Source organism: Mesorhizobium sp. M0045, assembly GCF_040323385.1.
Lineage (GTDB): Bacteria > Pseudomonadota > Alphaproteobacteria > Rhizobiales > Rhizobiaceae > Mesorhizobium.
Genome location: NZ_JAMYUY010000002.1, coordinates 396,165 through 452,623 on the forward strand (window position 1 = coordinate 396,165; position 56,459 = coordinate 452,623).

54 protein-coding genes (1 of these 54 only partly in view) are annotated in these 56,459 nt (G+C 63.1%); 29 read left to right on the forward strand and 25 right to left on the reverse strand.

Annotated features, from left to right (window positions below; translation table 11 throughout):
• Positions 1-43: 43 nt before the first annotated feature.
• The 4 genes from NKJ72_RS04600 (at position 44) to NKJ72_RS04615 (ending at position 3,554) form a co-directional block, all read left to right on the forward strand.
• Positions 44-439 (forward strand): RidA family protein, encoded by a 396-nt coding sequence (locus NKJ72_RS04600; RefSeq protein ID WP_254816235.1) that lies wholly within the window; start codon positions 44-46, stop codon positions 437-439.
• 178 nt (positions 440-617) lie between these two features.
• A complete protein-coding gene (locus tag NKJ72_RS04605) occupies positions 618-1,409 on the forward strand; it encodes an ABC transporter substrate-binding protein (RefSeq protein WP_352476023.1) in 792 nt (263 codons plus the stop codon).
• Positions 1,410-1,517: 108 nt separating this feature from the next.
• Positions 1,518-2,192 (forward strand): amino acid ABC transporter permease, encoded by a 675-nt coding sequence (locus NKJ72_RS04610; RefSeq protein ID WP_352476024.1) that lies wholly within the window; start codon positions 1,518-1,520, stop codon positions 2,190-2,192.
• 69 nt (positions 2,193-2,261) lie between these two features.
• Positions 2,262-3,554, forward strand: a complete 1,293-nt coding sequence (locus tag NKJ72_RS04615) for a cysteine desulfurase-like protein (RefSeq protein ID WP_352476025.1) — start codon at positions 2,262-2,264, stop codon at positions 3,552-3,554.
• Here NKJ72_RS04615 and NKJ72_RS04620 read toward each other — a convergent pair.
• Positions 3,551-4,357, reverse strand: a complete 807-nt coding sequence (locus NKJ72_RS04620) for an NAD(P)H-dependent oxidoreductase (protein WP_352476026.1) — start codon at positions 4,355-4,357, stop codon at positions 3,551-3,553. The two genes, NKJ72_RS04615 and NKJ72_RS04620, sit on opposite strands and share 4 nt — an antisense overlap.
• A gap of 93 nt (positions 4,358-4,450) precedes the next feature.
• Between NKJ72_RS04620 and NKJ72_RS04625 the strand changes: the two genes are divergently transcribed.
• On the forward strand, positions 4,451-5,371 hold the full coding sequence (locus NKJ72_RS04625; protein WP_352476027.1) for a LysR family transcriptional regulator: 921 nt from the start codon (positions 4,451-4,453) through the stop codon (positions 5,369-5,371).
• A 22-nt stretch (positions 5,372-5,393) separates the two neighbouring features.
• On the opposite strand, the gene NKJ72_RS04630 is transcribed toward NKJ72_RS04625, so the two are convergent.
• Genes NKJ72_RS04630 through NKJ72_RS04655 form a run of 6 tightly spaced genes read right to left on the reverse strand, consistent with a single transcriptional unit; the run spans position 5,394 to position 11,472 of the window.
• Positions 5,394-6,224 carry a dipeptide ABC transporter ATP-binding protein gene (locus NKJ72_RS04630; protein ID WP_254816240.1) on the reverse strand — a complete coding sequence of 277 codons (831 nt, stop codon included), beginning with the start codon at positions 6,222-6,224 and terminating at the stop codon, positions 5,394-5,396.
• On the reverse strand, positions 6,221-7,096 hold the full coding sequence (locus NKJ72_RS04635) for an ABC transporter ATP-binding protein (RefSeq protein ID WP_352476028.1): 876 nt from the start codon (positions 7,094-7,096) through the stop codon (positions 6,221-6,223). Before NKJ72_RS04635 ends, NKJ72_RS04630 begins: the two co-directional genes overlap by 4 nt.
• 4 nt (positions 7,097-7,100) lie before the next feature.
• Positions 7,101-8,018, reverse strand: a complete 918-nt coding sequence (locus NKJ72_RS04640; protein WP_023676823.1) for an ABC transporter permease subunit — start codon at positions 8,016-8,018, stop codon at positions 7,101-7,103.
• Between the two features lies 1 nt (position 8,019).
• Positions 8,020-9,027, reverse strand: a complete 1,008-nt coding sequence (locus NKJ72_RS04645; RefSeq protein WP_254816243.1) for an ABC transporter permease subunit — start codon at positions 9,025-9,027, stop codon at positions 8,020-8,022.
• A 58-nt stretch (positions 9,028-9,085) separates the two neighbouring features.
• Positions 9,086-10,678: an ABC transporter substrate-binding protein gene (locus NKJ72_RS04650; RefSeq protein WP_352476029.1), complete on the reverse strand. Its 1,593-nt coding sequence runs from the start codon at positions 10,676-10,678 to the stop codon at positions 9,086-9,088.
• Complete coding sequence (locus tag NKJ72_RS04655; RefSeq protein WP_352476030.1) at positions 10,675-11,472, reverse strand: hypothetical protein; 798 nt, start codon at positions 11,470-11,472, stop codon at positions 10,675-10,677. The genes NKJ72_RS04650 and NKJ72_RS04655 overlap by 4 nt, the downstream gene beginning before the upstream one ends.
• A gap of 16 nt (positions 11,473-11,488) precedes the next feature.
• On the opposite strand from NKJ72_RS04655, the gene NKJ72_RS04660 reads away from it, so the two are divergent.
• Both NKJ72_RS04660 and NKJ72_RS04665 read left to right on the forward strand, forming a co-directional pair.
• Entirely contained in the window at positions 11,489-13,120 is a 1,632-nt protein-coding gene (locus NKJ72_RS04660) for a long-chain-fatty-acid--CoA ligase (protein WP_352476031.1), read from the forward strand.
• A 7-nt stretch (positions 13,121-13,127) separates the two neighbouring features.
• Positions 13,128-13,838, forward strand: a complete 711-nt coding sequence (locus NKJ72_RS04665) for a class I SAM-dependent methyltransferase (protein WP_352476032.1) — start codon at positions 13,128-13,130, stop codon at positions 13,836-13,838.
• A gap of 8 nt (positions 13,839-13,846) precedes the next feature.
• On the opposite strand, the gene NKJ72_RS04670 is transcribed toward NKJ72_RS04665, so the two are convergent.
• The 3 genes from NKJ72_RS04670 to NKJ72_RS04680 all read right to left on the reverse strand — a co-directional run bounded on the left by NKJ72_RS04670 (position 13,847) and on the right by NKJ72_RS04680 (position 16,467).
• Positions 13,847-14,569, reverse strand: coding sequence for an HAD family hydrolase (locus tag NKJ72_RS04670; RefSeq protein WP_254816188.1), 723 nt, complete (start codon positions 14,567-14,569; stop codon positions 13,847-13,849).
• Positions 14,570-14,574: 5 nt separating this feature from the next.
• Positions 14,575-16,218, reverse strand: a complete 1,644-nt coding sequence (gene pgi, locus NKJ72_RS04675; protein ID WP_352476033.1) for a glucose-6-phosphate isomerase — start codon at positions 16,216-16,218, stop codon at positions 14,575-14,577.
• A 93-nt stretch (positions 16,219-16,311) separates the two neighbouring features.
• Entirely contained in the window at positions 16,312-16,467 is a 156-nt protein-coding gene (locus NKJ72_RS04680) for a hypothetical protein (RefSeq protein WP_254816186.1), read from the reverse strand.
• A gap of 5 nt (positions 16,468-16,472) precedes the next feature.
• Here NKJ72_RS04680 and pdxR point away from each other — a divergent pair, with 5 nt between their 5' ends.
• A complete protein-coding gene (pdxR, locus tag NKJ72_RS04685; RefSeq protein WP_352476034.1) occupies positions 16,473-17,966 on the forward strand; it encodes a MocR-like pyridoxine biosynthesis transcription factor PdxR in 1,494 nt (497 codons plus the stop codon).
• Between the two features lie 194 nt (positions 17,967-18,160).
• Complete coding sequence (locus NKJ72_RS04690) at positions 18,161-19,750, forward strand: trimethylamine methyltransferase family protein (protein ID WP_352476035.1); 1,590 nt, start codon at positions 18,161-18,163, stop codon at positions 19,748-19,750.
• A gap of 3 nt (positions 19,751-19,753) precedes the next feature.
• On the opposite strand, the gene chrA is transcribed toward NKJ72_RS04690, so the two are convergent.
• From chrA to NKJ72_RS04710, 4 genes are all read right to left on the reverse strand, one after another.
• Entirely contained in the window at positions 19,754-21,142 is a 1,389-nt protein-coding gene (chrA, locus tag NKJ72_RS04695) for a chromate efflux transporter (protein WP_352476036.1), read from the reverse strand.
• The gene (locus NKJ72_RS04700) at positions 21,139-21,972 is read right to left on the reverse strand and encodes a chromate resistance protein ChrB domain-containing protein (RefSeq protein WP_352476037.1); all 834 of its coding nucleotides are present in this window, start codon (positions 21,970-21,972) and stop codon (positions 21,139-21,141) included. The genes chrA and NKJ72_RS04700 overlap by 4 nt, the downstream gene beginning before the upstream one ends.
• A gap of 271 nt (positions 21,973-22,243) precedes the next feature.
• Positions 22,244-24,049, reverse strand: coding sequence for an IlvD/Edd family dehydratase (locus NKJ72_RS04705; protein ID WP_352476038.1), 1,806 nt, complete (start codon positions 24,047-24,049; stop codon positions 22,244-22,246).
• Between the two features lie 235 nt (positions 24,050-24,284).
• A complete protein-coding gene (locus NKJ72_RS04710; protein ID WP_352476039.1) occupies positions 24,285-25,469 on the reverse strand; it encodes an Mrp/NBP35 family ATP-binding protein in 1,185 nt (394 codons plus the stop codon).
• A gap of 195 nt (positions 25,470-25,664) precedes the next feature.
• Here NKJ72_RS04710 and NKJ72_RS04715 point away from each other — a divergent pair, with 195 nt between their 5' ends.
• Positions 25,665-26,042, forward strand: coding sequence for a VOC family protein (locus tag NKJ72_RS04715; RefSeq protein WP_352476079.1), 378 nt, complete (start codon positions 25,665-25,667; stop codon positions 26,040-26,042).
• Between the two features lie 38 nt (positions 26,043-26,080).
• Here the strand turns inward: NKJ72_RS04715 and NKJ72_RS04720 are convergent, their stop codons facing one another.
• Together NKJ72_RS04720 and NKJ72_RS04725 are read right to left on the reverse strand one after the other, a co-directional pair.
• Positions 26,081-27,085 carry an inorganic phosphate transporter gene (locus NKJ72_RS04720; RefSeq protein WP_352476040.1) on the reverse strand — a complete coding sequence of 335 codons (1,005 nt, stop codon included), beginning with the start codon at positions 27,083-27,085 and terminating at the stop codon, positions 26,081-26,083.
• Positions 27,085-27,726 (reverse strand): DUF47 domain-containing protein, encoded by a 642-nt coding sequence (locus tag NKJ72_RS04725; protein ID WP_254816177.1) that lies wholly within the window; start codon positions 27,724-27,726, stop codon positions 27,085-27,087. Before NKJ72_RS04725 ends, NKJ72_RS04720 begins: the two co-directional genes overlap by 1 nt.
• 193 nt (positions 27,727-27,919) lie before the next feature.
• Here NKJ72_RS04725 and NKJ72_RS04730 point away from each other — a divergent pair, with 193 nt between their 5' ends.
• From NKJ72_RS04730 to NKJ72_RS04770, 9 genes are all read left to right on the forward strand, one after another.
• Entirely contained in the window at positions 27,920-28,819 is a 900-nt protein-coding gene (locus NKJ72_RS04730) for a LysR family transcriptional regulator (RefSeq protein ID WP_254816176.1), read from the forward strand.
• A 133-nt stretch (positions 28,820-28,952) separates the two neighbouring features.
• Entirely contained in the window at positions 28,953-29,432 is a 480-nt protein-coding gene (locus tag NKJ72_RS04735; protein ID WP_352476041.1) for a formate dehydrogenase subunit gamma, read from the forward strand.
• On the forward strand, positions 29,429-30,985 hold the full coding sequence (locus tag NKJ72_RS04740; protein WP_352476042.1) for a formate dehydrogenase beta subunit: 1,557 nt from the start codon (positions 29,429-29,431) through the stop codon (positions 30,983-30,985). Before NKJ72_RS04735 ends, NKJ72_RS04740 begins: the two co-directional genes overlap by 4 nt.
• Before the next feature lie 12 nt (positions 30,986-30,997).
• Complete coding sequence (gene fdhF / locus NKJ72_RS04745) at positions 30,998-33,910, forward strand: formate dehydrogenase subunit alpha (RefSeq protein WP_352476043.1); 2,913 nt, start codon at positions 30,998-31,000, stop codon at positions 33,908-33,910.
• Between the two features lie 3 nt (positions 33,911-33,913).
• Complete coding sequence (fdhD, locus tag NKJ72_RS04750; RefSeq protein ID WP_352476044.1) at positions 33,914-34,744, forward strand: formate dehydrogenase accessory sulfurtransferase FdhD; 831 nt, start codon at positions 33,914-33,916, stop codon at positions 34,742-34,744.
• Positions 34,734-35,039, forward strand: coding sequence for a formate dehydrogenase subunit delta (locus NKJ72_RS04755; protein ID WP_352476045.1), 306 nt, complete (start codon positions 34,734-34,736; stop codon positions 35,037-35,039). Before fdhD ends, NKJ72_RS04755 begins: the two co-directional genes overlap by 11 nt.
• 103 nt (positions 35,040-35,142) lie before the next feature.
• Positions 35,143-36,696: an alpha/beta fold hydrolase gene (locus NKJ72_RS04760; RefSeq protein ID WP_352476046.1), complete on the forward strand. Its 1,554-nt coding sequence runs from the start codon at positions 35,143-35,145 to the stop codon at positions 36,694-36,696.
• A gap of 111 nt (positions 36,697-36,807) precedes the next feature.
• Positions 36,808-37,281: a carboxymuconolactone decarboxylase family protein gene (locus NKJ72_RS04765; RefSeq protein ID WP_352476047.1), complete on the forward strand. Its 474-nt coding sequence runs from the start codon at positions 36,808-36,810 to the stop codon at positions 37,279-37,281.
• Positions 37,282-37,364: 83 nt separating this feature from the next.
• The gene (locus NKJ72_RS04770; protein WP_352476048.1) at positions 37,365-37,727 is read left to right on the forward strand and encodes a nuclear transport factor 2 family protein; all 363 of its coding nucleotides are present in this window, start codon (positions 37,365-37,367) and stop codon (positions 37,725-37,727) included.
• Positions 37,728-37,996: 269 nt separating this feature from the next.
• Here the strand turns inward: NKJ72_RS04770 and NKJ72_RS04775 are convergent, their stop codons facing one another.
• Positions 37,997-38,497 (reverse strand): MmcB family DNA repair protein, encoded by a 501-nt coding sequence (locus NKJ72_RS04775; protein ID WP_352476080.1) that lies wholly within the window; start codon positions 38,495-38,497, stop codon positions 37,997-37,999.
• Between the two features lie 117 nt (positions 38,498-38,614).
• On the opposite strand from NKJ72_RS04775, the gene NKJ72_RS04780 reads away from it, so the two are divergent.
• The 3 genes from NKJ72_RS04780 (at position 38,615) to NKJ72_RS04790 (ending at position 40,681) form a co-directional block, all read left to right on the forward strand.
• On the forward strand, positions 38,615-39,568 hold the full coding sequence (locus tag NKJ72_RS04780; RefSeq protein WP_352476049.1) for an IS1595 family transposase: 954 nt from the start codon (positions 38,615-38,617) through the stop codon (positions 39,566-39,568).
• A gap of 208 nt (positions 39,569-39,776) precedes the next feature.
• The gene (locus NKJ72_RS04785; protein WP_352476050.1) at positions 39,777-40,310 is read left to right on the forward strand and encodes a hypothetical protein; all 534 of its coding nucleotides are present in this window, start codon (positions 39,777-39,779) and stop codon (positions 40,308-40,310) included.
• A 200-nt stretch (positions 40,311-40,510) separates the two neighbouring features.
• Positions 40,511-40,681, forward strand: a complete 171-nt coding sequence (locus tag NKJ72_RS04790; RefSeq protein WP_352476051.1) for a hypothetical protein — start codon at positions 40,511-40,513, stop codon at positions 40,679-40,681.
• A 241-nt stretch (positions 40,682-40,922) separates the two neighbouring features.
• On the opposite strand, the gene NKJ72_RS04795 is transcribed toward NKJ72_RS04790, so the two are convergent.
• Both NKJ72_RS04795 and NKJ72_RS04800 read right to left on the reverse strand, forming a co-directional pair.
• The gene (locus tag NKJ72_RS04795; RefSeq protein ID WP_352476052.1) at positions 40,923-41,183 is read right to left on the reverse strand and encodes a hypothetical protein; all 261 of its coding nucleotides are present in this window, start codon (positions 41,181-41,183) and stop codon (positions 40,923-40,925) included.
• Between the two features lie 312 nt (positions 41,184-41,495).
• Positions 41,496-41,795, reverse strand: coding sequence for a DUF1330 domain-containing protein (locus NKJ72_RS04800; RefSeq protein WP_352476053.1), 300 nt, complete (start codon positions 41,793-41,795; stop codon positions 41,496-41,498).
• A gap of 153 nt (positions 41,796-41,948) precedes the next feature.
• Here NKJ72_RS04800 and NKJ72_RS04805 point away from each other — a divergent pair, with 153 nt between their 5' ends.
• From NKJ72_RS04805 to NKJ72_RS04820, 4 genes are all read left to right on the forward strand, one after another.
• Positions 41,949-42,275 carry a GYD domain-containing protein gene (locus NKJ72_RS04805; RefSeq protein WP_352476054.1) on the forward strand — a complete coding sequence of 109 codons (327 nt, stop codon included), beginning with the start codon at positions 41,949-41,951 and terminating at the stop codon, positions 42,273-42,275.
• A 156-nt stretch (positions 42,276-42,431) separates the two neighbouring features.
• The gene (locus tag NKJ72_RS04810; RefSeq protein ID WP_352476055.1) at positions 42,432-42,560 is read left to right on the forward strand and encodes a hypothetical protein; all 129 of its coding nucleotides are present in this window, start codon (positions 42,432-42,434) and stop codon (positions 42,558-42,560) included.
• Positions 42,561-42,686: a hypothetical protein gene (locus tag NKJ72_RS04815; RefSeq protein WP_352476056.1), complete on the forward strand. Its 126-nt coding sequence runs from the start codon at positions 42,561-42,563 to the stop codon at positions 42,684-42,686.
• A 337-nt stretch (positions 42,687-43,023) separates the two neighbouring features.
• Complete coding sequence (locus NKJ72_RS04820) at positions 43,024-43,641, forward strand: L,D-transpeptidase (RefSeq protein WP_254816165.1); 618 nt, start codon at positions 43,024-43,026, stop codon at positions 43,639-43,641.
• Positions 43,642-43,802: 161 nt separating this feature from the next.
• On the opposite strand, the gene NKJ72_RS04825 is transcribed toward NKJ72_RS04820, so the two are convergent.
• From NKJ72_RS04825 to NKJ72_RS04845, 5 genes are all read right to left on the reverse strand, one after another.
• A complete protein-coding gene (locus NKJ72_RS04825; protein ID WP_023676386.1) occupies positions 43,803-44,372 on the reverse strand; it encodes a NifU family protein in 570 nt (189 codons plus the stop codon).
• Between the two features lie 277 nt (positions 44,373-44,649).
• Positions 44,650-45,141 (reverse strand): universal stress protein, encoded by a 492-nt coding sequence (locus NKJ72_RS04830; protein ID WP_023717912.1) that lies wholly within the window; start codon positions 45,139-45,141, stop codon positions 44,650-44,652.
• A gap of 183 nt (positions 45,142-45,324) precedes the next feature.
• Positions 45,325-46,401, reverse strand: a complete 1,077-nt coding sequence (gene trpS, locus NKJ72_RS04835; RefSeq protein ID WP_352476057.1) for a tryptophan--tRNA ligase — start codon at positions 46,399-46,401, stop codon at positions 45,325-45,327.
• Between the two features lie 280 nt (positions 46,402-46,681).
• Positions 46,682-48,280 carry a murein biosynthesis integral membrane protein MurJ gene (gene murJ / locus NKJ72_RS04840; protein ID WP_352476058.1) on the reverse strand — a complete coding sequence of 533 codons (1,599 nt, stop codon included), beginning with the start codon at positions 48,278-48,280 and terminating at the stop codon, positions 46,682-46,684.
• Between the two features lie 46 nt (positions 48,281-48,326).
• Complete coding sequence (locus NKJ72_RS04845) at positions 48,327-51,125, reverse strand: [protein-PII] uridylyltransferase (RefSeq protein ID WP_352476059.1); 2,799 nt, start codon at positions 51,123-51,125, stop codon at positions 48,327-48,329.
• A 228-nt stretch (positions 51,126-51,353) separates the two neighbouring features.
• Here NKJ72_RS04845 and NKJ72_RS04850 point away from each other — a divergent pair, with 228 nt between their 5' ends.
• The 3 genes from NKJ72_RS04850 to NKJ72_RS04860 all read left to right on the forward strand — a co-directional run bounded on the left by NKJ72_RS04850 (position 51,354) and on the right by NKJ72_RS04860 (position 55,242).
• Positions 51,354-53,858, forward strand: a complete 2,505-nt coding sequence (locus NKJ72_RS04850) for a heavy metal translocating P-type ATPase (RefSeq protein ID WP_352476060.1) — start codon at positions 51,354-51,356, stop codon at positions 53,856-53,858.
• A 42-nt stretch (positions 53,859-53,900) separates the two neighbouring features.
• Positions 53,901-54,287 (forward strand): CopM family metallochaperone, encoded by a 387-nt coding sequence (gene copM / locus NKJ72_RS04855; protein WP_352455040.1) that lies wholly within the window; start codon positions 53,901-53,903, stop codon positions 54,285-54,287.
• A 109-nt stretch (positions 54,288-54,396) separates the two neighbouring features.
• Positions 54,397-55,242: an aldo/keto reductase gene (locus NKJ72_RS04860; protein WP_352476061.1), complete on the forward strand. Its 846-nt coding sequence runs from the start codon at positions 54,397-54,399 to the stop codon at positions 55,240-55,242.
• 85 nt (positions 55,243-55,327) lie between these two features.
• On the opposite strand, the gene mutS is transcribed toward NKJ72_RS04860, so the two are convergent.
• A protein-coding gene (gene mutS, locus NKJ72_RS04865) for a DNA mismatch repair protein MutS (protein ID WP_352476081.1) crosses the window boundary here: on the reverse strand, positions 55,328-56,459 show its 3' portion. 1,517 nt of this gene lie beyond the right edge of the window; only the last 1,132 of its 2,649 coding nucleotides appear in the window; its start codon lies off the right edge, out of view; its stop codon occupies positions 55,328-55,330.

Here is a 56,459-nt window from a genome sequence, read left to right on the forward strand (position 1 = left end):
TTGAGTTTTAAGCGACCGGATTTGAGCATTGGGAGGTTTTGACATGCACACCATCCTGCAGCCGGAAGGCTGGGCGAAACCCGTCGGCTACGCCAATGGCGTCGCCGCGCGCGGGCAGCTTGTCTTCGTCGGCGGGCAGGTCGGCTGGAACGGACAGGGCTGCTTCGAGACCGATGATCTTGTCGGTCAGGTGCGGCAAACGCTGGCCAATATTGTCGCCGTGCTCGCCGAGGCCGGCGCCAAGCCGCAGCATATCACCTCGATGACCTGGTACTTTACCGACAAGGCGGAATATCTGGCCAATCTCAAGGGGATCGGCGAGGTCTATCGCGAGGTGATCGGCCGGCATTTTCCGGCGATGGCCGCCATGCAGGTGATGGCGCTGGTCGAGGATCGCGCCAAGGTTGAGATCCAGGCCACGGCGGTTATTCCGGAGTGACGGCAACACGCGGCAATTTTTTAAGCTTAAACTTTCGCCTTGAAAAGCGCGGTACTTTGGATAGCATCCGATGTCTTACGACTGCCGTGCCGGGAGGGCTTTCCGGCAGTCCCGTCACTTGGCGCATCAAAACCGTGCGGGGGCCAAACCCGCCCGATCACAACCAGAGGGAACGAAAATGAACTTCACCCGTCGCAACCTGCTGCTTCTTGCTGCCGCCATCGGCATCGCCGGCGGCCCGGCCTCTGCCGAAGGCACGCTGAATGTCGGCGCCTATCCGACCAATCCGCCTTTTGAATACAAGAACGAGAGCGGCACGTTCGAGGGTTTCGAAGTCGACATCATCAATGAGGCGGCAAAGCGTATCGGCATGACCACTGATATCGCCGATCTCGGTTTCCAGGCGCTGTTCGCCGCCACCACCTCGAAGCGCATCGACGTCGCCATCTCGTCGATCACCATCACGCCGGAGCGGCTGAAGTCTCAGTCGTTCACGCAGCCCTACTATGATTCCGACATGGGCATCGCCGCGAAGGCCGACAGCCCAATCAAAGCCGAGGCCGACCTAAAGGGCAAGATCGTCGGCGTGCTGTCCGGCTCGACCGGCGAAGCCTGGGTCAAGGCCCACCAGGAGGCGGACGGGTTCAGTGACGTCAAAGGCTACGACACCCAGCAGAATTTGCTGCTCGATCTCAGTTCCGGCCGCGTCGATGCAGCGGTCAGCGACATTCCGGGCCTGGAATATTCTTTCACCAGGATGAAGGATCTCGCCGTAAAAGAGCGCATCAAGACCGGCGAGCAGTACGGCCTGATGATGACCAAGGACCACCCGCTGCTCGGCAAGCTGAACGACGCGCTGACCGCGATGAAGAAGGACGGCACGCTGGCCGCGATCCACAAGAAGTGGTTCGGCAGCGACGCACCGGCCGATTCCTCGAGCGTCAAGGAAATGCCTATGCCGAAGGCCTGAGCGGCAGTTCGCTCTTAAATTTCGTGCCGGCTTTCGTGCCGGCACGATTTCGGATTTCGGGCTTGGGCTCGAGCGTCGCGGGACGCCAAACGTTTTGGAAATGCTGCGATGTCGCTGCTGGACACCTTCTTCAACGCCGACGTCATGGTCTCCAGCCTGCCGGCGCTGCTGCGCGGTTTCCTGAACACGCTTCTGCTTGGAATCATGAGCATCGGCATCGGTATTCCCGTCGGCCTCGCGATCAGCCTGGTGCGGCTCTATGCGCCAAAGCCGCTTCGGCTGCTGGCTGTCGGCTACATCGACATTTTCCGGGCGATGCCGGTGCTGGTCGTGCTTATCCTGATCTACTATGCGCTGCCGTTCCTCGGCATTCGCCTGTCATCGTGGACTTCCGCGGTGATGGCCTTCGCCATCATCATGGCGGCCTATTCGGCCGAGGTGTTCCGCTCCGGCATAGAGAGCATTCCGCGCGGCCAGTTCGAGGCGGCGCAGGCGCTCGGCCTGCCGTTCTTGCTGACCTTGCGCAAGGTAGTGCTGCCGCAGGCGATCCGCGTCGTCATTCCGCCAATGACCAGCAATTGCGTTTCGATGTTCAAGGATACTTCGCTCGCCTCCACGGTAGCATTGCCTGAACTGCTGAAGGAAGCGACCAACGCGCAATCGCTCTATGCCAATCCTTCACCGCTGATCGGCGCGGCGCTGGTCTATCTGATCTTTCTCTGGCCGATGGTCCGACTCGTCAGCCTCCTGGAACGCCGCTTCCAGACCGAAAAGGCCCGCTGAGGCCGCCGCGATTTCCGTCCGCCAATTCCCGAATATCAACTTCCGTTAGGCACTTCGCAGGAGACGAGCTTGAACCAGCATCAGATTTCGAAAACCGGCGATCCCGCAGCTTTCCCGGTCGAGACGATCCGCGCCATGTTTCCCGCCTTGCAGCAAGCCGGAGACTTCGTCTTCATGGACAATGCCGCCGGCGCGCAGATCCCGCAAAGCGTGCTCGATGCGGTCACCAACCATTTGGTCGCGCATAATGTGCAGCGCGGCGGCCGCTATGGCCGCAGCGTCACCGTCGATCAAGCAGTCGCCGGCGCGCGCGAAAGCGTGGCCTTGCTGATCAACGCTACCAACCCGGCGGAGATCTGCTTCGGCATGAACGCCACTTCGTTCATCCGCCTGATCAGCCTCGGCATCGGCCAGATGCTTTCCGAGCCCTCCAACGGGGAGCGTGACGAGATCGTCATCACCGACATGGATCACGACGCTAATATCGCGACGTGGCTGGCGCTGGCGCCCGCTGGCGCCAAGTTCAAATGGTGGCGGATGCGCGAGGGCGGCAATCTGCATGTCGACGATTTGCGCCCGCTGGTCTCAGAGCGCACCCGGCTCGTCGCCTGCACGGTGACGGCGCATTCGATCGGCTCGATTGTCGACGTTGCTTCCGTGGCTGGGATTGCGCATGCGGCAGGCGCCGAAGTGTTCCTCGACTGCGTGCATTACGGCCCGCACGGGTTGATCGATGTGCAGGCCTGGGATTGCGATTATCTGGTCTGCTCCGGCTACAAGAATTTCTCGCCTCATATGGGCTTCCTGTGGGGCCGCTTCGAAACACTGAAGCGCTTGCCGACCTTCCGCGAGGATTTCATCCCCGACGAGCCGCCTTACAAAATCGAGGCCGGTACCTTCATCTACGAGAACGTCTCCGGCATGGATGCCGCGGTGCGCTATCTCGAGTCGATCGGCCGCAATTTTGCTCCAGCCAATAACCGGTTGCGACGCGACAACATCGTCGCCGGCATGAATGCCATCCGCGATTACGAGCAGGTGCTGGCGCGCGAAATGCTGGCGGTGCTCAAGGGTTGCGGCGCGACGATCTATGGTGTCGCCGACGAAGCACGCCTCAGCGAGCGCGTGCCGACTTTCTGTTTCAACATCGGCACGCTGTCGCCGCAGAGGATCGTCGAGGAAATGGCCGAGATGCAGATCGGCATTCGCGACGGCCATATGTATGCGCCGCGCCTGATGAAGCGGCTCAACCTCAGCATGGACAGCGGCGCCGTCCGCGCCTCCCTGGTGCATTACAATACGATTGAGGAAGTTCGGCGTTTCGGCGAGGCGCTGCGTACTGTCATCGCCCGGCTGTCCTAATCGGGCTGTCCGGCTGCGCTTGCGCCGTTCTGGTGGAGCGCAAAAGCGGTTGCACCCGGGCTCTCCAGGCCGGGGCGCAACTGCATGCTTGGGATCAGGTAATCGCCGCCATTCTGCTGCCGATAAGGAATGGGCCGGATTGTCTCGAGCGTCCGCATCCTCTCGCGCAGTCGCTCCGCGACAGGCTCGAAATCGGCCTCCCCGAAACGGTCCACCCTGTAGACCACGAACGGCGGAAGCACGTCGTAGCCCGGATAGTAGAGAATCCCGTGATTGATCGGGAACAGCAGATCGTCGATCGGGCCGTTGACGCCGCGGGCGGAATAATGCTCCTCCCAGCCGCCGGTGGTCACGATCAGCATTGCGCGCTTGCCGGCGAGCGTTCCCTCACCAAAGCGGTCGCCCCACCGCTTGTCGCTGTGCTCGCCGACGCCATAGGCGAAGCCGTAGGCGTACACCCGGTCGACCCAGCCCTTGAGGATCGCCGGCATGGCGTACCACCACAGCGGGAACTGGAGGATCAGGGTATCGGCCCATAACAGCTTGTCGATCTCCGCCTTGACGTCATCGGTCAGAGTGCCGCTCGCAAAAGCTTTTTTGGAGGCGCCGGCCGGCAGGAAACGTGCTTCCGGCGGCCACGACGGAAAGTCGGCACGGTCCACCTCGGATTTCCAGCCATCGGCATAGAGGTCGGACACCCGCACCTCGTGGCCCTGGGCCTGGAGTTCCCTGATGGCGACGTCACGCAGCGCGCCGTTGAGCGAACGCGGTTCAGGATGAGCAAAAACAAGCAGGACTTTCATGGGTCTACTCCGAAGAAGGACGATAGACACCAAAGGTAGCCAGCCGCGGGCGGATCCACTATATGTAGGAAATGTATAAGATTATGCCGAATAATGGATAGATCGGACGTCACTCTCGAGCGCATGCGCACCTTCGTTCGCGTCGCCGAGCGCGGCAGCCTCTCGGCGGTGGCGCGCGAGCTCGGAGTTGGGCAGTCGACGGTCACACGGCATTTGCGGGAACTCGAGGAAGCCGTCGGCGTGCCCTTGCTCAGCAGGACCACCCGGCGCGTCACGATGACCGATGAAGGCAGCCGTTACTATGCCGACAGCGTCCAGATCCTGCGCCTTGTCGAGCAGGCCGGCGACGAGGCCCGGGGCACGCGCGGCGCGTCGGCCGGCACGATCCGGATATCCTGCACGGCGGCGCTCGGGGTCTTGCACGTCAGCCGGCTGATCTTCGGCTTTCAAGACATCTATCCCGACATCGGCATCGATCTCAGCCTCACCGACGAGCGCATAGACCTTGTGCGGGAGGGCGTCGACGTCGCGCTTCGCCTCGGTCCGCTCACCGACAGCTCAATGAAACTGCGGGCACTCGGCCAGTCCCGGCGCCTGCTGGTGGCGGCGCCGGCCTATCTGGCGGCGCGGGGCAGACCGGCTGTCCCGCAGGGTCTGCCTGCGCATGAAGGCATCCGGATGTCGAACATCGCGGGAAGCGACACGCTCACCCTGCAGGGGCCGGGCGGCGAGACCTTTGCGGTGCCCTTTGGCGGGCGATTTCGTGTGGACCATGGGCTTGCCGCGCGCGAAGCCCTTGTCACCGGACGCGGTATCGCACCCGCCCACCACTGGCTTGTCGACGATCTTCTGGCCGCCGGCCGGCTGGAAGTGGTCATGCCGGGCTATTTTCCGCCTCCCGTCCCGCTGAGCATGCTGATCGTTCCGGAGCGTGCGGGCATTGCCCGGGTGCGGCTGCTGGTCGACTTTCTCGTCGAGGAGATCTCCAGCATTCCGGGGATCGAGAAGCGGTAGCCGGCCGGCAAACCTCGCCGGATCAGGCGGCCTTCTTCTTCGCCAACCTTGCCTTGATGCTGGCGACGTCGGCACGCGGCGTAGCCGCGAACAGCGTCCTGGTGTAGCTGTGCTTGGGGTCGGCGAAGACCTCGTCGCGCGAGCCGTATTCGACCGCCTCGCCGAAATACATCACCATCACGTCGTCGGCGATGTAGCGCACCACCGACAGGTCGTGGCTGATGAAAACATAGGTCAGCTGAAACTCGTCCTGCAGGTCGGCGAGCAGGTTCAGCACCTGCGCCTGCACCGAAAGATCAAGTGCCGAGACCGGCTCGTCCAGCACCAGAAGACTGGGGTTGAGCATCAGCGCGCGGGCAATGGCGATGCGCTGGCGCTGGCCGCCCGAAAACATATGCGGGTAGCGATTGTAGTGCTCGGGGCCGAGACCGACCTTCTTCAGCATCTTCATGGCAAGATCGCGCCGCTCGTCGGCCGTGCTGTCGGTGTTGATGAGCAGCGGCTCGCCAAGCACATCGCCGATCTTCTGGCGTGGATTGAGCGAACCATAGGGGTTCTGGAAGACGATCTGCACCTTGCGGCGCATTTCCTTCGACAGACCATCCCTCGCGATGTCGACCTTCTTGCCATCGATGAAAAGCTCGCCGGAGGTCGCCGGGTCGATCAGGGTGATGATGCGGGCGAGTGTTGACTTGCCGCAGCCGCTCTCGCCGACGATGGCCAGCGTCTTGCCCTTGTCGACGCTGAACGAAACACCCTTAACCGCATGAACCGTACGGGAGGGGCGGAAAAGCCCGCCGCCGACATGATAGTCGCGCACGATGTTCTTGCCTTCGACTACCGTCACGCTCATGAGGCGGTTCCTCCTGCGGATCGGGCTGCGACTACAGAGGGGGCCGGCTCGAACAGCATGTCGGAAACAGTCGGCAACCGGTCGCCGACGGCGTTTTCCGGCAGCGCCGAGAGAAGCGCGCGGGTGTAATTGCTCTTGGGGGATTCGAACAGCGACAGCACGTCGGCCTCTTCCATCTTGCGGCCCTTGTACTGGACGATGACACGGTCGGCGGTCTCGGCAACGACCCCCATATTGTGGGTGATCATGATCAGGCCCATGCCGTATTTGGCCTGCAGGCCGACCAGCAGATCGAGGATCTGCTTCTGGATGGTGACGTCGAGTGCCGTGGTTGGCTCGTCGGCTATCAAAAGCTTCGGATTGCAGGCGATGGCGATGGCAATCATGACGCGCTGGCACTGGCCGCCCGACATCTGATGCGGGAACGAGCCCAGCCGTTCCTCGGGGTCGGCGATGCCGACGAGCTTCATCAGTTCAATGGCGCGCGCCCGGCGCTGAGCACGGTCCATGCCCATATGAAAGCGCAGCACCTCCTCGATCTGGAAGCCGACGGTGAAGCATGGGTTGAGGCTGGCGACCGGTTCCTGGAAGATCATCGAAATGTCCTTGCCGACGATCTTGCGCCGCTCGGATGGGCCGAGCTTGAGCAGGTCGATGCCGGCGAAGGCCATGCGGTCGGCCCTCACCGTCGCCGTGTTGGGCAAGAGCCCCATCACCGCCAGCATCGCCACCGATTTTCCGGAACCGGATTCGCCGACGATCGCCAGCACCTCGCGCGGTTCGACCGACAGGTCGATGCCTTGTACCGCCATGAATGGTCCGGCGGCGGTGTCGAAGGAAACGGTCAGGTTCGTGATCTCGAGAAGAGGCATTGGATCATGACCTCTTCAGCTTGGGGTCGAAGGCATCGCGCAGGCCGTCGCCGATCAGATTGATTGCAAGCACAGTGATCAGGATGGCAAGGCCGGGGAAGGTCACCACCCAAGGCGCGCGCAGGATGAATTCGCGCGCCGAAGCGAGCATCGTGCCCCATTCCGGTGTCGGCGGCTGCGCACCGACACCGAGGAAGCCGAGCGCCGCAGCCTCGAGAATAGCGTTGGAGAAGGACAGCGTGGCCTGCACGATCAGCGGTGCCAGGCAGTTCGGCAAGATCGTCCTCACCATCAAGCGAAGATGACCGGCGCCGGCCACCTTGGCGGAGATCACATATTCGCGGTTCTTTTCGGCCATCACGGCGGCGCGGGTGAGACGTGCGAAATGCGGCTGCAGCACCAGTGCGATCGCCAACATGGCATTGAACAGGCCCGGGCCGAGGATCGCCACCAGCACCAGCGCCAGAAGCAGCGACGGGAAGGCCAGGATGATATCCATGATGCGCATGATCAGCGTGTCGACCCAGCCGCGGAAATAGCCGGCGAGCACGCCAAGCACGATGCCGCTGGTGAGTGAGAAGACGACGACCACCAGGCCGATGAACAGCGAAAAACGTGCCCCGAAGATCAACCGCGAAAGCATGTCGCGGCCGACCGCATCGGTGCCGAGCAGGAACATCGATTTGCCGCCTTCCTGCCAGGCAGGAGGCGCCAGCAGTGCATCGCGAAACTGCTCGTCGGGCGAATGCGGGGCGACGAACGGCGCAAAGATCGCCACCAGCACGAGCGCCGAAAACACGACAAGACCGATGACGGCCCCGGTGTTCATCGAGAAGTAATGCCAGAACTCGGCAAACGCCCTTTGCCTGCCGCCTGTCGGGATGGAGGCAGCGGTGGCTTCGGCGGCGGATTCGTCGGTCATCTCACTGCACCCGGATGCGCGGATTGATGACGGCGTAGAGCACGTCGACGATCAGGTTCACCGCCATGACGATCAGCGCGATGATCAGCAATCCGCTCTGCACGACGACATAGTCGCGCTTGCCGATGGCGTCGATCATCCATTTGCCGATGCCTGGCCAGGAAAAAATGGTTTCGGTCAGAATGGCGCCTGCCATCAACGTGCCGACCTGCAGTCCAATGGTGGTGACCACTGGGATCAGCGCGTTGCGAAAAGCATGCAGCCCGATGACACGGCGCGGCGCCAGGCCCTTGGCACGCGCGGTGCGGACATAGTCCTCGCCCAGCACCTCGAGCATCGCCGAGCGCGTCTGGCGCGCTATGACGGCGAGCGGGATCGTCGCCAGCACGATCGATGGCAGGATCAGATGGCTGACGGCGGATTTGAAAGCGCCGCTCCTGCCGGAGATCAGGCTGTCGATGAGCATGAACCCGGTCGTCGGCCTGAAGAAATACTGCAGGCCGATGCGGCCGGAAACCGGCGTCCAGCCGAGATAGCCGGAGAAGAAGATAATGAGCAGCAGCCCCCACCAGAAGATCGGCATCGAATAGCCGGTCAGCGCGACACCCATCGTCGCCTGGTCGAACCAGGAGCCCCGCTTGACCGCAGCGAAAATGCCGGCAGGGATGCCAAGCAGGATGGCGATGATCAACGCCACCGTCGCCAGTTCCAGCGTGGCCGGAAACAGCGCCTGGAATTCGCCGAGCACTGGCCGCTTGGTGGCAATGGATATGCCGAAATCGCCGGTGAGGACCCTGCCGATATATTCCAGGTACTGGATGACATAGGGCCGGTTGTAGCCAAACTGCTCGATGAGCTGGGCGTAGCGTTCGGGGCTGACGCCGCGCTCGCCGGCCAGGGCCAGGATGGGATCGCCGGGCAGAAGCCGGACGAAAGCGAACGCCGCCAGCGATATGCCGAACACGGTCGGGATGATCAAAGCGAGCTTGTGGAGGAGATAACGGAGCATCTTGCTTCATAGAACGGCGGCGCGGGAAGTCCAGCGCCGCCGTTCAATTTCTCAGGACTTATTCGGTGACGTCGACGCCGTCAAACCGATGAATGCCGAGCGGGTCCATAACGAAGCCCGACACCTTCTTGTTCATCGGCATGAAGACCTTGGAATGGGCGATGGTCAGCCACGGAGCCTCACGCTTGAACACCACCTGAGCTTCCTCGTAGATCTTGGTGCGCTCGGCGACGTCCGTCGTTGCCTTGCCTTTTTTCAGCAGGGCTTCGAATTCCTGATTGCACCAGATCGCATAATTGGACTGGCCGATGGCATCGCAACCGAGCAGGAAAAAGAAGTTGTCCGGATCGCCATTGTCCCCGGTCCAGCCCAGTTGGAAGGCGCCGTCGCGATCCTTGGCTTTGCCGCGCTGGCGATACTCGGTCCATTCGTAGCTGACGATCTCCGCCTTGACGCCGACGGCGGCATAGTCGGCCTGGATCAACTCGGCGACGCGCTGGGCGTTCGGGTTGTAGGGGCGGCTGACCGGCATAGCCCAGATCTTCATCGACAGATCCTTGACGCCGGCGTCGGCCAGCATCTTCTTGGCCGCCTCCGGATCGTAGGGATCGTCCTTGATGTCCTTGTTATAGGACCACATGGTCGGCGGGATCGGGTTGATGGCCGGCGTGCCGGCACCCTGATAGACCGCGTCGATGATTGCCTTCTTGTTCACCGCCATGTTGAGGGCCTTGCGGACCTCGACCTTATCGAAGGGCGGCTGCGTTGTGTTATAGGCCATGTAGCCGATATTCAGGCCTTCCTGCTCATCGACCTTGAGGATCGTGTCGGCCTGCAGTCCGGCAATGTCGGCTGGCGCCGGGTACGACATGATATCGCATTCGCCCGCCTTCAGCTTCTGCGCGCGCACGGCGGGATCGGGCGTGATGGCGAAGATCAGATCGTCGATCTTCTGGCGGCCGCCATAGTAGCCGTCCCATGCCGCGTAGCGGATGACCGCGTCGACCTGGTAGTCGACGAACTGGAACGGACCGGTGCCGACCGGCTTCTGGGTGAACTGCTGCCTGGTGCCGGCCTTGTCGAGCTGGTCGGCATACTCTTTGGAAACGATCGAGGCGAAATCCATGCCGAGGTCCGGCAGGAACGCGACTTCAGGCTTGTTCAGCACGAATTTCACCGTCAGGTCGTCGACCTTGACGATTTCCTTCAGGAGATCGGGGAAGCCCATGCCGGTGAAATATTCCCAGCCGGTGCCTTCCAGATAGCTGTACCACGGGCTTTCTTTCTTCCACTGGCGTTCGAAGGAAAAGATCACGTCGTCGGCGTTGAGGTCGCGCGTCGGCGTGAAATAATCGGTCGTCTGGAATTTCACACCAGGGCGAAGCTTGAAGGTGTATTCGAGACCGTCGTCGGAAACCGTCCAGCTCTCTGCCAGGCCGGGGGAGATGGTGGTCTTGCCATGCTCGAACTCGACCAGGCGCGAATAGATGGTGCGCGACGAGGCGTCGAAGTCGTTGCCGCCGCTCCATGGCGACGGGTCGAAGCCGGCCGGCGAAGCCTCCGAGCAATAGACCAGTTGTTTTGCGTTGGCCATGCCGCCGAGGACGCTTGCAGCCAGCAACGCGGCTGCAAAAGTCAGTTTCTTTTTCATTGAGCACTCCCTGATGTTCTTCCAAGCCCCTCTATCAGGCTCGCGAAGGCCGCATATAAGCACCGTTTTTCTAGCTTTGGAACTGCTTGTTTGCCTAACCCACGGGAAGCAGAAAAAAATTCCGGCACGCGGCAAATTGTGGAAAAAAACGAGCCGAATCCGCAGATCACGACATTATTAGCGACTTCAATTTTTTGTTGATCGGCGATGCCGCCAATTGTGGGAATCGAGCCTTTCGGTTCAAGAGACCCGCGTCCGAAAACCGGTCGCGGCCGAGAGGTTTGACGGCAAGTCTTACCGCACTCCCGGTGCCGAAGGCTTGCATGGCCGCCGCTTGTGGCAATACATAGATAGATGGGCAGCGTGCCGGATTTTCCCGGGTTTCGGGCATTGCGGCAAGCGTTGGGATATCTTTGTTGATCAGGGCGGTGGTGGCGCGCAAGCATGCCGAAACAATAAGAACGATTGAGGGAGCGACAGGTGGCAAAACCGGCAAAGACAACCAGCGCGGCGAAAGCAAAGGCCGAGGCAACATCGAAAGCAGTCAAGTCAAAAGCGGCCGACGCCAAGCCGGCGGCTACCGCGAAGGCAAGCGCGAAGCCGGCGGCGAAGACCACGGTTGGAACGGCTGCTAAACCGGCAACCCGCAAGACGGCGCCTGCTGCAAAGTCTGCCGCCAAGCCGGCGGCGAAGGCAGTGCCGACAGCGCCCCGACCGTCGGCAGGTCCGGCCAAGAGATTACCAAAGGCGATCACGTCGCTGGCCGCCGGCCTGCCGGAAAAACCGTGGCTCAAGAGTTATCCAAAGATCGTGCCGGCCGAGATCGGCGCCCTGCCCGCCAGCTCGATCGGCGACTTTCTCGTCACCGTGTGCAAGCAGTTTGCGAATCGGCCGGCCTTCGTCTGCATGGGCAAATCGATCACCTATGCCGACCTCGAGCGACAGTCGGCCGCCTTCGGCGCCTATCTGCAATCAACGGGGCTGCAGAAGGGCGCGCGCGTCGCACTGATGATGCCGAATGTGCTGCAATATCCGGTGGCGATCATGGCAGTGCTTCGCGCCGGCTATGTCGTGGTCAACATCAATCCGCTCTACACGCCGCGCGAGCTGGAGCACCAGCTCAAGGATTCCGGCGCTCAAGCCATTGTCATCCTCGAAAATTTCGCTTGCACCCTGCAGGCGGTGATCGCCAGGACCGCGGTCAAGCATATCGTGGTCGCCTCGATGGGCGACATGCTCGGTGGGATCAAGGGACCAATCGTCAACTTCGTTGTACGCCGCGTCAAAAAGATGGTGCCGGCATGGTCGCTGCCCGGCCATGTCAAATTCAGCGCCGCGCTGAAGGCAGGCGCCGGCATGGCCTTCAGGCCCGCAGAGGTCGCGGCCGACGACATCGCCTTCCTGCAATACACAGGCGGCACGACCGGCATCTCCAAGGGCGCGATGCTTTTGCACAGCAACATTTTGGCGAACGTCGCGCAGAACGCGCTGTGGGCTGAAGACGCCTTTACCGTCAAGCCTAAGCCGGCGCATCTGAATTTCCTCTGCGCGCTGCCGCTCTATCACATTTTTGCGCTGACGGCGAACGTGCTGGTAGGCATGCAGCAAGGCGCACAGAATGTCCTCATCCCCAATCCGCGCGACATTCCCCGCTTCGTCAAGGAGCTGCAGAAATACCCGATCCACATCTTTCCGGGCCTCAACACGCTGTTCAATGCGCTGCTCAACAATGAGGATTTTCGCAAGCTCGATTTCAAGCCGCTGATCCTGACGCTGGGTGGCGGCATGCCGGTGCAGAGGGCCATCGCCGAACGCTGGAAGGCGCTGACCGGCTGCCCGATCAGCGAGGCCTACGGGCTTACCGAAACCTCACCGGGGACAACCATCAACAAATTCAGCGACGGCGTTTACACCGGCACGATCGGCCTGCCGCTGCCCTCGACCGAGATCGCCATCCGCGACGACGACGGCAACAATTTGCCGCTCGGCGAAGTCGGCGAAATCTGCATCCGCGGACCGCAAGTGATGGCCGGCTACTGGAACCGGCCGGACGAGACCGCCAAGGTGATGACCGAGGACGGCTTCTTCAAGTCGGGCGACATGGGCTTCATGGACGAGCTTGGCTATACCAAGATCGTCGACCGCAAGAAGGACATGATCCTGGTTTCCGGCTTCAACGTCTATCCGAACGAACTCGAGGAAGTGGTGGCACAGCATCCGGGGGTACTCGAAGTGGCGGCGATCGGCGTGCCGGACGAGCATTCGGGTGAAGTGCCGAAGCTGTTCGTCGTCAAGAAGGACCCGGGGCTGACCGCCGAAGCGCTGGCGGCTTATTGCAAAGAGAACCTGACCGGCTACAAACGCCCCAGGCATATCGAGTTCCGCACCGAGCTGCCCAAGACACCGGTCGGCAAGATCCTGCGACGGGCGTTGCGGGGCTAGGCGCAGCTTGAGCGATTGCATCGCCGGCGCCAATGCGGTGGGTATAGGCTCGCGCCCAGATCCGGCAGAGTTCATCCGGGCGAACATGCGGATCGCGGCAGTACCTGCGATTCCCGAAATTCGGCTTTACACCGCCCATCCGGGAAGCGGGCTCAGGCGACTTGTCGAGTGGAACCAACACGCGACCGAAGAGGACGGACCTGAACCGGAGCCACCGTATTGGGCCTATATCTGGGCCGGCGGCGCGGTGCTCGCCCGCTATATTTTCGACCGGCCGGAGACCGTGACCGGCCGTCGCGTGCTCGACCTCGGCGCCGGCTCGGGCCTCGTCGGCATCGCAGCGGCAAAAGCCGGCGCAAGCGCGGTGATCGCGGCCGAGATCGACCGCAACGGCGTTGCCGCGATCGGCCTCAATGCGATGGCGAACGGCGTTGCGATTGCGACGATCGGCGGGGACATAACCAGCGGTCCGCCGCCACCGGTGGATGTCGTGGTGGTCGGCGACCTGTTTTACGCCCATGATCTTGCCGGCCGGGTCGTTCCCTTCCTCGACCGCTGCCTCGCTGCCGGCATCGAGGTGCTGGTCGGCGATCCAGGCCGCACCTATCTGCCCCGCTCGCGGCTTCGCCTGCTTGCCGAATACGAGGTGCCGGATGTCGGCGAGGGCAGGAATGCGGCGATGAAACCGAGCGGCGTGTTCTCGTTCGGACCAGCTTAGCTGCGAGTCTAGACCGTCTCGCTGACTCGGGCCGCAAGAAAATCGGGCAGATCGGCAACTGAATCGAGGATGACGTCGGCGATCTGCGACAGCGATTCCCGTGTGCCGGTGCCGGACAGCACGCCGATCGCCAGGCCACAGCCGCCGGCCCGCGCCATCTCCAGATCGTGGCGATTGTCGCCGACCATTGCGATCGTCGCCGGCCTGAGCCCTGTCAGATCCGAGAAGGCAAGGATCGTATCCGGCGCCGGTTTTGGATTAGCCACCGCATCGTAACCATAGGCGGCGTCGAAAAGCTGCGCGACGCCCAGAGTGACCAAGGTCTTTTCCGCGCCGCTGGTCGAGTCGTTGGTGGCGACGCCAAGCCGGTACGATTTTCTGTGAAGCAGGCCAAGCGTCTCGACCACACCCGGCAGCGCCACCGCCATTGCCGATCCCTGCGCCGAAGTGATGGCGTTGAAGCGGGCGACGGCAAGCATCTGGTCCTCGTCGGACAGCCGTGGAAACCATAGCTCGACGACGTCCATGTTGGTACCGGAGGCAAAAATCGAATCCGGCTTGAAGCGCTTGGCGGCAAAGTCGAAGCCCGCCGCCGCAAGCAGCCTGTCTGCTTTCCAGCGATCGCCTTCGGCCGCATCCATCGCCATGAAGTCGGCGATGCCCAGCCATGTCGCGTTGAAATCTACGAGCGTGCCGTCCTTGTCGAACAATATTCCCTTGATGTCCGCCAAGCTTTTCACTCCAAGCCGCGCAAGCGGTGGATGTATTCCACCAGTCCGGCAGTCGAGGCGTCCCGCTTTGCGGCGTTCTCCTTGCCTTCAACGACGGGCAGCAGCCCGGTCGCCAGTTCCTTGCCGAGTTCGACGCCCCATTGGTCGAAGGAGTTGATGTTGAACAGCGTGCCTTCGACGAAGACGCGGTGCTCGTAGAGCGCAATCAGCCGTCCGAACGTGTGGGGGTCGAGCTTTCTGTAGAGGATCGTCACCGAGGGGCGGTCGCCGGAGAAGACGCGGTGCGGAGCAATCCTGTCGACATCAGCCGGCTTCATGCCTTTCGCCAGCATCTGTGCGCGGGCTTCCTCAAGCGTGCGGCCCTTCATGAAAGCTTCCGACTGCGCCAGGCAATTGGCAAGCAGAAGGTCGTGGTGATGCTTCAGTTCCGGCTCGTGGCCGACGGCAGCGGCGAGGAATTCGACGGGAATGAAATCGGTGCCCTGATGCAGAAGCTGGAAGAAGGCGTGCTGGCCATTGGTGCCGGGCTCACCCCAGACCAGCGGGCCGGTCGGCGTCGTCACAGCGCCGCCGTCCAGGGTCACGCTCTTGCCGTTCGATTCCATGTCGAGCTGCTGCAGATAGGCCGGGAGCCTGGACAGACGCTGATCGTAAGGGATGACGGCGCGAGCGGGGTATTTGCAGATCACGCGGTGCCACCAGCCGATCAGCCCCATCAGCGCCGGCAGGTTCCTCGCCAGCGGCGCGGTGCGGAAATGCTCGTCCATCTCATGGGCGCCGTCGAGAAAGGCGCGAAAATTCCGCGGGCCGACGGCGATCATCACCGGCAGGCCGATCGCACCCCAGACGGAATAGCGGCCGCCGACCCAGTCCCAGAAGCCGAAGACGCGATCGGGCGCGATGCCGAATTTGGCGACCAGGTCGAGCGCCGTCGAGACGGCGGCGAAGTGCTTGCCGACCGCTTCCTTGCCGAGCGCCTTCTCGACCCATCCGCGCGCGGTCTCGGCATTGGTCATAGTCTCGACCGTGGTGAAGGTCTTGGACGCGATGATGAACAGGGTGGTTTCGGCGGAAAGTCCCTTCAGCGTGTCGTGGATATGCGCACCGTCGATATTGGATACGTAATGCGCGCGCGGCCCGTCATGATAGGGCGCCAGCGCCAGCGTCGCCATGGCAGGGCCGAGATCGGAGCCGCCGATGCCGATGTTGACGATGTCGGTGATCTTCTTGCCGGTCGCGCCGGCCGCTTTGCCGGAACGCACCGCGTCGGCGAAGGCACCCATCGCGTCGAGCACGGCGAGGACTTCCGCCTTCACGTCCTGGCCGTCGAGCACGATGCCCTTGCCGGTCAGGTTGCGTAGTGCCGTGTGCAGCACGGCGCGGCCTTCGGTGACATTGATCTTCTTGCCGGCAAACATGGCGTCGCGCCGGCCTTCGAGGTCGGCGGCCTCGGCCAGCTTCTCCAGCAACTCCATCGTCCGCGCATCGACCGCACATTTCGACCAGTCGAGCAGCACGTCGCTGTCGCTGGCGGAGAATTTCTCGAAGCGCTGCGGATCGGCGGCGAAAGCCTCGCGCATCGAGCCCGATTTGGCCGCACGATGATCGCGCAATGCGCCGAGCTGCTTTTGAAAGGACGGTTGATCCACTGCCTCGCTCCGGTTCTTGAGGTGCATCTTATCAGGCCGGATGTTTCCGGCGCGTGTCGTCGCGGCAAACTATCGGGTCGAATTCCATCTGTTTCAATGCGCAGCGATGCCGCAGCGCAGCGCGGGCCGGCGCAAAGGATCACTGGCATAAATCCCAGCGATCAGAAAAATTGATTGGCGCAACACCTTGTGCCACCGGTACATTCGACTGGTCCAGCCAAGTGAAAAAAGCTGGCCATCGAGGAACATCTCCCATGCCACAGCGAAACGACACGGCCATATGGTCCGGCCTGTTCCGGATTTCGGCGGACTCCGGTCAGACCCTGCAGGCGCAGATCCGCCAGGCGATCGTCGCCGCCATCCTCGACCGGCAGATCGCGGCTTCGATGCCGCTTCCGTCCTGCCGGATTCTTGCCGAAAAACTCGGCGTGGCGCGGGGCACCGTGGTGCTGGCCTTCCAGCAGCTGGTCGACCAGGGCTTCCTGGTGGCGCGCGAGCGCCGCGGCCATTTTGTCAATCCCGAGGTGCTGGCGACGCCGGCCAAGCCGCACCAGAAGGCGCCCGACCAGGCCAACGAGATCGACTGGAAGGCGCGCCGGCAGATCGCGGCGAGCGACATGCCGCCGCCGGCCAAGCACGACAACTGGATCAAGTCGTCCTACCCCTTCGTCTACGGCCAGTTCGACCCGGCGCTGTTCCCGACCGCCGAATGGCGCGAGTGCAACCGCATGGCGCTGGCGGTGCTCGAAATCCGCAACTGGGCATCCGACATGGTCGACCGCGACGATCCGCTCCTGATCGAGCAGATCCAGGCCCGGCTGCTGCCGCGGCGCGGCATCTTCGCCAATCCGGACGAGATCATCGTGACGCTGGGCGCGCAGAACGCGCTTTACATGCTGGCCACGCTTTTGATGACCAAGGGCTCCGAGGTGGCGATGGAAGACCCCGGCTATCCCGATGCACGCTCGATCTTCCGGCTGGCCGGCGCCGATATCCAGCCGGTTCCAGTCGACCCCTCCGGCATCGTAACCTCTGCCATTCCCAGTGATTCCGGCTTCGTCTTCGTCACGCCCAGCCACCATTGCCCGACCATGGTGCCGCTGTCGGCGGAGCGGCGGCAGGATCTTCTGGCGCGCGCCAACCGGCACAACCAGATCATCATCGAGGACGGCTATGACAGCCAGCTCCTGGACGAGGCGCCGCAGCAGGCGCTGAAGAGCCTCGATCGGTCCGGCCGCGTCGTCTATGTCGGCTCGATGTCGAAGACGCTGGCTCCCGGCCTCAGGCTCGGCTACATCGTCGCCTCGGCCGGGCTGATCTCCGAGCTTCGGGCGCTGCGCCGCTTCATGCTGCGCCATCCGCCGGCCAACAACCAGCGCGCCGTGGCGCTCTTCCTGTCGCTCGGCCATCACGAGGCGCTGGTGCGGCGGCTGTCGAGCGCCTTCGACGAGAGGCGCAAGCGTCTGGTCCATGCGATTTCTGCCTTCCTGCCTGAGTGGCGCTCGACCGATTCGGCCGGCGGTACGTCGCTCTGGCTCGAGGGGCCGCGCGGCACCGATTCGCGCGGACTGGCGGAGGCCGCAGCCTCGCGCAGCGTCATCATCGAGCCCGGCGACCGCTTCTTCGATCGCACCGAAAAGCCTTCGCGCTTCATGCGCTTGGGCATTTCATCGATCGCGCTGCAGCACATCGAACCCGGCATCCGCGAACTGGCGACGGCAGCTGGACGCAGGCCGGCAGCGGCCTGATCTCCCTTCCCCGACCGGAGCCTGGCGCATGTAGTGCGGCTCCGGTCCTTTAGCTCCTTGGCATATGCGACGGGACCGGCTGGCACATAGGCTGTGCCAATGCCGGCGGCATAGTCGCTGTATAGAGGGGACGAAGCAGGCCGATGGTGGACCAACCGCCGCGCCCGCTCCGCAGCTAAAGTTGGAGTGCCTTCATGCCAATGGCCCATGAGAAGCAGGACGTGTCCGCAGACCAGCGTTCGCGGCGGTCCGGCGGGCGCGAGGCGCGCCGCGCCATGCGGGCGGCACCGCTTGCCGACGACGTCAAGCCGGTGCGCGCCGGCCTCGAAGGTGGGAGCTACAGCCCGCTCAGCGGCAATGATTGCGAACGTATCCATGAGGCCGTGCTTACCCTTCTGGAGACGGTCGGCTTCGCTAATGCCATCCCCTCCTGCATCGAGGCACTGACCAAGGCGGGCGCGACCCTCGGTGAGGACGGCCGCCTGCGCTTTCCTCGCGGCCTTGTGCTCGACACCATCAAGAAAGCGGCGCGGCATTTCACCCTGCACGGCCAGGATCCGAAGCACGACATGGTGATCCAGGGCAAGCGTGTGCATTACGGCACGGCTGGTGCTGCGGTGCATCTTGTCGATGTCGAAAAGCGTGAGTATCGCGAGTCGCTGCTGCAGGACATTTACGATGCCGCGCGCCTGGTCGAAGGGCTCGACAACATCCATTTCTTCCAGCGGCCGATGGTGCCGCGCGACATTCCCGATCCGCTCGATATGGATTTCAACACGCTCTACGCCTGCGTCATGGGCACGTCGAAGCATGTCGGGACCTCGTTTACCGTGCGCGAGAACGTCAAGCCGGCGCTCGACATGCTCTATGCGATCGCGGGCGGCGAAGCGAATTTTCGCGCCCGGCCTTTCGTCTCCAATTCGAACTGCTTCGTCGTGCCGCCGATGAAATTTGCCGAGGACGCCTGCGGTGTTCTCGAAGCCTGTGTCGAGGGCGGAATTCCGATCCTGCTGCTGTCGGCAGGACAGGCGGGTGCGACGGCACCGGCGGCGATTGCCGGCGCCGTGGTGCAGGCGGTCGCCGAAGTGCTCGTTGGCCTCATCTACGTCAACGCCATCAAGCCAGGCCATCCAGCGATCTTCGGCACCTGGCCGTTTGTCTCGGATCTCAGGACCGGCGCCATGTCGGGCGGTTCGGCCGAGCAGGCGGTGCTGACCGCGGCCTGCGCGCAGATGGCGCAATTCTACGACCTGCCGGGCGGTTCGGCCGCCGGCATGACAGATTCGAAACTGCCTGACATTCAGTCCGGCTACGAAAAGGGCATAACCGACGTGATGGCCGGTCTCGCCGGCCTCAACCTGGTCTATGAGTCGGCCGGCATGCATGCCTCGCTGCTCGGCTTCTGCCTGGAGAGCCTGATCATCGACAATGACATGCTCGGCCACTGCCTGCGCTGCGTGCGCGGCATCGAAGTGACGGACGAGTCGCTGTCGATCGACACCATTGCCGATGTCTGCCTGAAAGGGCCGGGCCATTATCTGGGCAACGAGCAGACGCTGCGGCTGATGCAGACCGAATATTTCTATCCGGCCGTCGGCGACCGCTTTTCGCCGAAGGAATGGAATGAGAAAGGCAGGCCCGATATCCTGCAACGGGCGATCATCGAGAAGAAACGCGTGCTTGCCGAACGCTTCCCGCGCCATGTGCCAAAACCGGTCGACGACAAATTGCGCGCCCGCTTCGGCGATATGATCAAGCTGCCGCGCGACAGAATGGGCGGCTGAGCGTTACCCGCTCGCCGCGAGCAACAACACACCGGCCAGCGCCGATCCGGCAAGCGTCGGCAGCATGCCGATCTTCAGCTTCAGGATGGCGATCATCGAGGCACAGGAAAGCAGCGCCGCGCGCCAGTCTATCGATGAAAGCACCGGCACGTCCATTCCAAGCCCGACATTGCGAACTTCGCCGAAGATGACGTGCAAGCCGAACCATAGAGCGAGGTTCATGATGACGCCGACGACGGCGGCGGTGATCGCACCGAGCGCCGCCGACAGTGCCTTGTTGCCGCGCAGCGCTTCGATGTAAGGCGCGCCAAGGAATATCCACAGGAAACATGGGGTAAACATCGCCCACAGCGTAAGCAGCGCTCCAAACAATCCGGCAAGAAGCGGCGCGAGCGCGCCGGAGTGGCGGAAGGCGGCGACGAAGCCGACGAACTGCAAGACCAGGATCAACGGGCCGGGCGTGGTTTCGGCAAGCCCAAGGCCGTCGACCATTTCACCGGGTGCCAGCCAGCCGAAGGACTCGACCGCTGCCTGCGCGACATAGGCAAGCACGGCGTAGGCGCCGCCGAAGGTGACGACCGCCATGACACTGAAAAAGCCACCGATTTGCGTCCATACGCTGGCAGAGCCGGTAAAAGTCCAGACCAGCAGAACAGGCCCGAGCCAGATCGGCAGCCAGATCGCCAAAATGCGCGGCGCATGCCATCGCGTCGGTCTGACGTGAGTCAGTTCGCCGCGCTCGAACATCAGATCGACCGCGCCTTTGACGTCGGGAACATCGCCCTTGCCCTGTGGTGCGCCGGAAAAAAATGCCGGCGCACTACGGTTGCCGATCCAGCCTGCCAGGCCGGCAAGCAGCACGATCAGCGGAAACGGCACGTTCAACGCGTAGATGGCGATGAAGGCGGCGAGTGCGATCGACACCATGACCGGGTTTTTCAGCGCGCGTCTGCCGATCCGGATCACCGCCTCGATGACAATGGCGAGCACGGTTGCCTTGACCCCGAAAAACAGCGCCGCGACGAGTGGTACATCGCCATAGAGCGCATAGAGGCTGCTCAGGACGAGCATTACAAGCGCGCCCGGCACGACGAAGAGAATGCCGGCAACAAGGCCGCCGACCGTTTTGTGCAGCAACCAGCCGATATAGATGGCGAGCTGCTGGGCCTCAGGGCCAGGCAGCAGCATGCAGTAGTTCAACGCATGCAGGAAGCGCTGTTCGCCGATCCAGCGCCGGTCCTCGACCAGTTCCTTGTGCATGAGCGCGATCTGCCCGGCCGGGCCGCCGAAGCTGAGCACCCCGATTTTCGCCCAGACCTTCACGGCCTGCCGGAAGCTCGGCACAGCGGGATCCTGGATCTCCGCCGACTTTTTCGAAAGGACGGCGCTCACGATGGTTTGCCCGCGCTGACTGCGCCGGCGGCCGGCCAGTTATGCGTCTCCTCGGTGGCATCGCGGCACCAGCGGAAGAACATATCATAGAGCAGCATGCCGGCCTCGAGCTGCTCCAGATCGTTGCGAAACATCCGTGACAGGCCAAGCGAGGCGGCCAGGAAGCCGGCCGCCTGTGGAACAAGATCGAGGCTCGCAGTATCGGCAGCGCGTATGATCGTGGCCAGGCGATCGAGCGCTTCCGATTTAAGCCCGAACTCCTCGATCATGGTGTCGAAGGTGCAGCGTTCGCCGCGGTGGCTCCAGAACACGTTCTCGATGTCGAAAGGCACGGCCTGAAAGCGATCGGCGACGGCTGCCACTTCGGTCGGCTCGACGAAGAGAAAGACCGCGTGAGGATCGATGAAGCGCCGGATCAGCCAGGGGCAGGCGATGCGGTCGACCTTCGGGCGCGTACGCGTCACCCAAACGGTGCGGCCCTTGGCGTCGGCGGGCGGTATCTTGTCGGCGTGAACGAGAAGGCCCTTGGCATCGCGCCATGCTTCAAACCCGCCGTCGAGCGATTCGGCGGCTATGCCCTCGTGCCGCAGCCATGCGGCCACGCCTTGCGAGAGCTTTTTCCCCTGCTGGCAGACGACTGTCACTTGCCTGCCGGCGAAGTCGGCAGCCCAGTTCGAGACAGTCCTGAAATCACGCCGATCCGACCCCGGCAGCAGGCGCGGATCGGCGTTGTAGTCATCATCGATGCGGACGTCGATGATTGCGGGTGCACCCGGCAGCCCAATCAGACGGGACAGTTGCGATACAGTGATAGCGGTTGTTGACGGCATGGCGTCCACCTCCTTGAAAGAGAAGCTTGGACGCGAACGTTGGGCTGACGCCTCACGGGGTCGTCGCGATGCACCCCTTGCGATGATCGTGGATTTGTCACGCTCGCTTGTCAAGCATTTGTCCCTGCTGTCGCAGGACAATCGTTTTTGACAAACGATCGCGTCCAACTCTGTGCCGGGCATTTCTCCCCGTTAGCGGGCTGTTAACGGGGAGAAATGAGGAGACCGCAACACCGGCGACCTGACGGCTGGCCCGTGCGATGGACCCTGGTCAGTGATTGTCCCTCGGCACGCCGCTTGTATGAGCCACATCCTGGTATTTCACCGCCGGCTTCAGCACCATGCCTTCGGAAAACTGGTCGACCATGCCGCGCTGGATTTCCTGCCAGGGCGTCTGGTGCTTCGGATAGTGATAGCCGCCATTGTTCTGCAGCTCGGCGCGGCGCCGCGCGATCTCGTCGTCGCTGACGAGGATGTCGGCGGTGCCCTTGCGCAGGTCGATGCGGACGCGGTCGCCGGTCTTCAGCAGCGCCAGGCCGCCGCCGATGGCGGCTTCCGGCGAGGCGTTGAGGATCGACGGCGAGCCCGACGTGCCCGACTGACGACCGTCGCCGATACAGGCCAGCGCGTGGATGCCCTTTTTGATCAGATAGGCAGGCGGCTGCATGTTGACGACTTCGGCGCCGCCGGGATAGCCGATCGGACCGGCGCCGCGCATGAACAGGATGGTGTGCTCGTCGATGCCCTGTGCCGGGTCGTCGATGCGGGCGTGATAGTCCTCGGGGCCGTCGAAGACCATGGCGTTGCCCTCGAAGGCTTCGGGGTCCTTCGGGTTCGACAGATAGCGCTCGCGGAACTCGGGCGAGATGCCGCTGGTCTTCATGATCGCCGAATCGAACAGATTGCCCTTGAGATTGATGAAGCCGGCATTGGCTTTCAGCGGCTCGGCAACCGGGCGGATGACGTCGAGGTTCTCGTTAACGGCGCCGCGGCAATTGTCGCCGATGGTATTGCCGTTAGCGGTCGTGGCTTCCGGATAGGGCAGCAGGCCGCCCTTCATCAGTTCGGCGATCACGGCCGGCACGCCGCCGGCATGGTGATAGTCCTCGCCGAGATATTCGCCCGTCGGCTGCAGATTGACGATGAGCGGTATGTTGAGGCCGACCTTCTGCCAATCGTCATTGTCGAGCGGCACGCCGAGATGGCGGGCGATGGCGTTGAGGTGGATCGGCGCATTGGTCGAGCCGCCGATCGCCGAGTTGACGACGATGGCGTTCTCGAAGGCCTTACGGGTCATGATGTCGGAGGGCTTCAGATCCTCATGCACCATGTCGACGATGCGCTTTCCGGTCTCGTAGGCGATCTGGCCGCGTTCGCGATAGGGGGCGGGGATAGCGGCCGAGCCTGGCAATTGCATGCCGAGCGCCTCGGCCAGCGAATTCATCGTGGTGGCGGTGCCCATCGTGTTGCAATAGCCGGTCGACGGCGCCGAGGAGGCAACGATATCCATGAACTCGTCATAGCCAATCTCGCCAGCCGACAGGCGCTGGCGCGATTCCCAGACGATAGTGCCGGAGCCGGTGCGCTTGCCCTTGTGCCAGCCGTTGAGCATCGGCCCGACCGAAAGCGCGATAGCCGGGATGTTGACGGTGGCCGCGGCCATCAGCATGGCCGGCGTCGTCTTGTCGCAGCCGATGGTGAGCACCACACCGTCGAGCGGATAGCCGTAGAGCACCTCCACCAGGCTGAGATAGGCAAGGTTGCGATCAAGTGCAGCAGTCGGCCGTTTGCCGGTCTCCTGGATCGGGTGGCAAGGGAACTCGAAAGGGATGCCACCCATTGAGACAATGCCTTCGCGCACGCGCTTGGCCAGTTCGATGTGGTGGCGGTTGCAGGGCGACAGGTCCGAGCCGGTCTGCGCGATGCCGATCAGCGGCTTGCCGGACATCAGTTCGGCCCGCGTCAGCCCGTAATTCAGGTAACGTTCCAGATAGAGTGCCGTCATGCCCGGATTGTCGGGATTGTCGAACCACTCCTGCGAGCGAAATTTTTTCTTGCTGGTGGGGGCGCCTGCCATCGTGGTCTCCGTATTTGTATGACAAATCGATATGACAACGCGCGGGAGCAGGCAAGGGGCACGCGCCATCCGAATCCGCACTTTGGTGCGATAGACACACATCTGCCTCCGCGCTAGTCGGGATCGTGGTTTGTCAGCCCGCTATCCCGGAAAAGCTGGAACGTGTCGCCGCGGACCTACCCGGCCGTTCCGGCCGCCCTCCCCTCAAGGTCCCACTTGGGGGAGGACATCCGCATCACTCGAACACGATGCTCGGCACTGCAGCCTCGGCCGCGCCGCGCTCTTCATTGACGCGGTCCCAAACCTTGGCGGCGATGTCGCGGTAGATTTTCGCCTCGGCGCCATCGGGTTTCGAGACCACCACCGGCGTGCCAGCATCCGAGCTTTCGCGGATGCCCATCTCGAGCGGCACTTCGCCAAGGAAGGTGACCCCGAGACGCTCGGCCTCGCGGCGCGCGCCGCCATGGCCGAAGATGTCGTAGCGTTTTCCCGTATCGGGGGCGAGAAAATAGCTCATATTTTCGACGATACCCAATAGCGGCACGTCGACCTTTCTGAACATGTTGAGGCCTTTGCGCGCATCGATCAGGGCCAGGTCCTGTGGCGTCGAGACGATGACGGCGCCGGCCAGCGGCACCTGTTGGGCCATGGTCAGCTGGGCGTCGCCGGTGCCGGGCGGCATGTCGACGACGAGCACATCGAGCGGTCCCCATTCGACCTCGCGCAGCATCTGCGTCAATGCCGACATCACCATCGGCCCGCGCCAGATCATCGGCGTCTCCTCATCGACGAGGAAGCCCATCGACATGACCTTGAGGCCATAATTCTGCATCGGTTTCAGGATCTTGCCGTCGACGGTCTGCGGCCTGCCACGAATGTTGAGCAGACGCGGCATGGAAGGGCCATAAATATCGGCATCGAGCACGCCGACCCGCAGCCCGTTGGCGGCAAGCCCAAGGGCGATATTGACGGCGGTGGTCGACTTGCCAACCCCGCCCTTGCCGGAAGCGACGGCGATGATGGCCTCGATGCCGGGTACGCCGCGCTTGCCCTGGCTGTGCGAGGCGGGCGCCTGTGGGGCGGGACGGGCAGGTGCGGCCGGTGGAGCGGGCCTCTGAGCCGGTCTTTGCGGAACCGGCGCCTCCATGCCGCCGCCCTTCTTTTCCGCCGTCAGCGCGACCACGGCGCCGGCGACACCGGGGATCGCCTTGACAACACGTTCGGCCGCCGCACGCAGCGGCTCCATCTCCTGGGCACGGGCAGCGGGAACGGTGATCGAGAAGAACACCTTGGCGTCGGCAATGAAAATCTCGGAAACCATGCCGAGATCGACGATATTGCCGGTGAAATCCGGCCCATTGACCGTCTTCAGGCGCTCGATAACCATTTCCTTGGTCACGTTTTCATGGGCGGCGGGCATGAGTTTTTCCTCTACTTTTCCGCTCCAGATAATGCAGTTCCGGAACAGAACCAAGCGATGGACCAACAGTTGCAGCGGCGTATCGGGGAGGAAGCGACCATACGGCAGCATTTCCAGCGGGAGTGGCCGTCGCCAAATCGTCAACGCAACCTATTTCAGTGGACATGGAATGAACGCCAGGGAAGGAGACGAATCATGCTCGCAAACAGCAACGCAACGGCCAATCTCGCTGTGAAGGACCTGGCCAAGGCCAGGGCTTTTTACGAAGGAACGCTCGGCCTGAAAGAAGTGCACAATGAGGGTGGTGAACTGATCGTCTATGAAAGCGGCGATACCGCCATCAACGTGTACCGTTCGAACTTCGCCGGGACCAACAAGGCGACCGCTGTGACCTGGACGGTCGGCGATGAACTCGGCAAAATCGTCAAGGCATTGAAATCGAAGGGCGTGACCTTCGAGCATTACGACATGCCAGGCCTGACGCTTGAGGGCGATGTCCATGTCGGCCAGGGCATGAAGGTCGCATGGTTCAAGGATCCGGACGGCAACATCCTGAACCTTGTGGATAGGTAGATACGGCGCATCGCCTGCCGCGCAGTGCTACGGTGCTGTCACCATGCCAGGCCGACCGCGAGGTAGGTGAGAGCCGCGATGGCCGCGGTTGCCGGCAAGGTGACGATCCATGCCACCACGATGTTGCCGGCAATGCCCCAGCGAACGGCGGAGACGCGGCGGGCGGCGCCGACGCCGATGATGGCGCCGGTGATCGTGTGCGTGGTCGATACAGGAATACCCAGCCAGGTGGCGGCGAACAGGGTAATCGCACCGCCGGTCTCGGCGCAGAAACCCTGCATCGGGTTCAGCCGGGTGATCTTGGAGCCCATGGTGTGGACGATGCGCCAGCCGCCGAACAATGTGCCCAGCGCCAGCGCCGACTGACAGGTGATGACGACCCACAGCGGCACGTAAAAATTCGCGCCGAGCATGCCTTGCGAATAGAGCAGCACGGCGATGATGCCCATGGTCTTCTGCGCGTCGTTGCCGCCATGTCCAAGCGAATAGAGCGAGGCGGAAAAGAACTGCATGACGCGGAAGGTGCTGTCGACGGCAAACGGTGTCTGCCGCAGGAACAGCCAAGAGACCGCGAGGATCAGGACGAGCGCCAGCAGAAAGCCTGCCGCCGGCGATAGCACGATTGCCGCCGTGGTCTTGCCCAACCCGGCCCAGACAATGGCGCCGGTGCCTGCCTTGGCGACGCCGGCGCCGACCAGACCGCCGATCAGCGCGTGCGAACTGCTGGACGGGATGCCGACGAGCCAGGTGACGATGTTCCAGACGATGGCGCCGACAAGTGCTGCGAAGATCACTGCCGGCGTGACGATGCTGGCGTCGATGATGCCGGTTCCCAGCGTCTCCGCCACGTGGAGACCGAAGAACATGAAGGCGATGAAATTGAAGAAGGCCGCCCAGAACACCGCATAATGCGGCCGCAGCACCCTGGTGGAGACGATGGTGGCGATGGAGTTGGCGGCATCGTGCAGGCCGTTGAGGAAATCGAAGAACAGCGCGACGACGACAAGGCCGACCAGCACGGGAAAGGTTATCGCGGCTTCCACTATACGTTCTCGATGACGATGCCGCTGATTTCGTTGGCAACGTCCTCGAAGCGGTCGACCACCTTCTCCAGCTGGCCGTAGATCTCGCTGCCGATCAGATAGGCCATCGGGTCGCTGCGGCCATGCCGCTTGAACAGGTCCTTCAAGCCTTGCTCGTGCAGGTCGTCGGCCCGGCCTTCGGCGCGCATGACTTCCTCGGCGATGGCATTGAGGCGCACCGTGTGCGCCCCGACCTTGCCGAGCAGCGGGATCGCCTCGGCCACCAACTTGGCGGCCTCGACGATGACGCCTCCCATTTCCTGCATCAGCGGGTCGAATTCCTTCTTCTCGAACAGCCTTACCGTCTTGACGGTCTTGTGCATCATGTCGATGGCATCATCCATCGACTGGATCAGGTCCTTGATGTCGCCGCGATCGAAGGGCGTGATGAAGGAGCGCCGCACCGCAAGCAGCACCTCCGCGGTGATCTGATCGGCTTCGTCCTCGAGATCGATGATCGTCTGACACCAGCGGTCGATGTCGTTGCCCTGCAGAAGCTGCTGCAGTGCCTCGGCGCCACCGACCACGGTGCGGGAATGCCGCTCGAACAGGTCGAAGAAGCGATCTTCGCGCGGCAAAAGCTTGCGGAACCAGCCCAGCATGTTCGGTCTCCCGTCCTGTCCAGTCCACGACCCCGTCTGATCCACATAGCGCCGCATTCCATTGCGGGAAACAGTAAGCCGGCTGAAAGATGTGGATGCGGACGATTTACACAGGCGGCTTGCGGCCGAAGGCGATTTCCACGACCTTGCGCGCTACGATAGGACATATCGTCCGTGACAGGCTCCCGACGGCATGATCGACAAGCTGGAATTCTTCATAGCACTTGCCAAGGAAGAGCATTTCGGCCGGGCGGCCGAAGTATGCGGCGTCACCCAGCCGACACTTTCGGCCGGCATTAAGCAGCTGGAGGGCCAGCTCGGCGTGATGCTGGTGCTGCGCGGCTCGCGTTTCCAGGGACTGACGCCGGAAGGCAAACAGGTGCTGGTGTGGGCGCGCCGCATCGTCGGCGATAGCAGGACCATGCGCGAGGAGATGCGGGCGGCGCGTCACGGCCTGTCAGGGCGTATCCGCATCGCGGCGATCCCGACGGCGCTGGCCATGGTGGCGCGATTGACGACGCCGTTTCGGGCAAAACACCCCGGCGTCACCTTCTCGGTGCTGTCGCGGACCTCGATCGAGGTGCTGTCGCTGCTCGGCAATTTCGATATCGACGCCGGCATCACCTATCTCGACAACGAGCCGCTCGGACGCGTCACCAGCGTGCCGCTCTACGACGAGCGCTATCAGCTGATCACCGCCGTCGGGAACCCGTATTTCGACCGCGACAAAGTGACATGGGCCGAGCTCAGTCAGCTGCCGCTCTGCCTGCTGACGCCGGACATGCAGAACCGCCGCATCATCGACCAGCATCTGGCCGAAGCCGGCGTGCAGGTGCGGCCGACATTGGAATCCAACTCGATGATCGTGCTGTTCTCGCATATCCGCACCGGCAAATGGTCGTCCATCATGCCGCTTAACCTTGCGGAAACATTCGGCTTTTCCGAGCCGATCCGGGCTATCCCGATCGTCGAGCCGGATGCCAGCCACACCGTCGGGCTGGTGGCGGCGCCGCGCGAACCGCACACACCGCTGGTCTCGGCGCTGTTGGACGAGGCAATGGCGCTGGCGGACGATTTCCGCACCCGTCGCTAGGCTAGACAATGCTGGCGATCGCGAACGATAGAAAATTTCTATCGAGCAACGGATCGGCTTTATTGATTTAGCGGGTTTCCTCTGATTTCCTAAGCACTTAGCGGAAGACCGCCACGACCAGGGAGGGCGCTGCATGACGATGCAGCCTGCAAGTACCGAGATCGCATCGCGCACCGCGGCGATCATCCACGAGTTGAAAGGCCTCGAAGGCCCGCTGTTGCCGATCCTGCACGGCATACAGGAAGAGTTCGGCCATGTGCCGCAGGACGCGCTGCCGGTCATCGCCGAGGCGCTGAACATCTCCAGGGCCGAGGTGCATGGCGTCGTCACCTTCTATCACGATTATCGCTGCCAGCCGGCCGGCCGGCATGTGCTGAAGCTCTGCCAGGCGGAAGCCTGCCAGTCGATGGGTTCGGATGCGATTGCCGCCAGGCTCAAATCGTTGCTGGGCATAGGCTTCCACGAGACAACCCGCGACGGTTCGGTGACGCTGGAGCCGGTCTATTGCCTCGGCCTTTGCGCCTGCTCGCCGTCGGCGATGCTGGACGGCGAGGTGATCGGGCGGCTCGACGACGAAAAGCTCAATGAAATCGTTGCTGAGGTGCGCTCATGATCCCGCGTATCTATATTCCCGGCGATTCCGGCGCGCTGGCGCTGGGCGCGGAAAAGGTCGCCAAAGCGGTTCGGGCGGAATTGGCCGAGCGCGGCATCGAGGCCAAGATCGTGCGCAACGGCTCGCGCGGCGCCTATTTCCTCGAGCCGATGGTCGAGGTGGCAACGGCCAATGGCCGTATCGCCTATGGGCCGGTGAAGCCATCCGACGTCAAAAGCCTGTTCGACTGCGGCTTCCTCACCGGCGGTCACCACAAGCGCTGGCTCGGCGCTCCCGACAAGATCCCATTCCTGGCCAGGCAGACGCGGTTGACCTTTGCGCGCTGCGGCGTCACCGATCCGCTGTCGCTCGATCACTACAAGGCGCATGGCGGGCTGAACGGCTTGCAGAATGCAGTGGCGATGACGCCGGCCGACATCGTCAAGCAGGTGACCGAGTCCGGGCTGCGCGGTCGTGGCGGCGCCGGCTTCCCGACCGGCATCAAATGGAAGACGGTGCTCGATACGTCGGCCGACCGCAAATACATCGTCTGCAATGCCGATGAAGGCGATTCCGGCACGTTCGCCGACCGCATGATCATGGAAGGCGACCCTTTCGTGCTGATCGAAGGCATGGCGATCGCCGGCATCGCCACCGGCGCGACGAAGGGGTTCATCTATATCCGCTCCGAATATCCGCATGCGGTGGCGGTGATGCAGAAGGCCGTCGAGATCGCCCGCAAGGCCGGCGTGCTCGGCGTCAATGTGCTCGGCTCGGCCAATTCATTCGACATGGAAGTCCGCGTCGGCGCCGGCGCCTATGTTTGCGGCGAGGAGACGGCGCTGCTCGACAGCCTCGAAGGCAAGCGCGGACAGGTGCGGGCCAAACCGCCACTGCCGGCGCACAAGGGCCTGTTCGGCAAGCCGACGGTGATCAACAACGTCATCTCGCTGGCCTCGGTGCCGGTGATCATGGACAAGGGCGCCGCCTTCTACAAGGATTTCGGCACGGGCCGTTCGCGCGGCACCATCCCGATCCAGATTGCCGGCAACGTCAAATATCCCGGTCTCTACGAGGCGGCGTTCGGCATGACGCTGGGTGAGATCGTCGACGATATCGGCGGCGGCACGGCGACCGGGCGTCCGGTCAAGGCGGTGCAAGTGGGTGGCCCGCTCGGCGCCTATTTCCCGCGTGCCCTGTTCGACACGCCGTTCGACTACGAAGCGTTTGCCGCCAAGGACGGGCTGATCGGCCATGCCGGCATCGTCGTTTTCGACGACAGCGCCGACATGCTGAAGCAGGCACGCTTTGCCATGGAATTCTGCGCTATCGAAAGCTGCGGCAAGTGCACGCCGTGCCGCATCGGCTCGACGCGCGGCGTCGAGGTGCTGGACCGGCTCGCCCAGAACATCGAACCGGAAAAGCAGATCGCGCTGGTCACCGACCTTTGCAACACGATGAAGTTCGGCTCGCTTTGCGCTCTCGGCGGCTTCACCCCATATCCAGTGATGAGTGCACTCAACCATTTCCCGGACGACTTTCGGCCGACGCCGGTCGCCGAAGCAGCGGAATAGGAGCGGACAGGCATGAACGCGGCATTCGACATCAAATCGCTGGTCCAGGAAATAGACTACGGCACACCCGCCTCCGAAGCCGAACAGCAGGTAACGCTGACAGTCGACGGCAAGTCGGTGACGGTGCCGGCGGGCACCTCGATCATGCGCGCTTCTATGGAAGCGGGCGTTGAAATCCCGAAGCTCTGCGCAACCGACATGCTGGATTCGTTTGGCTCCTGCCGGGTCTGCCTCGTCGAGATCGACGGGCGCGGCGGCACGCCGGCCTCGTGCACGACGCCGGTCGGCGAGGGCATGGTCGTGCACACACACAGCGACCGGCTGAACGCCATTCGCCGCGGCGTGATGGAACTCTACGTCTCTGACCACCCGGTGGCGTGGGGCGAGAAGGCCGGCACCGGCGCCAGCGAGTTCGACAAGGTCGTCAGGACGGTCGGCCTGACCGAGAACCGCTATGGCGTGGACGGGCGCAACCACGTCAAGCAGGAAAACGGCGTGGCGCCCGGCCATGGCTCCCTGACCATCGACTATATCGCCCGCGATGAATCCAACCCCTATTTCACCTACGATCCGGCGCAATGCATCGTCTGCTCGCGCTGCGTGCGCGCCTGCGAGGAGGTACAGGGCACGTTCGCGCTGACCATCGAGGGCCGCGGCTTCGAATCCAGGGTCTCGGCCGGCATGCACGAGGCGTTCGTCGATTCCGAGTGCGTGTCGTGCGGGGCCTGCGTGCAGGCCTGCCCGACCGATGCGCTGAGGGAGAAGACCGTACTGGCGAAAGGCCTGCCCGAGCGCTCGACCGTCACCACCTGCGCCTATTGCGGCGTCGGCTGCTCGTTCAAGGCCGAGGTCAAGGGCGACGAGGTCATTCGCATGATGCCCTACAAGGCAGGCAAGGCCAACCACGGCCACTCCTGCGTCAAGGGCCGCTTCGCCTATGGCTATGCGACGCACAAGGACCGGATCCTGAAGCCGATGATCCGCGAGCGGGTCAGCGATCCGTGGCGCGAAGTGTCGTGGGAAGAGGCGCTCACCCACACGGCGAACGAATTCCGCCGCATCCAATACCAGTACGGCCGCACCTCGATCGGCGGCATCACCTCCTCGCGCTGCACCAACGAGGAGACCTACCTCGTCCAGAAGCTTGTCCGGCAGGGCTTCCGCAACAACAATGTCGACACCTGCGCCCGGGTCTGCCATTCGCCGACCGGCTATGGTCTCGGCCAGACCTTCGGCACCTCAGCCGGCACGCAGGACTTCGATTCGATCGAGCAGACGGACGTCATCCTGCTGATCGGCGCCAATCCGACCGATGCGCATCCGGTGTTCGCTTCGCGCATGAAAAAGCGCATGCGCCAGGGCGCCAAGCTGATCGTGCTCGATCCGCGCCGCACCGACATCGTACGCTCGGCCCATGTCGAGGCTCAGTACCATCTACCACTGAAGCCGGGCACCAACGTCGCCATGCTGACGGCACTTGCCCATGTCATCGTCACCGAAGGCCTGTTCGATGGGGCCTTCATCCGCGAGCGCTGCGACTGGGACGAGTTCCAGGACTGGGCGTCGTTCGTGGCACTGCCGGAAAACAGCCCGGAGGTCGTCGGCCAGCTTGCCAATGTCGATCCCGACGACATACGCGGCGCGGCCCGGCTCTACGCCCGCGGCGGCAACGGCGCGATCTATTACGGCCTCGGCGTGACCGAGCACAGCCAGGGCTCGACCACCGTCATCGCCATTGCCAACCTCGCCATGGCGACCGGCAATATCGGCCGGCCGGGCGTCGGCGTGAACCCGCTGCGCGGCCAGAACAATGTGCAGGGCTCCTGCGATATGGGCTCGTTCCCGCACGAGCTTCCCGGCTATCGCCACATTTCAGGCGACGCGGTGCGCGCGATCTATGAGAGCCTGTGGGGCGTCAAGCTCGACGACGAGCCTGGCCTGCGCATCCCCAATATGCTGGATGCAGCCGTCGACGGTTCGTTCAAGGGGCTCTATGTGCAGGGCGAGGATATCCTGCAGTCCGACCCCGACACCAAGCATGTCGCCGCCGGACTGGCGGCGATGGAATGCGTGGTCGTGCACGATCTCTTCCTCAACGAGACGGCCAATTACGCGCATGTCTTCCTGCCCGGCTCGACCTTCCTCGAGAAGGATGGCACCTTCACCAATGCCGAGCGCCGCATCAACATGGTGCGCAAGGTGATGGAGCCGAAATGCGGCTATGCCGACTGGGAAACGACGCAGGAGCTCGCCAAGGCGCTCGGCCTCGGCTGGACCTACACGCATCCGTCGCAGATCATGGACGAGATCGCCAAGACGACGCCGAGCTTCGCCGGCGTTTCCTTCGACCTCCTCGACAGAGTGGGCTCGGTGCAGTGGCCCTGCAACGAGAAGTCGCCGGAGGGCACGCCGATCATGCATATTGGCGGCTTCGTGCGCGGCAAAGGCAAGTTCATCCGCACCGAATACGTCGCGACCGACGAAAGGACCGGGCCGCGCTTCCCGCTGCTGCTGACCACCGGCCGCATCCTGTCGCAATACAATGTCGGCGCGCAGACCCGGCGTACCGAGAACGTGGTCTGGCATAGCGAGGACCGGCTGGAGATCCATCCGCACGATGCCGAAAATCGCGGCCTGCGCGACGGCGACTGGGTGCGGCTGACCAGCCGCTCCGGCGAGACGACGCTGCGCGCGCTGATCACCGAGCGGGTGTCGCCAGGCGTCGTCTATACGACCTTCCACCATCCCGACACCCAGGCCAACGTCATCACCACCGACTTCTCCGACTGGGCGACCAACTGCCCGGAATACAAGGTGACCGCAGTGCAGGTGGGCGCGTCCAACGGCCCGTCGGAATGGCAGCGCGACTATGACGAGCAGGCAAAGCAAAGCCGCCGTATCGCGAAGTTGGAAGCGGCGGAGTAGTCCTTGACCGCGCGCCGCAAAGCCATTGCGCAGATCTCGCGGCTGGCGCGCCGCGCGGGCGGCACCGCGGCCGCCAACCGGATGGTGCCGGAAGAGACGCCGGTGGCGTTCTCCTTTGCCGGCACCACGCATGCGGTGATGATGGCAAGCCCGGCCGATTTCGAGGATTTCGCGCTCGGCTTCTCGCTGACCGAAGGCATCATTGCCTCGCCGGACGAAATCGAAGCCATCGAGGTCGAGGATCACGGCGCCGGCATCGACATCCAGATCCGGCTGAAGGACCAGGCCAACACCCGCTTCGAAGCGCGGCGCAGACGGCTGGCCGGCCCGGTCGGCTGCGGGTTGTGCGGCATCGAATCGATCGAGGAGGCGATGCGCTCGGTAAACTCGGTCGGTGCGTCAACACTTACGCTTCAGGCCAACGACATCGTCCGTTCGGTCAAGCTGCTGTCGAAGGTGCAGCCGCTGCACGCCGAAACCGGTGCCGTCCACGCCGCCGGTTTTTACCTTCCCGACAAGGGCGTCGTCATGGCGCGCGAGGATGTCGGCCGCCACAATGCGCTGGACAAGCTGGCCGGCGCGCTGGCCAGGGCCGGTATCGACGGCGCCAGCGGTGCCGTCGTCGTCACGTCGCGCGTTTCGGTCGAGATGGTGCAGAAGACTGCGGCGATCGGTTCGGCCGTCATCATCGCCGTCTCGGCGCCGACCGCACTTGCCATCCGCACCGCGGACGAGGCCGGCATGACGCTGGTGGCGCTGGTGCGCGGCGACGATTTCGATATTTTCACCCATCCTGACCGCGTGGTTTCCGGAGTTGCCAAGCATGTCGCATGACGAAGGCCACCTCATGAGCACCAGCGAAAAGCTGGTTCGCATGGCCAACCAGATCGCCGCCTTTTTCCACTCCAAGCCGCGCGAGCAAGGCATTGCCGGCGTCGCCGAGCACATCAACAAGTTCTGGGAGCCGAGAATGCGCCGGCAATTGTTCGAGATGCTTGACAGCGGCGGCGAAGGTTTCAACGAGCTTGTCGTCGCGGCCGCGCCGCACATCAAGCGGCCGGGCGCGCCGGAGGGCTCAGGTTTTAGCGTCGGCGGAGCGAACACCGAGACCGCCGCGTCACAGAAGTAGCGTCGCGGGCCCACATTCACTCGCGCTAAAGTTTCATCTGCCGCAAGCTGCGTGGCTCTGCTATGATCGCCGACAAGAAATCGTCGGGTCGGGCGGACAACTCGTGAGGCCGATCGAAACTCGCTACGCGCTCAGCGGCGACGTGCGGATCGCCTATCAGGTGGTCGGCCAGGGATCGCTCGATCTCGTCTTCGTGCCGGGTTTCATTTCCAATCTCGACCTGCACTGGGAAGACGAGGGCTACAGCCGGCTGTTGAGGCGGCTTTCCGCGTTCTCACGGCTGATCCTGTTCGACAAGCGCGGCACCGGCCTGTCCGACCGCGTCGATGTCCACCACCTGCCCAGCCTCGAAACCCGCATGGACGATGTGCGCGCCGTGATGGATGCGACCGGCAGCGGCCGCGCCGCCTTGCTCGGCGCTTCGGAAGGCGCGCCGATGGCAATGCTGTTCGCCGCCACCTACCCGGAGCGGACGCGGGCGCTGGCGCTTTATGGCGGCTATGCCCATTTCCACAAATGGGTGATGCCGCCGGAACGCCTCGAGGCCTTCATCGCGACGGCGGAGACCGCATGGGGCACCGGCGCCACCCTGCCGCATTTCGCGCCTGGTCGCGTCGACGATCCGCGTTTCGCCACTTGGTGGGCGCGCTTCGAGCGGCTGTCGGCGAGCCCGACGGCGGCAATCGCCCTGGCCCGCATGAATGCAGCAATCGACGTGCGCGGCGTGCTGGCGGCGATCAGCGCGCCGACGCTGCTGGTCCACCGCCGAAACGATGCACGCGTCGACCCGGAGGCCAGCCGCTTCCTGGCAAGGAAGATCCCGAATTCGCGATTGGTCGAGGTGCCCGGGCGCGACCACCCGATCTGGACCGGCGATGTCGACCGGGTGGCCGATGTGATCGAGGAATTCCTGACCGGAGCGCGCGCCGTTGCCGAGGCCGAGCGCGTGCTGGCTGCACTGCTCGTCACCCGGATCTACGACACGGCGCGGCTTGGCGACCGCATGTGGGGCGAGCGCAGCCAGCGTTTTCAGGAAACATGGCGCCTGCTGGTCGGGCGCCATGGCGGCCGCCCGGCCGGCACGCATGGCGAGCTGATGATGGCGCGCTTCGACGGCCCGGCGCGGGCCGTACGCTGCGCGGCGGCGCTGCGCGATGCGGCGCAGGAAATCGGCGTCGCCAGCGCGCAGGGCGTGCATGTCGGCGAGGTCGAGTTGCGTGGGCCGCCGACGGGATTGACTGCGCGCGTGACGATGCAGCTTGCCGCCCATGCCGGGCGCGACGACATAATCGCATCGCGGCTGGTCGCCGACCTCGCGGCCGGTTCAGGCCTTCATTTCAATGACGCCGAACGCATCGCACTTGACGAGCTGGATGAGCCGCTGGCGTTGGTGCAGGCGACCTCGGAACAGCATCTGGAGCCGACCTTCCGGCCGAAGGCCAAGGCTGCCGAGCCGGCCGCACTGACGGCGCGCGAAAGCGAGGTGGTGAACCTTATTGCCGACGGCAAGAGCAATGCCGCAATCGCCGCCGAACTCGGGCTGAGCGAACACACGGTCAAGCGCCACGTCGCCAATATTCTGCTCAAGCTGGACCTGCCGTCGCGGGCGGCGGCAGCGGCGTTCTCGGCCCGGCACGCTGGCCCGCACGGGCCATAGAAGCCATGGCACTTTCGGGCGAAGCGGTTGGGCATGCCTGAGCGCTATCACTTCGTCCCATGCAGGCCAGGCGGATATCGCCGGGAAAGGCGCTGCGAAGGGAGTAATAAAATGCTGAAGTCGACACTCAAATCGCTGGTGCTGGCGGCAGGCGTTGGCGCGCTGCTGGCGATAGTTCCTGCCAAGGCCGAGGACGCCTCGGCGACGGCCGCCTACAAGGATATCCAGGCCACGCTCGGCTCGGTGCCGGACATGTTCAAGACGCTGCCGGACGTCGCTGTCGCCGGCGCCTGGGCCGAGATCAAGGGCGTGCAGCTCAACCCGAAAACCGCGCTCGACGGCAAGACCAAGGAATTGATGGGCCTCGCCGTCGCCTCGCAGATCCCCTGCCAGTACTGCATCTATTTCCACACGCAGGCGGCCAAGCTCAATGGCGCCAGCGACGAGGAAATCAAGGAGGCGGTGGCGATGGCCGCGATCGTGCGCCACTGGTCGACGATGCTCAACGGCAGCCAGATCGATCTCGCCACCTTCAAGAAGCAGTCCGATGAGGTGTTCGCGGCCGTCAAGGCGAAGTCGCAGTGAAAAACCGCTGCCCGGCGGCGAGCGCCGGGCAGCGGCTGATCAAGCAACCGCCCGATCGTCAAGACGGGCCCATGGAGGACAAAATGCTGACCAAGACACAGGCGGTAGACGGCGCGGCGATCAAGAAGGCAATCGAGGGCCGTGATGGAAAATTGCTGGCGAGCTTCTATACCGACGACGCATTGGTGCGGGTGATCGACCGCAACAACCCGCCGAGCAAGCCGCGCGAGATCCGCGGGCGCGCGGCGATCACCACGTTCTGGGATGACATCTGCAGCCGGGCGATGACCCACAAGGTCGACACCACCATCGCCGACGGCAACAATCTCGCCTTCACCCAGGCGTGCGCTTATCCGGACGGGACCAAGGTGTTCTGCGCGGCGATGCTGGAGCTGAAGAACGGCCAGATCGCGCGGCAGACCGTCGTGCAGGCGTGGGACGAGTGAGGCGGCCATGTTCGGTACCAGATGGGCATTTTCCAGGCCGCGTACCCCACCCCTAACCCCTCCCCACAAGGGGGAGGGAGACGATGCCGCTGCTGTTTCGGCTAGAATTGTCGAAGTTAATGCTAAGTGGCGCTGCCGCTGCGAAGTTCCCCTCCCCCTTGTGGGGAGGGGCTAGGGGTGGGGGTCTTCGTCGCAAGAATCCGCTGCGGTGCACGGGAGCAGGTTGCGGCAGCCGGGTAGCGCAACCCTCCATTACGGCGAACGAAATCCTACTCGCTTTCACCCTCCAGCGCCGGCACCGACACACCGGCAAGTTCCGCCGCCAGCAGCCGCGCGGCACCGGCGCGCGCGATCCTCAGCATCAGCGCCTTGCGTGTTGCCGCCGCCATGCGGTGCTCGGGCGCATCGCGCAAAATCTCGGCACCATAGCCGTCGGAGAGAATGAAGCCGCATTCTTCCGGAAAGATTTCCTGGGGTACGCCGGGATGGGTGGCGAAGAACAAGCGGTCGGAATGCACCCGGTAGTCCGGCCATTTGCGGTCGACCCTGAAATCCTCGAGCGAGGATTTGATCTCGATGATCCAGATGTCGCCCTGGCGGGTCAGCGCCACGAGATCGGCGCGCCGCCCGGTGGCCAGCGACAGTTCGGGCAAGACATGCGCGCCCATGTCCTTGAGCAGACGCTGCACGCCACGCCTGACCAGCATGGCACGCTCCGACTGGCGGCCGTCGATGAGCGGGTTGAGGGGAATCGGTGAGATGATCGGCATGGCCGCACCATGCCAGATTTTGTTCACGGTTTGAACCCGGTTTTTCGGGGCGATTATATGGTTGACAAACCCAAACCAGAGAGGTAGAAAGATTCCAACAACTTAGGAACTTTCTCCATGTCCGTCCTGTCCCGCCCCGAATTCCACGACGAAGCCAAGGCTTTCGAGCACGTCGAGGCGATCTTGTGGCCGAATGGTCCGGTTTGCCCGAAGTGCGGTTCCGTGGACAAGCACTACAAATTGAAGGGCGTCCGCACCAAGCCGTCCAAGAAAAATCCGAACGGCGTTGAGCGTCACGGTCTCTATAAATGCGGCGCTTGTCGTTCGCAGTTCACAGTCCGCATGGGTTCGATCTTCGAGGAAAGCCATTTGCCACTGACCAAGTGGCTACAGGCTATTCATCTCATGTGCGCCTCTAAGAAGGGTATCAGTGCCCATCAGATGCACCGCATACTCGAATGCACCTATGAAGCCGCTTGGTTCCTGTGCCACCGCATTCGCCTTGCAATGGCTTCTGGCGATCTCTCCCCGCTTGGCGGCAACGGCAAGACCGTCGAGGTTGACGAAACCTACACCGGTCGCCTGTCTGGCACGACCGTTAAGCGCGGCGGCGGCGCTCACAAGAACACTGTCGTTACGCTTGTCGAGCGTGGTGGCCGCGCCCGCTCCTTCCACGTCGATACCGCCCGCATTGGTACGGTCATGCCAATCGTTCGCGCCAACATCGCCAAGGAAAGCGCCTTGATGACTGACGAGGCTGGTATGTATCGCCGCGTGGGCCAGGAATTCGCCTCGCACGATGTCGTCACGCATTCCAAAGACGAATACGTTCGCTACGAAGGCGAAAAGACCATCCACACCAACACGGTCGAAGGCTTCTATTCAATCTTCAAGCGCGGCATGAAGGGCGTCTATCAGCATTGCGCCGAACACCATCTGCATCGCTACCTTGCCGAATTCGACTTCCGCTATTCGAACCGGATTGCGATGGGCGTTGATGACGGCACCCGCGCGTTCATCGCCTTGAGGGGCGCCGCTGGCAAGCGCCTGACTTATCATAGACCTGCTTGACGACAAGCGGCGGCATTTCCGCAGGGCGGTTCAGCTAGAACTTCCGCTATGGCGCTACCGACGGCGTTAACCACACAAGCCTTTGGCAATACAGGCTTCTGCCTTTCCAGAATCAAGTTCTGTGAATTCGTTCTGCCATTCTGGTTCTGGCTATTGACGCTGCGCCAGAGTCGCAGTATGCCGGACAGAACCAGAAAAGGTTCCTGTTATGTCCGATTCTCTCCTTGCCGCGGCAGAAGCCGAAGAGACAGACCTCTTGAAGGAGTTGGAGTCCAATCCAACCTTTCTTAGGTTGCGTACTGTTCGGCAGGTTATCGCTCTACTGCGCGGATCGCCGAAAGAGAGTGAAGAATACAATGCGCCGGTCCGATTCCCTCCTAGGGTTCGGGCTCGTCTTTCAAAGCGCGAGGATGTGGAGCGTGCTGTCTGGCGTCATTTAAGTGACACTGGCCGTCGTGCTTCGTCTGGTGAACTGTTCGCCATAGTGGAGAAGGCTGGCATCGTGATTGGCGGCGCTGTGCCATCGAAGGCGTTGGCATCTACGCTAAGCACTTCTGACCGCTTCAATAACATTCGCGAGCTTGGAGGATATGGCTTGGCGGAATGGGGTGACAGCGCCGGACCCTCTGTGGAAATGAAAAAAGACGTGACCGATGATAGGTCGGCCACGTCTTCGCAAATCACCGGAGAACCCGACAGTTCTCCAATCGAGACTCATGATCCCATCCCTTGGGAATCATGAGTGAACTTCCGCTTGATACGGCGGCCAGACCCGGTACTGGTAGTTCCCGGGGGACTGGAGTTTCCATGCTCCACCTTGAACCGCACGCGGCGGGCTATTCGCGACCGCGTGCCATAAGATAGAGTTTGGGCGGGGAGTGATCCCCGCCCATTCGTTTAGCATGCGCACGACTCGGAGTCTATATTCCTATGCCTAAGCCAGTGGACAAGACGCAGATCGAGAAGTTTCGCGAAGCGGCACGGGAACTGAAAACCGATCAGTCCGACGCCGCTTTCGAAGCCGTGGTGCAGAAGATCGCCAAAGCCAAGAAACTCACGCCCGAACAGATAAAAGAGTTTGTGCGGCGCGAGCGTGAGCAGTCTAAGGACTAGGCGCGGGGGACCGACCGAAAGGGCGAGATAACGCGCAAGCGGCGGTCGAAGTACTCGATCATGTATGGTGATAGCTCTTCGCTCTGATCGTTGCCGGGGTAGACAACATAGAACCCGTCCTTGGATACCATCTTGGTCACGGGGACCATGCCGATATCCTGGTCCGCTTGAAGCCGGAACGACAGGTTCCACCACCTTGAGACTTCAGCCAGAACATGTACTGGCCGAGGGTTGCCACCCGTTACGCGACCATCTTCTGTTCGCGGCTGACCACGCGGTCCTCGTAAAGGACCCGAACAGTCTCAGGCGCTGGTCCTAGGTCGAGCAAGTTGCGGCCATCGGCTTTCGCATCGCGGGCTTCCGCATTTAGCGCGATATCAAGGCGGCGCGAAGCCTCCTCCGGGGTAATTCCTTGAGCCGCGATATCGACCTCTAAGGCTTGGGCAATATAGTGATCCCCGTCCTTAAAGACGACGATCCGAATAGTGGTCTTGTCCATCATTAACGCTCCTTCTCCGACGTTCGGCCGGGGAAGTCCTCCCTTGCGTTTATCGTCGGAGTGTATGCGAACATCGTATCGCGCACAATATGGGGGATTTTGTGCATCGCAGCAAACATTTTCGCAACTGCGAATGAGCGACATGCTGCCATATCCATGCTTACGAAACCGTGAAGTCTCTCACAGGTTCCATCCGCGAACACAGTATCGCTGTTGAGTTGCCGGCCTGTCAGGCATACATTCCTATTTCCCGTTGGGTTTGTCAACCAGATAATCGCCTTTTTCGGGGTGATTTATCCAATTGACAAGCCCGGCTTAACTAACCGGCATCAAGCCCTCCAGGGCAATGATCCTCGTCTTTGCGCAGCGTTCGCGGATGGCTTTGAGGCGGCCGTATTCTGGAGAGTCGTACCATGCCAGGAGGGAAGCCATGTCCGGGAATTCGACAATGACGAGGCGGTGAGGTTCCCAATCGCCTTCCAGAACCTTGGTGGCCCCGCCGCGAGCGATGTACCTCCCCCCATAGCGGGCTTCGGTTGCCGGCACATCCCGGCGGTATTCCTCGAAAACGGCGGCGTCGGTTATATCTACATCAGCAATGAGATATGCGGCCATTGACCTTACTCCCCTTGGGAAGGCAATTGAAACAGGTCTATTAGCGGCCCCGCAACTAAGCCAGCGGTACTACGCCTCGGAAACGACTCGCGTTCTCCCGAATTGGGGCGCTTAACTGTCTTCGTTGGGGGCAGCTCTGGGAGGAGACGAACCATGCCGATGTATCTCACGCGATTCAGCTACAGGCCCGAAACCTGGGCGCGCTTGATGGATAATCCCGAGGATAGACGCGAGGCTGCCCGTTCCTACATCGAGTCGGTCGGCGGAAAGCTGCACGGGTTCTGGTATGCCTTCGGAGAGTACGATGGCTGGAACCTGTGGGAGGCGCCGGACAACGTGTCGATGGCATCGGTCATGCTGGCCATCGGTGCGGGAGGCGCACTCAGCTCATACGAGACCACCGTGCTGCTAAGTGTCGAAGAGACGATGGAAGCGCTTGGGAAAGCGAAGTCTATCCGGTATCGCCCACCGGGATCGTGACCGCCGCCCGCGCTTTGCGTAGTGTGGAAGGCTAAGTAACGCTTGCTCGCGAACGGCGCCCGTCGCTAAACTTTTGCGCAAAATCCGCTGCGGCTCTTGGCAGCGCCGGCAGCTTGCGCTTTCAATGTCGACCACGGATTCTACGAGGAGCATTAGATGACGGAAGATGACGTCCGGAAATCAGCGACGCCGGAGGAAATCCGCTCAGCCATCAGAGGATGGGCGGTGCTTGGGGCAATCATCGTTGCCGTGTTTGGTGCCGCTTACGTCATGATCGATAGTTGAATGGCCGACGATCCTGGTCGCCCCGATGGACTGCCTGAAACGATCGGCACGGTCCTTGGCGCATTGGTGGTGATTGGCACGTTCGGGCTTCTGGCTTGGACCGTGCTTCGCGGCGTCCTTTATTGAACCCGGCCCGTCAGGATTATCTCCTGCAGCGGCCGCGTCTCAGGCCGATCTCCTCGTAGCAACGTATGGTCTTGGCCGCAGGCCGGAGCGCCAGGCAGCGTCACCGACATTCACGGTGATGTCCTCGTCTCCTGGTTCTTGTTCTTGGCCCATTGATTTTGCAACATAATCCTGCGGGGGCTGTTGCCGAAATACCATAGTCGCAGGTTTACCAGCACGCAAGCCCAAGGATATAGGCATCGCCCGCTTGGCAAGCAAAGCAAATGCCAGCATGAATGAAGATGAAAAAGCGGCCGACTCGAGCCGCTGTAGTTTGGGCAGGGCATCGGACCTTTTCATGCGCATGAAGTCACTTGCAATCGTCGCGGCCCTGGCGCTGTCGACGGCTGTCGCCGGTTGCAGCACCATCGGCTCGCAGATCTTCACTAACAATTACGGCGCGGTGACCGATGCCGGCTATCACCTGCCGCGCGTTCCGATCGAAAAGGTGCCGTTCAAATACCGCCGGCAGATCGTCGACTACGACACCAAGGAAAAGCCGGGCACCATTATCGTCGATACGCAGAACAAGTTTCTCTACTTCGTCATGGGCGACGGCCAGGCGATGCGCTACGGCATCGGCGTCGGCCGTGAGGGTTTCGAATGGCACGGCACCGCCCGTATCGCGCTGAAGCGCGAATGGCCGACCTGGACACCGCCTTCGCAGATGATCAAGCGGCAGCCGGAGTTGGCCAAGTTCGCCGGCGGCATGGAGCCGGGGTTGAAGAACCCGCTCGGCGCGCGCGCCATGTACCTGTTCAACAAAGGCGGCGACATGGGCTACCGCCTGCATGGCAGCCCGGAATGGAATTCGATCGGCAAGGCGATGTCGTCGGGCTGCATCCGGCTAATGAACCAGGACATTATCGACCTCTACGACCGCACCTCGGTCGGCGCCAAGGTCATCGTTCTGTAAGACCATGATCCCGAAAAGTGGGATTTCGGACAAAACCATGGTCAAACAAGAAGAGCTTTATACGCGGACCGTCTAGGCAACACACAGACGTCGCAAACAGAAAACCGGGCATTTTTGCCCGGTTTTTTGTTGTCTATCGATGTTGACGATGGAACGGCGCGTCAGGAGACCTGTTCGACGTGCTGCACTTCCGGCACAAAGTGCCGGAGCAGGTTCTGGATGCCGTGCTTCAGCGTCGCCGTGGACGACGGGCAGCCGGCGCAGGCGCCCTTCATGTGCAGGAACACTGTGCCGTTCTCGAAGCCACGGAAGGTGATGTCGCCGCCATCCTGGGCCACGGCCGGGCGCACCCGCGTGTCGAGCAGCTCCTTGATGGTGACGACCAGCTCCTCGTCGGCCTTGTCGTAGAATTCGCCGGTCTGGCTGGTCTCGGCGGCGGGCCCGGCCTTGGCCATCACCGGGGCGCCGGACATGAAATGCTCCATAATGGCGCCGAGGATAGCCGGCTTCAGATGCTGCCAGTCGGGGCCGTCCTTGGTCACAGTGATGAAATCATAGCCGAAGAAGACGCCGGTGACGCCGGGAATCTCGAACAGCCGGCCGGCCAGCGGCGAAGCCGTCGCGGCACTGTCGGCATCGCGGAAATCGGCGGTGCCTTCTTGCAGCACTTCCTTGCCGGGCAGGAATTTCAGCGTCGCCGGGTTTGGCGTCGACTCGGTCTGGATGAACATGGCCGTCTCCGTGCCCATTTCGGGCAGCTAGTTTGGAATAGTTCTAATTAGGCTTTATCCGCCCGACATTCAAGCGAAAGCCATCGCCGGGAACGGCTGGCTGGCGGAATGTTTTGCTAGCGCCCTGAAACGCTTGGAGATGTGTTGAGATTCAGGTCAGGCCGAGCCGAAAATGGTGGGTTCCGAGAACCGGAGCGGAGCGTACTTTGGTACGTGAGCACCGGAAGCGCAGGAAGCCGCCAATTGCAGGCCGGCCTCACCTGAATATCAGCGCATCTCAGGCGAGGCTGTCGATCTCTTCGTCCGACAGGTTCTGCGGCACAACCGTGACGGGAATCGGAAAGGCGGCGCCCTTGCCGGCAACCGCGCCGACCAGCGGCCCGGGCCCCTCCTTGCCGGCGCCTGCCGCCAGCACCAGGATGGCGATGTCCTGGTCTTCCTCGATCAACTTGTGAATCTCTTCGGTCGGCTTGCCTTCGCGCACCACCAGTTCCGGCTCGATGCCGAGCTTCTGGCGCACCTTGTTGGCATAGCTGTCGAGTGCGGCACGCGCCGTGGCGGTCGCCTCCTCGCGCATGATCTTCTCGACGCCCAGCCAGTGCTGAAAATCATCCGGCTCGATGACATAGAGCAGCACAAGCACGCCGCCCGTGCTTTGCGCCCGCTTCGAGGCGTAGGCGACGGCGCGCTCGCATTCCGGCGTGTCGTCGATGATCGCCAGGAATTTGCGGCGATGACCGGCTTCCCGGCTGAGGCGTTTGGAGACCATATTCACCCTGTTCGATGGTTTCGGTCGCAATCTGCCACCGCCACAGCCCGCCCGCAAGCGACAGGCGGCGGTGGCGATATTGGTGCGGCTTGAAGCGCGTCGCGTTCGACCAGCGACGCGCTTCAGGTTCTTGTTTTATGCATGTCGTTATCGCAAACCGCTGCACACTTTGCGCGACATGCATCAGCCTTGCAGCAGGCCGATAATGTCGCGCACGGTCTTCATGGTCGCTTCGGCCAATGTGCCGGCACGCTCGCCGCCATCCCGCAGCACCGCGTCGACATAGGCGCGGTCGCCGGAGATGCGGCGCATCTCACCGGCGATCGGCGCCAGCTTTTCCACGGCGAGATCGGCAAGCGCCGGCTTGAACACCGAAAACTGCTGGCCGCCGAACTCTTGCAGCACCGCCTCTTTCGATATTTCGGCGAGGCCGGCATAGATGCCGACGAGGTTCTCCGCTTCCGGCCGGCCGGCAAGGCCGTCCAGTTCGCCGGGCAAAGCCTCCGGGTCGGTCTTGGCCTTGCGGATCTTCTTCGAGATGGCGTCGGCATCGTCAGTCAGGTTGATGCGCGACAGGTCCGACGGATCGGATTTCGACATCTTCTTCGAACCGTCGCGCAGCGACATGATGCGCGCTGCCGGGCCGCCGATGACCGGCTCGGTCAGCGGGAAATAGCCGTTCACCGTCTCTTCGCCGACCTGCATCTCGACGCCGACGCCAAGCGCTGCGATGCGGTCCGAAAAGTCGTTGTTGAATTTCTGCGCGATGTCGCGGGTCAGCTCCAGATGCTGCTTCTGGTCGTCGCCGACCGGGACGTGGGTGGCGCGGTAGACGAGGATATCGGCGGCCATCAGGGAGGGATAGGCGAGCAGGCCGAGCGAGGCGTTCTCGCGGTCCTTGCCGGCCTTGTCCTTGAACTGCGTCATGCGGTTCATCCAACCGATGCGCGCCACGCAGTTGAATATCCAGGCAAGCTCGGCGTGCTGCATCACCCGCGACTGGTTGAAGACGATGTGCTTGGTCGGGTCGATGCCGGAGGCGAGAAACGCCGCGGTGATCGACCGCGTCTGGTCCTGCAGATCCTCATGGACGAGCTGTGCGGTCAGCGAATGCAGGTCGACGACGCAGTAGATGCAGTCGGAGGTGTCCTGCAGGGCGACGAATTTCTTGATGGCGCCGAGATAATTGCCGAGATGCAGATTGCCGGTTGGCTGGACTCCGGAAAAGACGAGCGGTTTGAAGGCGGGCTGATCGGTCATGGTGTTTCCCTGGCTTGTGGAGGGCCGTTTCGCGCGCGGCGAAAGTCTTGCGACGGCGCGCTTATGGACGAGAGCGAGGAGACGATCAAGAGGGGCGTTGGCCAGGGCGCGCAGGCTTTGACGTCGGCCGAACAGAAGGCTGTTTGAGGGATGGCGCCGACCAGAATAAAAACCCGCCTCGGTGGGCGGGTCGTTGGAGCCAATTAGCACCATACCGAGATTAGTAGCATAGCTGCCGGCACAAAGCAAGAACAAAATTGGCGCTGATGAATTTTCCCCCTCACGGATCCGGAGATTGCTCCTTGACCGGCTGGGACGCCTTCCGCCCGATATTGCGGCGGATCATGCCGAAGTCGGCGCCGCCGGTGGCGAAAGCGGTGACGAAGTAAAGCAGCGCCCCGCCGGCGATGAGCGCAAGCAGGGTTACCGCCTTGATCACCAGCGGCGAGCCGGAGCCGAGACTTGCGGCGAACCAGCGTTCGGCAAAATAGAGCGCCGCGGCCATCACCGCCGCCGACAGCACCAGCCGCGGGATGCGTTTCATGAGCGGCACGTCGCGGCCCCAATGGCCGCGCCGGATCAGCACGGCGAGCAGCATCGCCGCATTGACCCAGCCGGCGACAGCGGAGGCAACGGCAATGCCGGGCGCGCCCATGATCGGAAACAGCGTCAGCGCCGTCGTAATGTTAACCGCCACCGAGATGGCGGCAAAAATCATGGGCGTGCGCGTGTCCTCGCGGGCGAAATAGCCGGGGGTGAACGCCTTGATCAGCACGAAGGCCGGCAAGCCGAGGCCGAAGATCGCCAGGATTGCCGCGACCGTCGGCGTCGAATTGTTGGCGGCGAAGGCGCCGCGCTCATAGACCAGCCGCACGATCGGCTCGGACATGACCAGCAGCGCGGCCGCCGCCGGCAAGGTCATGAACAAGGTGAACTCGACCGAGCGGTTCTGCAGATTGGCGGCCTCGACCAGATTGCCCGATTTCAGCGCCCGCGACAGTTCCGGCAGAAGCACGATGGCGACGGCGACGCCGACGACGCCCAACGGCAGCTGGTAAACGCGGTCGGCATAGGCCAGCGACGACACCGCGCTGTCCTGCGCCGATGCGATCGCCGTGCCGATCAGCTGGTTGATCTGGGTGATGCCGCCGGTGATCGCCGCCGGCAGTGCCAGGATCAGCAGCCGCTTGACGTTCGGCGTCATCTTCGGCCGGCGGAAGCCGATCGAGATGCCGGCATGGCGCACCGCCGCCCAGACGATCGCCAGCTGCACCAAGCCGGCCGCCAGCACGCCCCAGGCCAGACCGAAACCGACGGTGCGGGCGTCCGAACCCTTGTACCAGGCATAGGCGAGCACGGCGATAAGGATGACGTTGAGGAACACCGGTGCCACCGCGGCGGCGAAATAGCGGCGCAGCGAGTTCAGCATGCCGGCCATCATGGCGCCGAGCGACATGCAGATCAGGTAGGGGAACATGACGGTCGCCAGCGCCACCGTCGTTTCGAATTTTCCCGGCGTATCCGCAAAGCCCGGCGCCACCAGGTAGCGCACGATCAGCGGCATCGCCAGTTCCATGGCGATGGTCAGTGCCAGAAGCGCCGTGAACAAGACGCCGAACACCTCTTCGGAAAAACGCTTGGCGCCGTCGGTGCCGTGCGTCTCGATCTCCTTGGCGAACAGCGGCACGAAGGCGGCGTTGAAGGCGCCTTCGGCGAACAGTCGGCGAAAGGTGTTGGGGAACTGGAAGGCGGCGTTGAAGGCGTCGGCGATCGGCCCGGTGCCGAGTGCGGCGGCCATCAGCATCTCGCGGCCGAAGCCGAGAGCCCGGCTCATCAGCGTGCCGGAAGCGACCGTGGCGAATTTCTTGACAAGGCTCATGCGCTGGAAGACTGCCTGTGGGATTGGGGCAAATGGAAGGTAACAGTCACTCGGCGGCCGTTTTGGTCTTGCCGCGCTCGGACGCCGTGCCCTCGAGCACCGCGATCAGCCTGTTGCGGATGGTCGCCGTACGCGACGGGCTGTCGATCTTCTGGCCGGTGAGATCGGTGACGTAGAACGTGTCGATGACCTTTTCGCCGAAGGTGGTGATGTGGGCCGAGGCGATGTCGAGCGACAGGTCCGACAACATGCCGGTGATCTCCGACAGAAGCCCCGGCCTGTCCAGCCCCTCGACCTCGATCACCGAGAACCGGTTCGACAGCGTGTTGCGGATCTCGGCGCGTGGCGGGATGCGGAAAACCTTGGCGCCGCGACGCGGCTTGGTGCGCTTCTCGATCATTTCAGGCAGCCAGCTCTTGCCCGACAGCACGTCCTCGATCAGCCGGCCGACGCGCTCGGCGCGGCGGCGCTCGTCTTCGTCGCGGTCGAACTCCCTCGAGATCAGGATGGTGTCGAGCGCGCGGCCATCCGAGGTGGTGAAGATCTGCGCGTCGACGATGTTGCCGCCGGCCGCGGCACAGGCGCCGGCAATCACCGAGAGCAGGCGCGGATGGTCCTGCGCCAGCACGGTGATCTCGGTCACCGCCTCGAACTGGTGGGCTTTCACCATGGTGGCGAGCTTCTTGCCGGCATGGTCGGCTTCGCGGATGAATTCGGCATGGCGGAGCTGGTCGGGAAGATCGACCGCCAGCAGATAGTTCTCGTAGTGCTGGCCGACATAACGCTTGCGGGCCTTTTCCGGCCAGTCGGCAAGCGCCTCGGCCAGTTGTTCGCGCGCCGCCGCCGTCCGTTTGGCGCGCGACACCTCCGAAAACCCGCCGGTCAACAAAAGCTCGGTCTCGTAGTAGAGCGTGCGCAGCAACTGGCCCTTCCAGCCATTCCAGACACCAGGCCCGACGCCACGGATATCGCAGACGGTGAGCACCAAAAGCATCTTCAGCCGTTCGACCGACTGCACGATGGCGGCAAAGTCCTCGATCGTCTTGCGGTCGTTGAGATCGCGGGTCTGCGCCGTCATCGACATAACGAGGTGGTTCTCGACCAGCCAAGCAACCGTTTCGGTGTCGGCCGGCGAGAGCCCCATATGCGGGCAGATGCGCCGGGCGATCCTGGCGCCGGCTTGCGAATGGTCCTCCGGCCTGCCTTTGGCGATGTCGTGCAGCAGCACAGCGACATAGAGCGCCTCGCGGCTCTTCTTCAGCCCCGGCATCAGCGAGTGGGAGAGCGGATGGACCTTTTCGCCGTCGCCGCGTTCGATCTCGGCCAGCACGCCGATGCAGCGGATCAAATGCTCGTCCACCGTGTAGTGGTGGTACATCGAGAACTGCATCATGGCGACGATCTTGCCGAAGTCCGGGATTAGCTTAGCAAGCAATCCGGCCTCGTTCATGCGCCGCAAGTTGAGCTCGGCGTTGCGGTCCGAGGTCAAGATGTCGAGGAACAGCCGGTTGGCCTCCTCGTCGCGCCTAAGCGCCTTGCCGACGAGGCCGAGCGAACGCGTGAGAAGCTTCAGCGCATCGGGGTGGAATTCCAGGCCGTGCCTGTCGGCAAACCAGAACAGCCTGAGCAGGTTGACCGGATCGCGCTCGAACACGTCGTCGTCGGCAATGTTGATGCGGTGGTTGTCGACGATGAAATCGGCCGTGCCGGCGAGCTTGCGTTTGCGCCGCGAGAAGGTGAGGAAAATGCGGTTGAAGCCCGGCACATGCTTGGCCTGCTCCTCCTCGAGCGCGGCGCAGAAAATGCGGGTCAGGTCACCGACGTCCTTGGCGACGAGGAAGTAGTGCTTCATGAAGCGCTCGACCGCCGACAGGCCGGGATGGGTGGTGTAGCCGAGCCGCTCGGCAATGTCGCGCTGGATGTCGAAATGCAGCCGCTCCTCGGCCTTGCCGGTGAGGAAATGCATGTGGCAGCGCACCGCCCACAGGAAGTCCTCGGCCTTCTGAAATTCCCTGTATTCGGCGTCGGTGAAGACACCCTTGTCGACCAGTTCCTCGCCGGTGCGCACCCGGTAGAAATATTTGCCGATCCAAAACAGCGTCTGCAGGTCGCGCAGGCCGCCCTTGCCGTCCTTGACGTTGGGTTCGACCAGATAGCGGCTCTCGCCGGCCTTGGCGTGGCGCTCGTCGCGTTCGGCGAGCTTGGCCTGGACATATTCGGGGCCGGTGGTGCGCACCACTTCGTGGTCGAAGCGCTGCAAAAGCTCGTCATAGAGTTTTTGCTCGCCCCATAGGAAGCGCGCTTCCAGGATCGAGGTGCGGATGGTGACGTCGGTGCGCGACAGCCTGAGGCATTCGTCGATATTGCGCGTGGCGTGGCCGACCTTCAGCCCCAGATCCCACAGCATGTAGAGCATGTATTCGACAATCTGCTCGCCCCACGGCGTCTGCTTGTAGGGCAGCAGGAACAGGAGATCGATGTCGGAGCCGGGCGCCAGCGTGCCGCGGCCGTAGCCGCCGACGGCGACGACCGCCATGCGCTCGGCGGATGACGGGTTTTTCACGCGATAGACGTGGGTGGCGGCGAAATCGTAGAGCGCGCGGATGATCTCGTCCATCAGATGCGACAGCCGGGCGGCGCAGGCGGTGCCGCTGCCGTCGTCCATCAGCATGCGTTCGGCGACCGTGCGGCCGTCGGCGAGTTGGCTTTTGAGGAGCTTGAGAACACCGCTGCGCGCGGCCTTGCCCGAACCGTCGCCTGCCGTGGCCGCGGTCACTTCGGTCATCTCGCGACGCAAGGCCTCGCCGTCGACCAATTCCTCGAGCTTCAGTGATATTCTTGCCATAGATGCCGTTCGGCCTCGCCGTTTCGGCGGCGTCTATAGCGCGTTTTCGCGGCGCTGGGTATGGGGCTGACGGACGCGTTCTCCGCAGCGGTGGAACTGGACGATCGTCTCGTGCCCGCAGCCGGTTCGGTTTGGGATTGGCCGCGAAAAATCGAAAATCGGCCCTTGACCTTCCAGTTACTGGAAGCACTACCTCCGCCGCAACATCGAAATACAGGGGCTTTCGGCATGACGCATTCCGACCACCATCATCACGCCCATGGCAGCTGTTGCTCGGCAAAAGGCGCCACCTCTGCTGCGGACGCCGTCGCCCGCGATCCGGTCTGCGGCATGACCGTCGATCGGGCTGCCGGCAAGCCGACGGCCGAGCATGGCGGCCATCGCTATCATTTCTGCAGCGAAAGCTGCCGCTCGAAGTTCGTCGCCGAACCGGAAAAATACCTGACGGCCAGCGATCCCGTCTGCGGCATGAGCGTCGACCGCGCCACAGCCAGGTACTTTTTGCGGCACGAGGGCCAGGGTTTTTATTTCTGCTCCGCCGCTTGCCAGGCGAAGTTCGAGGCCGAGCCGGCAAAGTATCTCGGCGACAGGCCGGCGCCGCAGGCGATGCCGAAAGGCACGCAATACACCTGCCCGATGCACCCGGAAATCATCCGCGACAAGCCCGGCTCCTGCCCGATCTGCGGCATGGCGCTGGAGCCGATGGGGGTGCCTACCGGCGACGAGGGTCCGAACCCGGAACTGGTCGACTTCACCAGGCGCTTCTGGGTGAGCGCAGTGCTGTCCGTGCCGTTGCTGGTCATCGCCATGGCACCGATGCTCGGCCTGACGTTCCAGGCTTTCATCGACGACGGTGCGAAGGTCTGGCTGGAACTGGCGCTGGCCAGTCCCGTGGTGCTGTGGGCGGCATTCCCGTTCTTCCACCGCGGCTTGGATTCGATCCTGAACCGCAGCCCCAATATGTGGACGCTGATTTCGCTCGGCGTCGGTGCCGCCTATCTCTACAGCGTCGTCGCCACCCTGTTTCCGGGCCTCTTTCCGCACCAGTTCCGCGGCCATGACGGCACCGTGCCGGTCTATTTCGAGGCGGCGGCGGTGATCGTCGCGCTGGTATTCCTCGGCCAGGTGCTGGAATTGCGCGCCCGTGAGAAAACCGGGTCGGCGATCCGTGCGCTGCTCGACCTGGCGCCGAAGACGGCGCGGCTCATCGGCGCGGACGGTTCCGAAAACGACGTGCCGCTCGATACGATCAAGGCCGGCGACCGCTTGCGCATCCGCCCCGGCGATGCCGTGCCGGTCGACGGCATTGTGCTCGAAGGACGCTCCTCCATCGACGAATCGATGATCACGGGCGAGCCGCTGCCGGTCGAAAAGACCGAAGGCGACGACCTCACCGGCGGCACGCTCAACAAGAACGGCTCCCTGGTCATGCGCGCCGAAAAGATCGGCGCCGAGACGACGCTGGCACGCATCGTCGAGCTGGTCGCCAAGGCGCAGCGTTCACGCGCACCGATCCAGGGGCTGGCCGACCGCGTGTCGTTCTACTTCGTCCCGGCTGTCGTGCTGGTCGCGATCATTGCGTTCGTCGCCTGGGCGGTCATCGGACCGCAACCCAGCCTGGTCTTTGCCGTCGTCGCGGCGGTCTCGGTGCTGATCATTGCCTGTCCGTGCGCACTGGGCCTCGCGACACCAATGTCGATCATGACCGCCACCGGGCGCGGCGCGCATGCCGGCGTGCTGATCAAGGAAGCGGCGGCGCTCGAACGTTTTGCCTCGGTCGACACGCTGATCGTCGACAAGACGGGAACGCTGACGGAAGGCCGGCCGCGACTGACCGACGTCGTCGCCGTCGAAGGCATGGCACAAGACGATCTGCTGGCGCTCGCCGCCGGGCTGGAAAAAGGCTCGGAGCATCCGCTGGCCGAGGCTATCGTCGACGGCGCCCACGAACGCGACGTGAAGGTCCCCGACGCGAGCGGCTTCGAGGCCGTCACCGGCAAGGGCGTTTCCGGCACGGTCTCGGGACAGAAGGTGGCGCTCGGCAACGCCGCGATGATGGCCGATCTCGGCATCGACACGGCATCGGTCCTGGCCAGTGCCGAGGCGCTGCAGGCCGATGGCAAGACCGCGATGTTCGTCGCTGTCGCAGGCAAGCTCGCCGGCCTCGTTGCCGTCGCCGATCCGATCAAGGCGACGACCGCCGAGGCGATCAAGGCGCTGCATGACAGCGGGCTGAAGATCGTCATGGCGACCGGCGACAATGAGCGCACCGCCAAGGCCATCGCCGCCAAGCTCGGCATCGACGCGGTGCGTGCCGGGCTTTTGCCCGAACAGAAGAACGCGCTGGTCGAGGAATTGCGTGCCGGCGGTGCGGGCGTCGCCATGGCCGGCGATGGCGTCAACGATGCGCCCGCACTTGCCGCCGCCGATGTCGGCATCGCGATGGGCACAGGCGCCGATGTTGCGGTCGAAAGCGCGGGAATAACGCTGGTCAAGGGCGATCTCAACGGCATCGTCAGGGCCAGGACGCTGGCCCGCGCGACGATCCGCAACATCCGCCAGAACCTGTTTTTCGCTTTCCTCTACAATGTGCTTGGCGTGCCGGTCGCTGCCGGCGTGCTCTATCCGCTCACCGGCACGCTGTTGTCGCCGATGCTCGCGGCGGCGGCGATGAGCCTGTCTTCGGTTTCGGTCATCGCCAACGCATTGCGGCTCAGGACGTTGAAACTCTGAGTAAAACTTCCAGATAGACCCTGTTCAAAAAGGAGACGATGAATGACCTTGGCCAAGAAGATCGTGCTGCTGATGATGGCGGCGGGAATGCTGCTTGCTGTTTTCCTCGAAAGCGTTCCGGCACAAGCCGAGGAGATGAAGCACGACATGGGCGCAATGGGCGCGCAGAGCCCCTCGACCGAGGGCTACAAGGCGGCGATGGACAAGATGCATACCGACATGATGGCAATCGAATATTCCGGCAATGCCGATGTCGATTTCGCCCGCGGCATGATCCCGCATCACCAGGCGGCCATCGATATGGCCAAGATCGAGCTCGCCAATGGCAAGGATCCGGAAATCCGCAAGCTGGCGGAAGCAGTGATCGCCGCGCAGCAAGCCGAGATCAAGCAGATGCAGGACTGGCTCGCCGCCCATCCGGTGAAGTAGGCGTCACGCTGTCGGGGAATCCGGGCGAGAGGCTTCACCTGGATTTCTGCTTCACCTGGATTTCCCTTGGCGGCTATGGTGCTATCCGGGCCTCGGACTGGAGCATGCCATGGCATCGACGATAAGAACGACCACCCTGCCCTGCGGCGAAGCCGTGCCGGTGCTCGGCCAGGGCACCTGGAAGATGGGCGAGGACGGCCGCCGCCGCGCCGACGAGGCCAATGCCCTGAAGCTCGGGCTGGATCTCGGCATGACGCTGATCGACACCGCCGAAATGTATGCCAGCGGCGGTGCCGAGCAGGTGGTGGCGGAGGCCATCGCCGGGCACCGCGACGAGGTTTTCCTGGTCTCCAAAGTGCTGCCGTCCAATGCCTCGCGCGCCGGCGTGAAACGGGCCTGCGAGAACAGCCTGAGGCATCTCGCCACCGACCGCATCGATCTCTATCTCTTGCATTGGCCGGGCAGCGTTCCTTTGATGGAAACGGTAGAGGCGTTCGAAGCGTTGAAGGCGGCCGGCAAGATCCGCCATTGGGGCGTCAGCAATTTCGATACCGATGAGATGGAAGAGCTGGTTCGGTTGCCGGCCGGCGGCAACGTCCAGACCAACCAGGTGCTCTACAATCTGTCGCAGCGCGGCGTCGAGTTCGATCTCGCCCCGTGGAGCCGGCAACGCGGCATGCCGCTGATGGCCTATTCGCCGGTCGATCAGGGGGTATTGGCGCGCAACGCCAGGTTAGATGCCATCGCCGCCCGCCACGGTGCGACGCCGGCGCAGATCGCACTTGCATGGGTGATGGCGCAGGAGGGCGTGATCGCGATTCCCAAAGCTAGCCGCGCGGAGCATGTCCGGCAGAATGTCGCGGCGTTGGAGATCGAGCTCACGAGCGAAGATTTCGCCGAAATTGACCGCGCCTTCCCACCGCCGAGGCGGAAGTCGGGCTTGGCGATGATTTGAGGGTGAAGCTGCCAATCTCCCCCCTCGTGGGTCCCTCGAGGGGGAGATTGGCGGTTTCGCCGACGCCGCTCCGATTGCAGAAGCCCTACTTCGCCAGCATCCCCTTCAATCTGTACAGCGCCTCCAGCGCCTCCCTTGGCGTCATCTCGTCGGGATTGATCTCCGCTAGCGCCAAACCCAGCCCATCACTCTTCGCCGGCTTCGACGCTTCCCGCTGCGCCGCCACCGAAAACAGCGGCAGGTCGTCGACCAGACGGTTGGCCTTGCCCGAGACCTCGCCGGCTTCGAGCTGGTGCAGCACTTCCTTGGCCCGGCCGACGACGGCTTCCGGCAGGCCGGCCAGCCGCGCCACCTGGACGCCGTAGGAACGGTCGGCCGCACCCTTGCCGACCTCGTGCAGGAAAACCACGTCGCCTTCCCATTCCTTGACCCGCATGGTGACGTTGTGGAGCCGTGCAAGTTTCCCGGCCAGCGCCGTCATTTCGTGGAAATGCGTGGCGAAGATCGCCCGGCAGCGGTTCTTCTCGTGCAGATATTCGACCGCCGCCCAGGCAATCGACAGGCCGTCGAAAGTGGCGGTGCCGCGGCCGATCTCGTCGAGGATGACCAGTGCGCGCTCGCCTGCCTGGTTGAGGATCGCCGCCGTCTCGACCATCTCGACCATGAAAGTCGAGCGGCCGCGCGCCAGGTCGTCGGAGGCGCCGACCCGCGAAAACAACCGATCGACGACGCCGATATGGGCTGATGCCGCGGGCACGAAAGAGCCGGTCTGGGCAAGGATGGCAATCAGCGCGTTTTGCCTGAGGAAGGTCGACTTGCCGCCCATATTGGGGCCGGTCAGCAGCCAGATCGCGCCGGTCTTGGCATCGCCTTGCGGCGACAGATCGCAATCATTGGCGACGAACGGGCCTTCGCCGGAACGCCGCAGCGCCTGTTCGACCACCGGGTGGCGTCCGCCCGAAATCTCGAAGGCAAGGCTCGCATCGACCAACGGCCGGCACCAGGCCTCGCTCTCGGAAAGCAAGGCAAGTGCGGCCGAAACGTCGAGCACGGCGAGCGCTTCGGCGCCGGCACGGATCCTGTCGGCGTGGCCGACCACTTGCGCCGTCAGCGCCTCGAAAGCGGCAAGCTCGATCGCCAGCGCCCGGTCGGCCGCATTGGCGATCTTGGTTTCCAGCTCGGCGAGTTCGGTGGTGGTGAAGCGCATGGCGTTGGCC

What these genes read in the sequence shown, in the direction of transcription:
- NKJ72_RS04600 (WP_254816235.1), top strand. Translation starts at nt 44, where the DNA reads ATGCACACCATCCTGCAGCCGGAAGGCTGGGCGAAACCCGTCGGCTAC.
- NKJ72_RS04605 (WP_352476023.1), top strand. Translation starts at nt 618, where the DNA reads ATGAACTTCACCCGTCGCAACCTGCTGCTTCTTGCTGCCGCCATCGGC.
- NKJ72_RS04610 (WP_352476024.1), top strand. Translation starts at nt 1,518, where the DNA reads ATGTCGCTGCTGGACACCTTCTTCAACGCCGACGTCATGGTCTCCAGC.
- NKJ72_RS04620 (WP_352476026.1), bottom strand. Translation starts at nt 4,357, where the DNA reads ATGAAAGTCCTGCTTGTTTTTGCTCATCCTGAACCGCGTTCGCTCAAC.
- NKJ72_RS04625 (WP_352476027.1), top strand. Translation starts at nt 4,451, where the DNA reads ATGGATAGATCGGACGTCACTCTCGAGCGCATGCGCACCTTCGTTCGC.
- NKJ72_RS04630 (WP_254816240.1), bottom strand. Translation starts at nt 6,224, where the DNA reads ATGAGCGTGACGGTAGTCGAAGGCAAGAACATCGTGCGCGACTATCAT.
- NKJ72_RS04635 (WP_352476028.1), bottom strand. Translation starts at nt 7,096, where the DNA reads ATGCCTCTTCTCGAGATCACGAACCTGACCGTTTCCTTCGACACCGCC.
- NKJ72_RS04640 (WP_023676823.1), bottom strand. Translation starts at nt 8,018, where the DNA reads ATGACCGACGAATCCGCCGCCGAAGCCACCGCTGCCTCCATCCCGACA.
- NKJ72_RS04645 (WP_254816243.1), bottom strand. Translation starts at nt 9,027, where the DNA reads ATGCTCCGTTATCTCCTCCACAAGCTCGCTTTGATCATCCCGACCGTG.
- NKJ72_RS04650 (WP_352476029.1), bottom strand. Translation starts at nt 10,678, where the DNA reads ATGAAAAAGAAACTGACTTTTGCAGCCGCGTTGCTGGCTGCAAGCGTC.
- NKJ72_RS04680 (WP_254816186.1), bottom strand. Translation starts at nt 16,467, where the DNA reads ATGTTCCTCGATGGCCAGCTTTTTTCACTTGGCTGGACCAGTCGAATG.
- pdxR (WP_352476034.1), top strand. Translation starts at nt 16,473, where the DNA reads ATGCCACAGCGAAACGACACGGCCATATGGTCCGGCCTGTTCCGGATT.
- NKJ72_RS04690 (WP_352476035.1), top strand. Translation starts at nt 18,161, where the DNA reads ATGCCAATGGCCCATGAGAAGCAGGACGTGTCCGCAGACCAGCGTTCG.
- NKJ72_RS04700 (WP_352476037.1), bottom strand. Translation starts at nt 21,972, where the DNA reads ATGCCGTCAACAACCGCTATCACTGTATCGCAACTGTCCCGTCTGATT.
- NKJ72_RS04705 (WP_352476038.1), bottom strand. Translation starts at nt 24,049, where the DNA reads ATGGCAGGCGCCCCCACCAGCAAGAAAAAATTTCGCTCGCAGGAGTGG.
- NKJ72_RS04710 (WP_352476039.1), bottom strand. Translation starts at nt 25,469, where the DNA reads ATGCCCGCCGCCCATGAAAACGTGACCAAGGAAATGGTTATCGAGCGC.
- NKJ72_RS04715 (WP_352476079.1), top strand. Translation starts at nt 25,665, where the DNA reads ATGCTCGCAAACAGCAACGCAACGGCCAATCTCGCTGTGAAGGACCTG.
- NKJ72_RS04725 (WP_254816177.1), bottom strand. Translation starts at nt 27,726, where the DNA reads ATGCTGGGCTGGTTCCGCAAGCTTTTGCCGCGCGAAGATCGCTTCTTC.
- NKJ72_RS04730 (WP_254816176.1), top strand. Translation starts at nt 27,920, where the DNA reads ATGATCGACAAGCTGGAATTCTTCATAGCACTTGCCAAGGAAGAGCAT.
- NKJ72_RS04735 (WP_352476041.1), top strand. Translation starts at nt 28,953, where the DNA reads ATGACGATGCAGCCTGCAAGTACCGAGATCGCATCGCGCACCGCGGCG.
- NKJ72_RS04740 (WP_352476042.1), top strand. Translation starts at nt 29,429, where the DNA reads ATGATCCCGCGTATCTATATTCCCGGCGATTCCGGCGCGCTGGCGCTG.
- fdhF (WP_352476043.1), top strand. Translation starts at nt 30,998, where the DNA reads ATGAACGCGGCATTCGACATCAAATCGCTGGTCCAGGAAATAGACTAC.
- NKJ72_RS04755 (WP_352476045.1), top strand. Translation starts at nt 34,734, where the DNA reads ATGTCGCATGACGAAGGCCACCTCATGAGCACCAGCGAAAAGCTGGTT.
- NKJ72_RS04765 (WP_352476047.1), top strand. Translation starts at nt 36,808, where the DNA reads ATGCTGAAGTCGACACTCAAATCGCTGGTGCTGGCGGCAGGCGTTGGC.
- NKJ72_RS04770 (WP_352476048.1), top strand. Translation starts at nt 37,365, where the DNA reads ATGCTGACCAAGACACAGGCGGTAGACGGCGCGGCGATCAAGAAGGCA.
- NKJ72_RS04775 (WP_352476080.1), bottom strand. Translation starts at nt 38,497, where the DNA reads ATGCCGATCATCTCACCGATTCCCCTCAACCCGCTCATCGACGGCCGC.
- NKJ72_RS04780 (WP_352476049.1), top strand. Translation starts at nt 38,615, where the DNA reads ATGTCCGTCCTGTCCCGCCCCGAATTCCACGACGAAGCCAAGGCTTTC.
- NKJ72_RS04785 (WP_352476050.1), top strand. Translation starts at nt 39,777, where the DNA reads ATGTCCGATTCTCTCCTTGCCGCGGCAGAAGCCGAAGAGACAGACCTC.
- NKJ72_RS04795 (WP_352476052.1), bottom strand. Translation starts at nt 41,183, where the DNA reads ATGATGGACAAGACCACTATTCGGATCGTCGTCTTTAAGGACGGGGAT.
- NKJ72_RS04800 (WP_352476053.1), bottom strand. Translation starts at nt 41,795, where the DNA reads ATGGCCGCATATCTCATTGCTGATGTAGATATAACCGACGCCGCCGTT.
- NKJ72_RS04805 (WP_352476054.1), top strand. Translation starts at nt 41,949, where the DNA reads ATGCCGATGTATCTCACGCGATTCAGCTACAGGCCCGAAACCTGGGCG.
- NKJ72_RS04810 (WP_352476055.1), top strand. Translation starts at nt 42,432, where the DNA reads ATGACGGAAGATGACGTCCGGAAATCAGCGACGCCGGAGGAAATCCGC.
- NKJ72_RS04815 (WP_352476056.1), top strand. Translation starts at nt 42,561, where the DNA reads ATGGCCGACGATCCTGGTCGCCCCGATGGACTGCCTGAAACGATCGGC.
- NKJ72_RS04820 (WP_254816165.1), top strand. Translation starts at nt 43,024, where the DNA reads ATGCGCATGAAGTCACTTGCAATCGTCGCGGCCCTGGCGCTGTCGACG.
- NKJ72_RS04825 (WP_023676386.1), bottom strand. Translation starts at nt 44,372, where the DNA reads ATGTTCATCCAGACCGAGTCGACGCCAAACCCGGCGACGCTGAAATTC.
- NKJ72_RS04830 (WP_023717912.1), bottom strand. Translation starts at nt 45,141, where the DNA reads ATGGTCTCCAAACGCCTCAGCCGGGAAGCCGGTCATCGCCGCAAATTC.
- trpS (WP_352476057.1), bottom strand. Translation starts at nt 46,401, where the DNA reads ATGACCGATCAGCCCGCCTTCAAACCGCTCGTCTTTTCCGGAGTCCAG.
- murJ (WP_352476058.1), bottom strand. Translation starts at nt 48,280, where the DNA reads ATGAGCCTTGTCAAGAAATTCGCCACGGTCGCTTCCGGCACGCTGATG.
- NKJ72_RS04845 (WP_352476059.1), bottom strand. Translation starts at nt 51,125, where the DNA reads ATGGCAAGAATATCACTGAAGCTCGAGGAATTGGTCGACGGCGAGGCC.
- NKJ72_RS04850 (WP_352476060.1), top strand. Translation starts at nt 51,354, where the DNA reads ATGACGCATTCCGACCACCATCATCACGCCCATGGCAGCTGTTGCTCG.
- copM (WP_352455040.1), top strand. Translation starts at nt 53,901, where the DNA reads ATGACCTTGGCCAAGAAGATCGTGCTGCTGATGATGGCGGCGGGAATG.
- NKJ72_RS04860 (WP_352476061.1), top strand. Translation starts at nt 54,397, where the DNA reads ATGGCATCGACGATAAGAACGACCACCCTGCCCTGCGGCGAAGCCGTG.